47 protein-coding genes and 1 tRNA gene (1 of these 48 running past the window's edge) are annotated in these 57,671 nt (G+C 67.2%); 39 read left to right on the top strand and 9 right to left on the bottom strand.

The features are described 5' to 3' along the window. Positions 1 to 725, bottom strand: partial view of an SDR family NAD(P)-dependent oxidoreductase gene (locus tag L5G33_RS17470; protein WP_236999445.1) — the 5' portion only. It extends 109 nt beyond the left edge of the window; only the first 725 of its 834 coding nucleotides appear in the window; its start codon is at positions 723 to 725; its stop codon lies off the left edge, out of view. Between the two features lie 53 nt (positions 726 to 778). Then, on the bottom strand, positions 779 to 2,293 hold the full coding sequence (locus L5G33_RS17465) for a flavin-containing monooxygenase (protein ID WP_236999444.1): 1,515 nt from the start codon (positions 2,291 to 2,293) through the stop codon (positions 779 to 781). A 78-nt stretch (positions 2,294 to 2,371) separates the two neighbouring features. Here L5G33_RS17465 and L5G33_RS17460 point away from each other — a divergent pair, with 78 nt between their 5' ends. After that, positions 2,372 to 2,971, top strand: coding sequence for a TetR/AcrR family transcriptional regulator (locus L5G33_RS17460; protein WP_236999443.1), 600 nt, complete (start codon positions 2,372 to 2,374; stop codon positions 2,969 to 2,971). Between the two features lie 79 nt (positions 2,972 to 3,050). On the opposite strand, the gene L5G33_RS17455 is transcribed toward L5G33_RS17460, so the two are convergent. The 3 genes from L5G33_RS17455 to L5G33_RS17445 form a co-directional block, all read right to left on the bottom strand. Then, a complete protein-coding gene (locus L5G33_RS17455; protein ID WP_236999442.1) occupies positions 3,051 to 6,779 on the bottom strand; it encodes a multifunctional oxoglutarate decarboxylase/oxoglutarate dehydrogenase thiamine pyrophosphate-binding subunit/dihydrolipoyllysine-residue succinyltransferase subunit in 3,729 nt (1,242 codons plus the stop codon). Between the two features lie 152 nt (positions 6,780 to 6,931). Further along, positions 6,932 to 10,630 (bottom strand): ABC transporter ATP-binding protein, encoded by a 3,699-nt coding sequence (locus L5G33_RS17450; RefSeq protein ID WP_308191594.1) that lies wholly within the window; start codon positions 10,628 to 10,630, stop codon positions 6,932 to 6,934. A 53-nt stretch (positions 10,631 to 10,683) separates the two neighbouring features. Beyond that, positions 10,684 to 11,469 (bottom strand): hypothetical protein, encoded by a 786-nt coding sequence (locus L5G33_RS17445; protein WP_236999441.1) that lies wholly within the window; start codon positions 11,467 to 11,469, stop codon positions 10,684 to 10,686. A gap of 243 nt (positions 11,470 to 11,712) precedes the next feature. Between L5G33_RS17445 and L5G33_RS17440 the strand changes: the two genes are divergently transcribed. The 9 genes from L5G33_RS17440 (at position 11,713) to L5G33_RS17400 (ending at position 21,914) form a co-directional block, all read left to right on the top strand. Then, positions 11,713 to 13,170 (top strand): DHA2 family efflux MFS transporter permease subunit, encoded by a 1,458-nt coding sequence (locus L5G33_RS17440; protein ID WP_236999440.1) that lies wholly within the window; start codon positions 11,713 to 11,715, stop codon positions 13,168 to 13,170. A 160-nt stretch (positions 13,171 to 13,330) separates the two neighbouring features. Beyond that, positions 13,331 to 14,641 carry a metallophosphoesterase family protein gene (locus tag L5G33_RS17435; RefSeq protein ID WP_236999439.1) on the top strand — a complete coding sequence of 437 codons (1,311 nt, stop codon included), beginning with the start codon at positions 13,331 to 13,333 and terminating at the stop codon, positions 14,639 to 14,641. After that, a complete protein-coding gene (locus L5G33_RS17430; protein ID WP_236999438.1) occupies positions 14,638 to 17,235 on the top strand; it encodes an AAA family ATPase in 2,598 nt (865 codons plus the stop codon). The genes L5G33_RS17435 and L5G33_RS17430 overlap by 4 nt, the downstream gene beginning before the upstream one ends. Before the next feature lie 67 nt (positions 17,236 to 17,302). Beyond that, a tRNA-Arg gene (locus tag L5G33_RS17425) sits at positions 17,303 to 17,375 on the top strand. A 595-nt stretch (positions 17,376 to 17,970) separates the two neighbouring features. After that, positions 17,971 to 19,011 (top strand): NAD(P)/FAD-dependent oxidoreductase, encoded by a 1,041-nt coding sequence (locus L5G33_RS17420; protein WP_236999437.1) that lies wholly within the window; start codon positions 17,971 to 17,973, stop codon positions 19,009 to 19,011. Further along, the gene (locus tag L5G33_RS17415; RefSeq protein ID WP_236999436.1) at positions 19,008 to 19,886 is read left to right on the top strand and encodes an RNA polymerase sigma-70 factor; all 879 of its coding nucleotides are present in this window, start codon (positions 19,008 to 19,010) and stop codon (positions 19,884 to 19,886) included. The genes L5G33_RS17420 and L5G33_RS17415 overlap by 4 nt, the downstream gene beginning before the upstream one ends. A 29-nt stretch (positions 19,887 to 19,915) precedes the next feature. Next, complete coding sequence (locus L5G33_RS17410) at positions 19,916 to 20,746, top strand: shikimate 5-dehydrogenase (protein ID WP_236999435.1); 831 nt, start codon at positions 19,916 to 19,918, stop codon at positions 20,744 to 20,746. Between the two features lie 89 nt (positions 20,747 to 20,835). Further along, positions 20,836 to 21,219 (top strand): DUF1304 domain-containing protein, encoded by a 384-nt coding sequence (locus L5G33_RS17405; RefSeq protein ID WP_236999434.1) that lies wholly within the window; start codon positions 20,836 to 20,838, stop codon positions 21,217 to 21,219. Continuing rightward, the gene (locus L5G33_RS17400; protein ID WP_236999433.1) at positions 21,216 to 21,914 is read left to right on the top strand and encodes a haloacid dehalogenase type II; all 699 of its coding nucleotides are present in this window, start codon (positions 21,216 to 21,218) and stop codon (positions 21,912 to 21,914) included. Before L5G33_RS17405 ends, L5G33_RS17400 begins: the two co-directional genes overlap by 4 nt. 56 nt (positions 21,915 to 21,970) lie before the next feature. On the opposite strand, the gene L5G33_RS17395 is transcribed toward L5G33_RS17400, so the two are convergent. Beyond that, entirely contained in the window at positions 21,971 to 22,822 is an 852-nt protein-coding gene (locus tag L5G33_RS17395; RefSeq protein WP_236999432.1) for a PfkB family carbohydrate kinase, read from the bottom strand. A gap of 68 nt (positions 22,823 to 22,890) precedes the next feature. Here L5G33_RS17395 and argS point away from each other — a divergent pair, with 68 nt between their 5' ends. The 6 genes from argS to rho all read left to right on the top strand — a co-directional run bounded on the left by argS (position 22,891) and on the right by rho (position 31,627). After that, the gene (gene argS / locus L5G33_RS17390; RefSeq protein ID WP_236999431.1) at positions 22,891 to 24,543 is read left to right on the top strand and encodes an arginine--tRNA ligase; all 1,653 of its coding nucleotides are present in this window, start codon (positions 22,891 to 22,893) and stop codon (positions 24,541 to 24,543) included. Continuing rightward, entirely contained in the window at positions 24,540 to 25,961 is a 1,422-nt protein-coding gene (gene lysA, locus L5G33_RS17385; RefSeq protein WP_236999430.1) for a diaminopimelate decarboxylase, read from the top strand. The genes argS and lysA overlap by 4 nt, the downstream gene beginning before the upstream one ends. Further along, positions 25,961 to 27,271 carry a homoserine dehydrogenase gene (locus tag L5G33_RS17380; RefSeq protein WP_236999429.1) on the top strand — a complete coding sequence of 437 codons (1,311 nt, stop codon included), beginning with the start codon at positions 25,961 to 25,963 and terminating at the stop codon, positions 27,269 to 27,271. The genes lysA and L5G33_RS17380 overlap by 1 nt, the downstream gene beginning before the upstream one ends. Beyond that, positions 27,264 to 28,349, top strand: a complete 1,086-nt coding sequence (gene thrC, locus L5G33_RS17375) for a threonine synthase (RefSeq protein ID WP_236999428.1) — start codon at positions 27,264 to 27,266, stop codon at positions 28,347 to 28,349. Before L5G33_RS17380 ends, thrC begins: the two co-directional genes overlap by 8 nt. A gap of 5 nt (positions 28,350 to 28,354) precedes the next feature. Continuing rightward, positions 28,355 to 29,317 (top strand): homoserine kinase, encoded by a 963-nt coding sequence (thrB, locus tag L5G33_RS17370; protein WP_236999427.1) that lies wholly within the window; start codon positions 28,355 to 28,357, stop codon positions 29,315 to 29,317. A gap of 258 nt (positions 29,318 to 29,575) precedes the next feature. Continuing rightward, positions 29,576 to 31,627, top strand: coding sequence for a transcription termination factor Rho (rho, locus tag L5G33_RS17365; protein ID WP_236999616.1), 2,052 nt, complete (start codon positions 29,576 to 29,578; stop codon positions 31,625 to 31,627). Between the two features lie 148 nt (positions 31,628 to 31,775). Here the strand turns inward: rho and L5G33_RS17360 are convergent, their stop codons facing one another. Next, positions 31,776 to 32,957: a diflavin oxidoreductase gene (locus L5G33_RS17360; RefSeq protein WP_236999426.1), complete on the bottom strand. Its 1,182-nt coding sequence runs from the start codon at positions 32,955 to 32,957 to the stop codon at positions 31,776 to 31,778. Between the two features lie 167 nt (positions 32,958 to 33,124). On the opposite strand from L5G33_RS17360, the gene rpmE reads away from it, so the two are divergent. From rpmE to L5G33_RS17280, 16 genes are all read left to right on the top strand, one after another. Then, positions 33,125 to 33,337, top strand: coding sequence for a 50S ribosomal protein L31 (rpmE, locus tag L5G33_RS17355; RefSeq protein ID WP_236999425.1), 213 nt, complete (start codon positions 33,125 to 33,127; stop codon positions 33,335 to 33,337). Positions 33,338 to 33,498: 161 nt separating this feature from the next. After that, positions 33,499 to 34,572, top strand: a complete 1,074-nt coding sequence (gene prfA / locus L5G33_RS17350; RefSeq protein WP_236999424.1) for a peptide chain release factor 1 — start codon at positions 33,499 to 33,501, stop codon at positions 34,570 to 34,572. Beyond that, positions 34,569 to 35,483: a peptide chain release factor N(5)-glutamine methyltransferase gene (prmC, locus tag L5G33_RS17345; protein ID WP_236999423.1), complete on the top strand. Its 915-nt coding sequence runs from the start codon at positions 34,569 to 34,571 to the stop codon at positions 35,481 to 35,483. The genes prfA and prmC overlap by 4 nt, the downstream gene beginning before the upstream one ends. Further along, positions 35,480 to 36,136 carry an L-threonylcarbamoyladenylate synthase gene (locus L5G33_RS17340; protein ID WP_236999422.1) on the top strand — a complete coding sequence of 219 codons (657 nt, stop codon included), beginning with the start codon at positions 35,480 to 35,482 and terminating at the stop codon, positions 36,134 to 36,136. Before prmC ends, L5G33_RS17340 begins: the two co-directional genes overlap by 4 nt. After that, positions 36,133 to 37,356 (top strand): serine hydroxymethyltransferase, encoded by a 1,224-nt coding sequence (gene glyA / locus L5G33_RS17335; protein ID WP_236999421.1) that lies wholly within the window; start codon positions 36,133 to 36,135, stop codon positions 37,354 to 37,356. The genes L5G33_RS17340 and glyA overlap by 4 nt, the downstream gene beginning before the upstream one ends. Further along, entirely contained in the window at positions 37,353 to 38,513 is a 1,161-nt protein-coding gene (locus L5G33_RS17330) for an MraY family glycosyltransferase (RefSeq protein ID WP_236999420.1), read from the top strand. The genes glyA and L5G33_RS17330 overlap by 4 nt, the downstream gene beginning before the upstream one ends. A 51-nt stretch (positions 38,514 to 38,564) precedes the next feature. After that, complete coding sequence (locus tag L5G33_RS17325) at positions 38,565 to 39,047, top strand: Cg1360 family ATP-synthase-associated protein (RefSeq protein WP_236999419.1); 483 nt, start codon at positions 38,565 to 38,567, stop codon at positions 39,045 to 39,047. Between the two features lie 294 nt (positions 39,048 to 39,341). Beyond that, a complete protein-coding gene (atpB, locus tag L5G33_RS17320; protein WP_236999418.1) occupies positions 39,342 to 40,082 on the top strand; it encodes a F0F1 ATP synthase subunit A in 741 nt (246 codons plus the stop codon). Between the two features lie 121 nt (positions 40,083 to 40,203). Further along, positions 40,204 to 40,449: an ATP synthase F0 subunit C gene (locus tag L5G33_RS17315; protein ID WP_183370826.1), complete on the top strand. Its 246-nt coding sequence runs from the start codon at positions 40,204 to 40,206 to the stop codon at positions 40,447 to 40,449. A 16-nt stretch (positions 40,450 to 40,465) separates the two neighbouring features. Beyond that, a complete protein-coding gene (locus L5G33_RS17310) occupies positions 40,466 to 41,029 on the top strand; it encodes a F0F1 ATP synthase subunit B (RefSeq protein ID WP_236999417.1) in 564 nt (187 codons plus the stop codon). 100 nt (positions 41,030 to 41,129) lie between these two features. Beyond that, a complete protein-coding gene (locus tag L5G33_RS17305) occupies positions 41,130 to 41,951 on the top strand; it encodes a F0F1 ATP synthase subunit delta (RefSeq protein WP_236999416.1) in 822 nt (273 codons plus the stop codon). 57 nt (positions 41,952 to 42,008) lie between these two features. Next, the gene (atpA, locus tag L5G33_RS17300; protein ID WP_236999415.1) at positions 42,009 to 43,643 is read left to right on the top strand and encodes a F0F1 ATP synthase subunit alpha; all 1,635 of its coding nucleotides are present in this window, start codon (positions 42,009 to 42,011) and stop codon (positions 43,641 to 43,643) included. A gap of 2 nt (positions 43,644 to 43,645) precedes the next feature. After that, positions 43,646 to 44,602 (top strand): F0F1 ATP synthase subunit gamma, encoded by a 957-nt coding sequence (locus tag L5G33_RS17295; protein WP_236999414.1) that lies wholly within the window; start codon positions 43,646 to 43,648, stop codon positions 44,600 to 44,602. Positions 44,603 to 44,637: 35 nt separating this feature from the next. Continuing rightward, complete coding sequence (gene atpD / locus L5G33_RS17290) at positions 44,638 to 46,086, top strand: F0F1 ATP synthase subunit beta (RefSeq protein ID WP_236999413.1); 1,449 nt, start codon at positions 44,638 to 44,640, stop codon at positions 46,084 to 46,086. Between the two features lie 9 nt (positions 46,087 to 46,095). Further along, complete coding sequence (locus L5G33_RS17285; protein WP_236999412.1) at positions 46,096 to 46,473, top strand: F0F1 ATP synthase subunit epsilon; 378 nt, start codon at positions 46,096 to 46,098, stop codon at positions 46,471 to 46,473. Positions 46,474 to 46,575: 102 nt separating this feature from the next. Beyond that, positions 46,576 to 47,022 carry a DUF2550 domain-containing protein gene (locus L5G33_RS17280; protein ID WP_236999411.1) on the top strand — a complete coding sequence of 149 codons (447 nt, stop codon included), beginning with the start codon at positions 46,576 to 46,578 and terminating at the stop codon, positions 47,020 to 47,022. 8 nt (positions 47,023 to 47,030) lie between these two features. On the opposite strand, the gene L5G33_RS17275 is transcribed toward L5G33_RS17280, so the two are convergent. Next, positions 47,031 to 47,621, bottom strand: a complete 591-nt coding sequence (locus tag L5G33_RS17275; protein ID WP_236999410.1) for a cob(I)yrinic acid a,c-diamide adenosyltransferase — start codon at positions 47,619 to 47,621, stop codon at positions 47,031 to 47,033. A gap of 37 nt (positions 47,622 to 47,658) precedes the next feature. On the opposite strand from L5G33_RS17275, the gene murA reads away from it, so the two are divergent. The 7 genes from murA (at position 47,659) to L5G33_RS17240 (ending at position 56,232) form a co-directional block, all read left to right on the top strand. Continuing rightward, complete coding sequence (murA, locus tag L5G33_RS17270; RefSeq protein ID WP_236999409.1) at positions 47,659 to 48,915, top strand: UDP-N-acetylglucosamine 1-carboxyvinyltransferase; 1,257 nt, start codon at positions 47,659 to 47,661, stop codon at positions 48,913 to 48,915. Positions 48,916 to 49,099: 184 nt separating this feature from the next. Next, positions 49,100 to 50,371, top strand: coding sequence for an NDMA-dependent methanol dehydrogenase (mdo, locus tag L5G33_RS17265; RefSeq protein WP_236999408.1), 1,272 nt, complete (start codon positions 49,100 to 49,102; stop codon positions 50,369 to 50,371). Between the two features lie 132 nt (positions 50,372 to 50,503). Continuing rightward, a complete protein-coding gene (locus tag L5G33_RS17260; protein ID WP_236999407.1) occupies positions 50,504 to 51,502 on the top strand; it encodes a MadB family AAA-type ATPase in 999 nt (332 codons plus the stop codon). A gap of 6 nt (positions 51,503 to 51,508) precedes the next feature. Further along, on the top strand, positions 51,509 to 53,047 hold the full coding sequence (gene madC / locus L5G33_RS17255; RefSeq protein WP_236999406.1) for a MadC family VWA domain-containing protein: 1,539 nt from the start codon (positions 51,509 to 51,511) through the stop codon (positions 53,045 to 53,047). A 40-nt stretch (positions 53,048 to 53,087) separates the two neighbouring features. Further along, the gene (locus L5G33_RS17250) at positions 53,088 to 54,269 is read left to right on the top strand and encodes an iron-containing alcohol dehydrogenase (protein ID WP_236999405.1); all 1,182 of its coding nucleotides are present in this window, start codon (positions 53,088 to 53,090) and stop codon (positions 54,267 to 54,269) included. Positions 54,270 to 54,271: 2 nt separating this feature from the next. Continuing rightward, complete coding sequence (locus L5G33_RS17245; protein WP_236999404.1) at positions 54,272 to 55,582, top strand: MadS family sensor histidine kinase; 1,311 nt, start codon at positions 54,272 to 54,274, stop codon at positions 55,580 to 55,582. Further along, a complete protein-coding gene (locus tag L5G33_RS17240; RefSeq protein WP_236999403.1) occupies positions 55,579 to 56,232 on the top strand; it encodes a MadR family response regulator transcription factor in 654 nt (217 codons plus the stop codon). The genes L5G33_RS17245 and L5G33_RS17240 overlap by 4 nt, the downstream gene beginning before the upstream one ends. Positions 56,233 to 56,247: 15 nt before the next feature. On the opposite strand, the gene mftM is transcribed toward L5G33_RS17240, so the two are convergent. Beyond that, positions 56,248 to 57,087, bottom strand: a complete 840-nt coding sequence (gene mftM / locus L5G33_RS17235; protein WP_236999402.1) for a mycofactocin oligosaccharide methyltransferase MftM — start codon at positions 57,085 to 57,087, stop codon at positions 56,248 to 56,250. Positions 57,088 to 57,671 lie beyond the last annotated feature (584 nt).

The following is a 57,671-nucleotide window of genomic DNA, read 5'->3' as shown; positions in this document are numbered from 1 at the left end:
ACGAGGACGCGGGCCTGGTTGCGCTCGACAGCCTTGATGATGATCTCGGCGGCCTTCTCCGAGCTGGTGTTCGCCAAGTACTTGTCGAACAGAGCCGCGGTGGCCTTCTGGTCGTGGTCGCCTGAGGTGGTCGCGTTGCGCGCGATCGCGGTCTTGATGCCACCGGGGTGCACACAGGTCACCTTGACCGGGTGCTTCGCGATGATCATCTCCTGGTTGAGGGCCTCGGTGAATCCGCGGACGGCGAACTTCGCCGAATTGTAGGCGGCCTGACCGGGCTCGGCGAGGAGGCCGAACAGCGACGACGTGTTCACGATGTGACCGTCGCCCGACGCAATGATGTACGGCAGGAACGCCTTGGTTCCGTTGACGACACCCCAGTAGTCGACGTCCATCACACGCTCGATGTCTTTGAACTCAGTGTGCTCCACTTCGCCGTGGTGCGCGATACCCGCATTGTTGAAGATAGCGTTCACGGTGCCGTAGTGGGCGGCGACGGTGTCGGCGTACTCGAGGAATGCTTCCCGCTCGGCGACGTTCAGGATCTGTGAATGAACTTGCGCGCCAGTCTCTTTCACCAGTCGCTCGGTTTCGGCGAGGCCGTCCGGGTTCATGTCCGAGACGGCGAGCTTGGCGCCGCGTCGACCGAGCTGAACGGCCAGGTCGCGGCCCATGCCCGAGCCTGCACCGGTGATGACGATGACCTTGTTGCGGAAGTCTTTCACGATTGTCCTTCTGTTCAGATGTGGTGGATTTCGGCGGAGTCCGTGCGCGAGGCTCAGGCGCCTGCTGCCCGCGTCAAGTCGCTGGACTCGACGCGGGGCGTCACGTCGTACGCCGCGACGTCGAACGCACGTGTCTTGTTGCGGAAGGTGAACGTGAAGCCCGGCCACAACGAGGTGATCTTGCCGTTCGCGTCCTTGTACCAGGACGCGCAGCCGCCGGTCTCCCAGACGCTGTTGCGCAGCGAATGCTGCAGTTCGTCGTTGTATCGGTCCTGTGCTTCGAGTTTGACTTCGGTGCGCCCGATCCCGGCCTCGCGCGTCTTGCGGATGTAGTCGACGAGATAGTTCAGCTGCGACTCGATCATGTACACCATCGACGTGTGACCGAGGCCCGTCGACGGTCCGACCAACAGCATCAGATTCGGGAAGCCATGGACGAACGATCCTTTGTAGGCCTGCATGCCGTCGGCAGCCCAGACCTGTGCCAGGCTCTTGCCGCCGACGCCGCGGATCGACTCGAACGCGGGGGAGTCGGTGACGTGGAAGCCGGTCGCCACCACGATCACGTCGACGTCGCGCGTGGTGCCGTCCGCGGTGACGATGCCGGTCTCGGTGACCTCGGCGATGCCGTCCGTCACCAGATCGACGTTCGGTCGGTCGAGCGTCGGGTACCACTCGTTCGACTTCAGAATGCGTTTGCATCCGACGGCGAACGTCGGGGTCACGGACTTGCGGAGCTCCGGGTTCCGGATGCCGCGGAAGATGTTGGCGCGGCAGATCGCCTCGACGGGCTTGAGGGCATTTGGCGCGAACGTCATGCCGGCGGCGACGCTCTCGTTCGCGGTGTAGATGGTGCCGCGGATCAGGTTCTGCAGACCGGGCACGTTCTTGAACGCCCAGTTCTCGACGCTCAAGTAGGGGCGCTCGTTACGCGGGATGATCCACGGTGCGGTGCGCTGGTAGACGTCCATGTGACCGACGGTCTTGCCGAGCTCGGGCACCACCTGGATGGCGGACGCGCCAGTACCGATGACTGCGACGCGCTTACCCGCGAAGTCGTAGTCGGTGTCCCAGCGCGCGGTGTGCACGATGGTGCCGCCGAATCGGTCGATGCCCTTGATGTCGGGCAGGTTCGGCTCGCACAGGGGGCCGATGCCGCCGACGACGATGCCCGCGCGGACGGTGACGGTCTCGCCGTTCCGCTCGGCCCGCACGGTCCAGCGGGATTCGTCGTCGTTCCAGTCCATGTCGGTGACGTCGGTGCCGAACCAGGTCCGGTCGGCGATGCGGTGCTCGTCGGCCACGGCGTTGATGTAGCGGTGGATCTCCGGCTGGTGGGAGTACGACCGGCTCCAGTCGGGGTTCTGTGCGAACGAGTACGAGTACAGGTGCGACGGTACATCGCACGCAGCCCCCGGGTACACGTTGTCCCGCCAAGTGCCGCCGAAGTCGCTACCGCGATCGAGGAGGAGGTAGTCGTCGTGTCCTGACTGAGCGAGCTTGATGGCCGCACCCAGACCGGAGAACCCGGCGCCGATGATCACGATCTCTACATCATGCGTTGTCATGGTCTCCACGATAAGACGTTGTTGAATGTGAGTCAATAGCCAATTGAACGAAGGTCAATAGTGGCCTAGGGTGGAGCCATGACGTCATCGAGAACGCGCATGAGCCCGGATGCGAGGCGTCGCCAGCTCATCGATCTCGGCGTCGCGATGGCGGGGGAGCAGCCATTGGAGTCGATCACCATCGAATCCGTGGCCGAGGCGGCGGGCGTGTCGAAGGGCCTGATCTTCCACTACTTTGAGTCGAAGGCCGACTTCCATCTGCAGGTGGTCCGTGAACAGGCGCAGATCATGCTCGATCGGACCATGCCGCGCCAGGACATCACCGATGTCCTGGAGGTGCTGCGCTCCTCGGTCGCCGCCTACGTCGACTACGTCTCCGACAACGGGCGGGGCTTCATCGGTGTCATACGCGGCGCGACGAGCGCGGATCCGGAGATCCGCGACGTCGCAGACAGCACGCGCGCGGCCATGTCCGAACGCATCCTCAAGCGGGCGCCCGAATTGGGCATCGAGCGGTCGCCTGCGATCGAGCTCGCCGTGGCGGGCTGGATCGCGTTCGTCGAGGAGACTCTTGTCCGCTGGCTCGCCGACCCCGCCGTGACCCGGGAACAACTCATTGCGATCCTCGTCGCGGCACTCCCGCTGCTCGCCGGTCTCGTGGGCGAGGCTGCCGGGTAGCCCGACCGATACGAAAGAGGCCCGAAAGAGCCCGGCCCCTCCGCATCGCGGAGAGCCCGGGCTCTTCTCGGGTATCGGCCTACTCGAACGCGGCGTCGACGATCTCCGCCTGCTCGACGGCGTGCACCTTGCTCATGCCCGACGACGGCGCGGACATCGGGCGACGCGAGATGCGACGAAGATTTCGCAGAGCGGGGACCAGTTCAGGCAGCCACAGGCCGAGGAACGGCCACGGACCCTGGTTGGCGGGCTCTTCTTGGACCCACGCGAAGTCGGTCGCATTCGGGTACTGCTCCAGTGTGCGCGCCAGGCGGTGGTGCGGGACCGGGTACAGCTGCTCGACGCGGACGATCGCGACGTCGTCTCGGCCACCCTTCTCCCGCTGCGCGGCCAACTCGTAGTACAACTTGCCGCTCACCAGCAGGACCCGCTTGACAGCTGCGCGGTCGGCGCCGTCCTTCGCGAAGTGCGGGTCGTCGATGACCGACTGGAACTTGCCCTCGGTGAAGTCCTCGATCGGGGAGACCACTGCCTTGTTGCGCAGCATCGACTTCGGCGTGAACACCACCAACGGACGGCTGATGCCGTCGTGGACGTGGCGACGCAGCAGGTGGAAGTAGCTCGCGGGCGTCGACGGAAGTGCGACGGTCATCGAACCCTCGGCGCACAGCTGCAGGAAACGCTCGATACGGCCCGACGTGTGGTCGGGCCCCTGGCCCTCGTGGCCGTGCGGCAGCAGCAGGACGACGTCGCTGCGCTGACCCCACTTGGCCTCGCCCGAACTGATGAACTCGTCGATGATCGACTGCGCACCGTTGACGAAGTCGCCGAACTGCGCCTCCCACAGGACGAGCGCGTCCGGGTTCGCGACGGCGTAGCCGTACTCGAAGCCGAGGACCGCGAACTCCGACAGCGGTGAGTCGTACACGAGGAAACGGCCGGTCGCGTCGTCGCCCAGGTGGTTCAGCGGCGTGTACTCCGAGCCGTTGTCCCGGTCGATGAGCACCGAGTGGCGCTGCGTGAACGTGCCGCGGCGTGAGTCCTGGCCCGACAGGCGGACGGTGGTCCCCTCCTGGACGAGCGAACCGAACGCCATCAGTTCGGCGAACGACCAGTCGACGTCGCCCTTGGTCGTCATCTCGCGGCGACGCTTGATGACCGGCTTGACGCGCTGGTGGGCGGTGAAGCCGTCCGGCAGGTTGACGAACGCGTCCCCGATCTCCTGCAGGCGGTCCTGAGGAACGGCGGTGACGAGCTTGGTGCGGAGCGTCTGCTCGCCCTCGACGGAGGGCGAAGCCTCCGGCGTGAACCGATTAAGCTCCTTGACCTCGACGAACACGCGCTCCAGCTGGCCCTGGTAGTCGCGCAGCGCGTCCTCGGCCTCCTTGGTGGAGATGTCACCACGGCCGATCAGAGCTTCGGTGTAGCTCTTGCGGACGCTGCGAATGTTGTCGATCACGTCGTACATGGCCGGTTGGGTCATCGACGGGTCGTCGCCCTCGTTGTGGCCGCGGCGGCGGTAGCAGACGAGGTCGATGACGACGTCGCGGTTGAACGCCTCGCGGTAGTCGACGGCGAGCTTGGCGGCCCACACGCAGGCTTCCGGGTCGTCACCGTTGACGTGCAGCACGGGTGCGCCGATCATCTTGGCGACGTCGGTGCAGTACTGCGTCGATCGCGAGTACTCGGGGGCGGTGGTGAAACCGACCTGGTTGTTGACGACGATGTGGATGGTGCCGCCGGTGCGGTAGCCGTTCAGCATCGACATGTTGAGCGTCTCGGCCACCACGCCCTGGCCGGCGAACGCGGCGTCGCCGTGCAGCATGAGCGGCAGGATCTTGAACTGCTGCGACTCGTCGAGCAGATCCTGCTTGGCGCGGACGATGCCTTCCAGAACCGGGTCGACGGCTTCGAGGTGGCTCGGGTTCGCGGTCAGCGAGACGTTGATCTCGTTGTCGCCGAACATCTGGTAGTAGGTGCCCTCGGCGCCCAAGTGGTACTTGACGTCGCCGGAACCGTGGGTCTGGGCCTGGCCGAGGTTGCCCTCGAACTCGGTGAAGATCTTCGAGTACGGCTTGCCGACGATGTTGGCGAGGACGTTGAGGCGGCCGCGGTGCGGCATGCCGATGACGACTTCCTGCACGTTGTGGTCGGCGGACCGGTCGATGACCGAGTCCATCATCGGGATGACAGTCTCGGCGCCTTCCAGCGAGAAGCGCTTCTGACCGACGTACTTGGTGGCCAGGAACGTCTCGAAGGCCTCAGCGGCGTTGAGCTTGCTCAGAATGTACTTCTGCTCGGCGACCGGCGGCTTGACGTGCTTGATCTCGACGCGTTCCTGCATCCAGCGCTGCTGCTCGGGATCGAGGATGTGCGTGTACTCGACACCGATGTGACGGCAGTAGGCGTCACGCAGCACCGACAGGACGTCGCGCAACTTCATCTTGTCCTGGCCGTGGAAGCCGCCGACGGTGAACGTGCGGTCGAGATCCCACAGGGTCAGGTTGTAGTTGAGGACGTCCAGGTCGGGGTGGGACGCGCGAGCGTCGGAGTCCATCGCGAGCGGATCGGTGTCGGCCATGAGGTGACCGCGACTGCGGTAGGCGGCGATCAGCTCGAGGACGCGCGTGTTCTTGTCGACGATGCCCGCGGGCAGGTCGCGACGCCAGCGGATGGGCTCGTACGGGACGTGCATCGACGTGAAGATCTCGTCGTAGAACGCGTCGTCGAGCAGCAGGTTGTGGATGGTGCGCAGGAAGTCGCCCGACTCCGCGCCCTGGATGATCCGGTGATCGTACGTCGAGGTCAGGGTCATCAGCTTGCCGATGCCCATCTCGGCGAGCTGCTCGTCGCTTGCGCCCTGGAACTCGGCCGGGTACTCCATCGCGCCCGCACCGATGATCGCGCCCTGGCTCGGCATCAGACGCGGCACCGAGTGCACGGTGCCGATGGTGCCAGGGTTGGTCAGCGAGATCGTGACGCCTGCGAAGTCGGCGGCGCCGAGCTTGCCGTCGCGTGCACGGCGGACGATGTCCTCGTATGCGGCGACGAAGCCGGCGAAGTCGAGGGTGTCGCAGTTCTTGATCGCGGCGACGACGAGCGTGCGGGCACCGTTCTTGCCCGGCAGGTCGATCGCTAGACCGAGGTTCGTGTGCGCGGGCGTGATCACGTTCGGCTTGCCGTCGATGACTCCGAAGTGTCGGTTCATGTTCGGGAACGCCTTGACCGCCTGGACGATCGCGTAGCCGAGAATGTGGGTGAAGCTGATCTTGCCGCCGCGGGTGCGGGCCAGATGGTTGTTGACGACGATTCGGTTGTCAATCATCGCCTTCGCGGGGATCGCGCGCACGCTCGTCGCGGTCGGGATCTCCAACGACGACGTCATGTTGCGGACGATCGCGGCGGACGGACCGCGCAAGACCTTCGCTTCGTCTTCGGCCGGCTCGCTCTGAGATTTCGCGGCGGCAGTCGACCGGCTGGTGCCCGACGCGGCCTTGGTGGCTGCGGCCTCGGTCGTCGTCCGAGCCGAGGTCGGCGACGGAGTGCGCGAGGGTTCGGTGTCGAGCGTGACGGCTTGCTTGGGGGCGACGATCGGGGTGCCGGGCGCTGCGGTCGCCGGTGCCGCGGGGGTGGCTGCGGACGCGGCCGGGGGTGATGCCGGCGCGCTGCCGTTGGTCGGACTGTAGTTTTTCAGTACTTCATGCCAGCTCGGATCCACAGAGGAGGGATCGGTCTTGAACCGCTGGTACATTTCCTCGACCAGCCATTCGTTCTGTCCGTAGTCGGACTCAGAAATCGAACTGCTCACAGCGTTGTCTCGCCTCAATTCACCCAGTGCTTTGTCGTGTCACCTGGCTGATCGAGTGCGGCTTGTGGTCGCAAACGCCAGCCAATTAACCAGACTACGCGGCTGTGTCGTTCGTCGCCGCGTTCAGGTGAGGATGGAGGGGCAGGTCACTCTCATGTGCTTGAGATCATAGGTTCGGCCGGGTCGGCGTCTGCTGACAGGCCCGCATCCCAGAGGCGGCGATACGGTCCGTTCGCCTCGTACAGGCTGTCGTGATCCCCGTATTCGACGATCCGGCCGGCGTCGACGACGGCGATCGCGTCGGCACGCGAAGCGGTGCCGAGCCGGTGGGCGACGATGACGCTGGTCCGCCGTCTCGCAAGGGCGTCGCCTGCCGCGAGGACCTGGGCTTCAGTGGCCTGATCGAGCGTGGCCGTCGCCTCGTCGAGGAGGATCAGATCGGGTTCGACGAGTTCGGCGCGCGCCAACGCGATGAGCTGGCGTTGACCGGAAGACAGGCTGCGCCCGCGTTCGGACACGGTGTGCGCCATGCCGCCGGGCAGGGCCGCGATCATCGTCGCGGCGCCGACTCGCCGCGCAGCGTCGGCGATCTGCTCGCGGCTCGCATCCGGCTGACCGAACGCGATGTTGTCGGCGACGTCGCCTGCGAACAGGTGGGGCTCCTGCGGGACCACACCCAGACGCGAGCGATACCGGGCGAGTGGGATCTCGCGCAAGTCGCGGCCGTCCATGCGGACGTGCCCGGACGTCGGGTCGTAGAAGCGGGCGAGGAGTTTCACAATCGTCGACTTGCCTGCACCGGTCGCACCGACGAGTGCGAGCGAGCTGCCCGGCGGCACCTGGAGGTCGATGTCGGCGAGTGCATCGTCGGCGGCGCCGCGGTAGCGGAAACCGACGTGCTCGAGCGCCACCGCGCCGTCGAACCCGGTGCGCGTGTCGGCGTCCGCCTGTGCATTGTCGGCGGCGACGATCGATGTTTTCGTGGTGAGCAGATCGCGGATTCGACGCAACCCGACCGCGGCCTGCTGGTAGCTGTCGAACACCGTCGTCAATTGCTGCACCGGGCCGAACAGCATCGCCAGGTAGAGGACGAACGCGACGAGTGTGCCCGGCTGCAGTTGTCCGGATGCGATCTGGTGGGCGCCCACGCCGACGGCGACCGCGGTCGCGAGGTCGGCACAGAACTGGATGAACGGGAAGTACGAGGCGACGGCCCGCTGCGAGGCCATCCGGGCGCCGTACCAGGCCTGCGATCGCTCGCCGAATGCGGCGACCGCCACCGGGATGTGGTGGTAACCGCGCGTGGTCGACAATCCTGCGATGTTCTCCTGGAAGTCGGCGTTCACCGCGGAGACGAGTTCTCTGGTGCGTGTGTACGCGGCTGACGAGACGCGCCGGAACCAGACGGTGGCCACCGCCAGCACCGGGAAGATCGGGAGGATTGCGAGCGCCACCTCCCAGTCGGTGATCACCAGGGCGGCGAGGACCCCGACCAGGGTGAGGAGAGCGACGACCGCGGACGACAGGCCGGTCTGCAGAAATCCCGACAGGGCATCGACGTCCGTCGTCATACGCGTCATGATGCGGCCGGACAGTTCGCGCTCGTAGTAGTCGAGACCCAGCCGCTGCAGGTGCGCGTAACTGCGGATGCGTAGCGAGTAGAGGACGCGTTCGCCCGCGCGGGCGGCGACGATTGTGTTGATCCGTCCGGCGACCCACGCGAGCGCGACGAGAGCGATGCCGACACCGGTCGCCGTGATGATGACGTCGGTGCTGTCGGCGTCGAGCACGTGTCGTGCGATGGACGGGAAGGCGAGGCCGACGAGGGTGTCGACGGCGATCGTGCCGATCAACGCGATCAGCAGTACGCGGACCGGCCGAAGGATCTGTGCGAGTCCGAACGTCGGGCGTTCGGCTCGCGCGGCGGCCTCGTCGACGTGCGGGGACTCGTCGGCAGGCGGAAGGGCCGCGACGGCCGCTTCGATCTCGGGGGTGGCGGGCATCGCCCCGAGCGCCCCCGACATCGGGCCGCCCGCGGAACGCCGTCCGACCGCGGCGGAGACCGGCGGTTCGCCGACGCGGCGGCCGCCGGACGCCGGGACGGCTCCACCGGGCCACAGCTGGTCGACCGACAGGGCGAGCTGCCGGTCCAATTCGAGGTGCGGGGCGGCCTCGGGGCCCGCGGGGGACATCAACCGGTTGAACTCGGTGCTGCGCGCCGCCAGTTCGTCGGCGGTGCCGATGTCGGTGATGCGCCCGTCCTGCAGGACCGCGACCCGGTCCGCGATCGTGAGCGTCGACGATCGGTGCGCGAGCACGAGCATGGTGGCGCCGTCGTCGCGCAGACGGCGCAGAATCCGTGACTCGGTGAGCGCGTCGACGGCGGACGTCGCGTCGTCGAGGACCAGGACGCGGGTGTCGGCGTGGAGGGCGCGGGCCAGCGCGACGCGTTGACGCTGGCCGCCGGACAGGGTGAGGCCGCGTTCGCCGACTGTCGAGTCGAAGCCGTTGTCGAGGGCGGTGGCGAAGTCGGCTGCAGCGGCGCGCGCCGCGGATTCGACAGCCTGCCGGTCGGCGGGCGACTCCGGTTCGGGCCCGAGGGCGATGTTGGCGGCGATGGTGTCCGAATAGAGGAACGGTTCGTCGTCCACTACGGCGAGAGCGTCGGCGAGGGCATCGGGGTGTAGGTCGCCGATCTCGGCCCGGCCCGATGCGCCGGTCAGCGACACCGACCCGGTGGACGGCCGGTACACGCCCGCGAGCAGGTGGGCGAGCGTCGACTTGCCCGATCCGGGGCCGCCGATGACGGCGACGCATTCACCTGGCGCGATCGAGAGGTCGAGGCCGTCGAGGACGGGCGTGTCGTCGTAGGCGAATCCGACGTCGTCGAAGTCGATGCCGAGCGGCCCGTCGGGTGCGGTCACGGCCGACTCGAACGCCGTATCGCGCGGATGTGAAATCACGTCGTAGACACGGGTGACCGACGCCTTGGCGAGCTGCGCGTTCACGACGAGGTTGGTGAGCACGCGCGCCAGACCGGTCATTGTCGCGAGGTAGGTGGAGAACGCGAGGAAGGTACCTGCGGTGATGGTCCCTCGCAGGGTGAGCCAGCCGCCGAGTCCGATCACCAGGACCATCCCGAGTTGCGGGATCGACGTCATCGTCGGAGTGAAGAACGCGCTGAGTTTGGCCGTGCGCAGCTTCTCGCGGAAGAGGCGGGCGCTCAGCGCGGCCAGCCGGTCGGTGACGCGGTCCTCCTGCCCGAAGCCTTTCACGACGCGGACTCCGGTGACGGTCTCTTCGACGTGGCCTGCGACGTCGGCTGCGGCCTGTTGCGCGGACCAGGTGGCGGCGAAGAGCCGACGTCTGCTCGCGTAGACGAGCAGCGCGAGGAGGGGGACGACGGCGACCGCGACCGCAGTCAGCAGCGGTGACAACCACGCCATTACCCCGAAGGCCAGGACGGCTTGTACGGCACCACCGAGCGCCAGCGGGGACATCGCCAGCAAGCCCTGCACGATCTGGAGATCGGAGATCGAGCGGGACACGATCTGACCGGTGCGGATCTCGTCGCGTGAGCGGCCGTCGAGGTGCAGAAGAGTGTCGAGGAGGTTGCGGCGGAGGCGATCCTGTACCGAGACGGCGAGCGCGCCCGCGCTCATGCGCCGCCCGAACTGGCACGCGTAACGAAGGAAAGCCGCCACGACCAGAGCGCTCACGATGACGGTCAGCGTGACGTCCGGCGCGGTCGGTTCGCCGGTCGCAAGGTCGACGGCTGCGCGCACCAGAAGTGGTGCGATCAAGTCGACGGCGACTGCGCCCAGCGTTGTGACGATCGTTGCGATCGCCACCGACCGGCGGGCGAAGCACTGTGCGACGAGGCTGGCTATCCAGCCGCGCCGGTTCAGTTGACCCCTTCGATCGGGGCGATGACAGTCCCGTCGACGGCGCCGTCGATGACGGTGAGCCACCGCCTGGGCGGTTGTCCGAACGCGTTGCGCGCGTTGCGGATGACCGCCGTGCCGAGTGCTCGGTTGCCGACGCCGCCGATCACCGCGCCGATGCCGCCCGGCAGTACCTTGCCGAACATGACGGGAGCCTTGCCGATCGTGAACTTCTTGACGAACCGGTTGGTGAGAGCCTTGTTGATGGTCGCCAGGTTCGCGCCCGGGATGCCGGGCACGCCGAGCTGTGCGATCGCGTTCTTGTTGCTCTTGCCCAGTGTCTTGCCGATGATTCCGACGCCCTCGTCACCCAGTGCGACGGCGAGGACGAGTGCGCGACGACGATCGTGCTGGGTCGGCGCGATGCCGTGGACGTCGGCGATCGCGAGTGCCAGGAGCGCCGACGCCTCGATGAAGAAGACGGTCTCGGCGGACATCGCGCCGAGTGCGGTGACGGTACCGACGCCCGGAACGGCGGCCGCGGCGCCGACCGCGCCGCCGGATGCGGTGACCGTGGTCAGGTAGTGCCGTTCGAGCCGTCGGATGATCTGCTCGGGCGACTCGTCCGGATGCCGCCGTCGAATGTTCGCGACGTAGCGGGCCACCGCGGGCTGTTGCAGACGCTGCGCCTTGTCGACGAGCGTCGTGATGACCAGCCCGGAGGAGCGGCCGGACGTCTGCGATGCGACGTCCGCCGGGAGGCTGGTCTGAGTATCGAGCTGTGTGGACTTCTTCGATCCGAACACGCGTGTCTCCGTCCTCTCCCGATCGGTTCTCTCCCGATCGGTGCGTACAGCACCGGCGGCTCGTGGGAACCACCTCGGTGCAACGGTTTGCGTCCTCCATTATTCCCGGCCGCGAAAGCGCGCGTCGACCAGCGCGTTTGGTGGTGCGCGACACAGCGTTCCGGTCGGTGAACGGTGTTAAGGTTCACGTCGTTCAAAGTCGCCAGACAGCCGTTCAAAGTCGCCAGGCAGGGGTCACTGGATATGTCAGTTGTGAGTGGATCGACGTTCAAGCCGGTCTCCGACAAACCCTGGCAGGCGTTGTTCGCGTTGTGTGTCGGGTTCTTCATGATCCTCGTCGACATGACGATCGTCGCCGTCGCGCAGCCGCAGATCAAAGCGTCGCTCGACGCGAGCGTCACGGGCATCGTCTGGGTGACGAGCGCCTACCTCTTGACGTATGCGGTGCCGCTACTGATCACCGGCCGCCTCGGCGACAAGATCGGTCCGAAGAAGGTGTACCAGGCCGGCCTGGTGGTGTTCACCGTCGCGAGCCTGTGGTGTGGCCTGTCGGGCTCGATCGGCGAATTGATCGCCGCTCGCGGTCTGCAGGGCGTCGGAGCCGCGCTCATCACCCCTCAGACGATGGCGTTGATCACGCGCATCTTCCCGCCGGAACGGCGTGGCGCCGCGATGGGCGTCTGGGGCACCGTCGCCGGTGTCGCGACCGCCGTCGGTCCGCTCCTCGGAGGCATCCTGACCGACGGGCTCGGGTGGGAGTGGATCTTCTTCGTCAACCTGCCGGTCGGCGTCGTCGGCTTGGTTCTCGCGCAGGCGCTGGTCCCGAACGTGGAGACCCACGACCACAAATTCGACTGGATCGGTGTCGCACTGTCCGCGGTCGGTCTGACGGCTGTGGTGTTCGGCATCCAGGAGGGGGAGAGCTACGACTGGGCCGGGTGGATCTGGGCGCTGGTCGCGGGCGGTCTCGTGTTCCTCGCGCTGTTCGTCGTCTGGCAGTCCACGATGCGCGGCGAACCGCTGGTCCCGCTCAGCCTGTTCCGCAACCGGAACTTCACGTTGAGCAACATCGGTATCGCGACGGTCGGCTTCGCCGTGTCGGGTTCGATGATCCCGATCATGTTCTACCTTCAGCTGGTCGGCGGGATGTCGCCGACTCGGTCGGCATTGGTGATGGTGCCGATGGCCGTGATGACAGGTGCCCTCGCACCGGTCGTCGGTCGTGTCCTCGACCGTGTCCACCCCACCGTGATCGTCGCGTCGGGTCTGCTCGGTTACGCGGTCGCCATGTTCTGGCTCGGCGTCATCATGACTCCCGAGACGCCGGTGTGGCTCCTGCTGTTGCCGACGATTTTGATGGGTGTCTCCAGCGCAGGCATCTGGGCGCCGTTGGCCGCGACCGCGACCCGAGACCTGCCGTGGCATCAGGCCGGAGCCGGCGCGGGCGTCTACAACACCACGCGCGTGGTCGGTTCGGTGATCGGTGCGTCCGCGATCGGCGCGCTCATGACGTCGCGACTCGCGGCGAACCTGCCCGGCGCAGACTTCGACCACAGCGACAGTTCGCAGATCCCCAACATCGCGCGTGACGGTTTCGCCGACTCGATGGGCCAAGCGATCTACCTCGGCGCCGCCCTCCTCTTCATCGGTTTCCTCTGCGCCCTCTTCCTCAAGCGTCCGTCTCACCAGCGCGCCGAATAGCGCCGCTGCCCGCTGGTCGAGCCTTCTGTTCGTTTCTCGAGCGGAATCCGCCGGAGCTTCTCGTCGAGGTCTCTCACCTCCGCGTGCCGGGACCGAGTTTGTCGGACCCGGATCGTAGTATCGGTGCGAGTTCGATTCCAGGTGTGGGAAGGGGGTCACGATGACCGAGCCGTTGTTCGAGATGGAGCCACTGTCGCTGTTCGACGTGCCGGACGCTCCCGCCGCGCCCATTGCACCCCAGCCTGTTGCACCCCGGCCTGCCGAATCCCGGCCTGCCGAACCTCAGCCTCTTGCGCCCGAGGCGCCGCCTGCGCTGTCGACCGACCCCGAGGTCACTTTCCTACACACGGCTGACTGGCAGCTGGGCATGACGCGGCGGTTCCTGACCGGCGAGGCGCAGCACACGTATGCGGCGGCGCGCGACGCCGCTGTCGTGCGGATCGGTGAGGTTGCGGCGGAGACCGGCGCCGAGTTCGTCGTGGTGTGCGGCGACGTGTTCGACGACCCGCGAGTGTCCACCCGAATCATCCGACGGACCCTCGACGCGCTGGGCGACTATCCGGTGCCGGTGTACCTGTTGCCGGGCAATCACGACCCGCTCGACGCGACCAGCGTCTACCGGTCGGCGGCGTTCGTCGACGCGTGCCCGGACAACGTCCGCGTCCTCGACCAGCCCGGCGTCGTCCGCGTGCGCGACGGTGTCAGCATCGTCGCTGCTCCGTGGCATTCGAAGCATCCGACGTCGGATCTGATCGCCGACCAACTCGGCGATCTGCCGCACTCCGACGACATCCGAATCGTCGTCGGCCACGGTGGGATGGATTCATTGAGTCCGAATCCCGATCCGTCGATCGTGCGTAGTGCAGGTCTCGACGCGGCGACGGCCGATCAACTCGTCGACTACGTCGCGCTCGGCGACCGGCACTCGGTGACGTCGGTCGGCGAGTCGGGGCGTGTCTGGTATTCAGGTGCGCCCGAGGTGACGGCGTTCGACAACGTCGAGACCGAGCCCGGGCATGTGCTGGAGGTGACGCTGCGGCGTGGCGCGGCGTCGTCGGTGGACGTCCGCAGGCACAAGGTGGGGCAGTGGTCGTTCCACACGCTCACCCAGGACATGGACGGTGCTTCCGACGTGGAACGGCTGCGCGTGCGCTTGGACGCGCTGACCGACAAGCCGCGTACCGTGGTGCAGCTCGCGTTGGTCGGGACGTTGACCGTGTCGGAGAACGTCGCCCTCGACCGTCTGCTCGAGGAGGCGTCCGACCGCTTCGCCGCGGTCAAGACCTGGGACCGGAGACATGATCTGACGGTTGTCTCGGACGCTGCTGATCTCGACAGGCTCGACCTGCAAGGGTACGCGGCGCAGGCCGCGGAAGAACTCCAGGAGCGTGCGAGTACCGGAGACGACGATGCGGCGGCGGCTCGGTCGGCGCTGTCACTGCTCTACCGTCTCGCCGGGAGCACCCGGTGAGGCTCCACCGGCTGCGCGTTGCGGACTTCCGCGGGATCGCTGAGCGTGAGATCGTGTTCGCCGACAGTGGCGTCACGGTCATCGAAGGCGAGAACGAGGCAGGTAAGTCGTCGATGGTCGAAGCACTCGACCTCCTGTTGACGACGCGAGCGAACAGCTCGAAGTCGCAGGTGCGCGCGGTCCAGCCGTCCGGTCGCGACGTCGGCAGTGAGGTGCTCGCCGAGATTAGTTGCGGCCCTTATCGTTTCGAGTACTTCAAGCGATTCAACAGATCGCCGGAGACAGCGTTGACGATCGTCGAACCCGCGCCCGAGCAACTCACCGGCCGTCCCGCACACGAACGGGTCGAGCAGATTCTCGGCGCGTCCCTCGACAGCACGCTGTACCGGGCGCTTCGGCTGCTGCAGTCGTCCGACCCGGAGCTGGGTGACCTCACGGACAGTTCCGCGTTGTCGCGTGCGCTGGATCGTGCGGCGGGCGAGGTCGATGACGCGGGCGCCGACAGCGCACAGTCGCAGGACCTCGTGGCCGCGGTGACCAAGGAGTATCTGCGGTACTTCACCCAGGCGCAGGGGCGCCCCAGTGGTGAGTTGTTGCAGGCGCAGAAGGCGGCGGCGACCGCGGCGGCCGCGGTCACCGAACGTGAGCGCCTCCTCGCATCGGTGCAGGAGGCCGCCGACGGTCTTCCAGGCGTGGTGCGAGCGATCGACGACGCGATGAGCGAGGAGTCGCGCCAGCGGGTGGAGGTGTCGACGCTCGCCGCACAGGTCGCCGAAGCCGATGCGGTGAGCGACCGGCTCACCGCGGCGAAGGCCGTCGTCGCTCGCCACGAGCTGAGTGTGCAGGCTGCACGGTCGGCAGTGCGCGAGCGGGCAGACGTGCGCTCGCGGCTCGGCCAGTTCGAGTCGGAGATCGCGTCGACGAGCACGGCGGTGCAGGCCGCGCGCGGTGCGGCTGCCGCTGCCGGCGAGAAGGCCGCGTCGGTGGCCGAACGAATCGTCGCTGCCCAGCGCGATCTCGACGATGTGCGCGCGTGGATCGAATACGCCGAGACGGCGGAGCGCGTCGCGGTGGACCGGCGTCGTCTGGCGCAGCTGGACGCCACGATCGCCGACGTGGCGCGGATGCGCAGCGAGGTCGACGAGGCGCGTCGTGCCGCCGCAGAGTTGCACGCGACCGCAGACGACGCCGCGCGCGCAACCGAGATCGATCGCGACATCGCTGCCGCCACCGCGCGGCTCGAGTCGGGGGCGGCGACAGTCGTCGTGACCCCGCTCGCCGGCGACGTCGACGTCGACGGCGCCGCCGTCGACCGTGAACAGACGTTGCGGATCACCGCGTCGACGACGATCGAGTCGTCGTCGGTGCGTGTCCGAGTGGTTCCGGGCGCGAACGCCCAAGTGCTCGCCGACGATCTGGCCCGGCTCACCGCGCTCGGAGACGAGCTCGTCGCGCGGTGCGGCGTGGACGGGCTCGCGGACGTGGCGGCTGCCGCGGCCCGCCGGACCGAGCTGGTGCGGGCGGCAGCCGAAGCCGAGCGGCGGCTGCAGCGTGAACTGTCCGGGCGCGACGCCGACGGTCTCACGACGATCCGCGCCGAGGTCGCGGCGCGAATCCCCGACAGCGATCCCGCGCCCGTGGAGGGCGCCGAGGATGTCGCGGCGCTGCGCGCCAAGGAGCGGGAGCTCGCAGCGGCTGCGGCGCAGGCTCAGCGCGAGTGGGACGCCGAGGTCCATCGTGAGCGGGAGGAGCGCAGTCGCGCGCAAGCGTGGGAGACGTCCGGTGAGAATGCCCGGGTCGCGGCTGCCTCGCTTCGGCAGCAGATCGCGGCTGCCGAAGCCGATGCGTCCGACGACGCATTGGCGGCAGCCGTCATCGCAGCCGAAGCGGAATTGACTCAGGCGATGGAGGCCGAGGCGAAGACAGCGGGCGAGGCGGCCCGCGTCGACGCGGCCGGGGTCCGAGCGAAGTACGACGAGGCGGAGGCCGCGCTCGACCGCACGCGTGCACGTCTGGCACAGCAGCGGAAGCTGCAGGCGGAACTGTCCACGCGAATCGAGGTGTGCCGCAACGACGGCCGTCTCGATGAGCTGTCGGACGCTGTCGCCGAGAACGAGGCGGCCCAGACCACCGTCCAGCGTGTCAGCGAGCGCGCCGAGGGCGCGCGCGTGCTTCATGAGACGTTGCAGCGCAAGCGGTCTGAGTCGCGGTCCCGCTACATCGACCCGTTCGCGCGTCGCCTCGAAGAGCTCGCCGCACCGGTGTTCGGCGACGGCGTGCGTTTCTCAGTCGGCGACGATTTCCAGATCGCGTCGCGGACCCTCGACGGCGTCACCGTCGATGTCGCGGCGCTGTCCGGCGGTGCTCGCGAACAGCTCGGGCTCCTCGCGAGGCTGGCGTGCGCGTCGCTCGTCGACGAGGCCGACGGCGTCCCAGTGATCCTCGACGATGCGCTCGGCTACACCGATCCGAAGCGCCTCGCGTCGATGTCGACGGTGATCGGTACGGCCGGGCCTAGCTCACAGATCATCGTCCTGACCTGCACCCCCGATCGATATCGCGGCGTCGACGACGCCACGCTGGTAGCCGTCTGACACGTGCGCCGCGCCCCGGTGTTGGGTACACGAACCACGGTGCGCTAATGTTGCTTTCGCTTGATCCGCCCCCCTAGCTCAGGGGATAGAGCGTCTGCCTCCGGAGCAGAAGGTCGTAGGTTCGAATCCTACGGGGGGCACAACGAAATCACAGGTCAGAGCGGTTTTACTCCGGTACTCGGGACGATGTGCCCATTGCGTTCCGCTCGATCGTGCTAGTCGAGCGAACTTCCTTTCCGCTGGTTGAGCGAACGAAGTGGGTAGACCCTATGCGTAAACAGGTGTCGCCATATCGTCGCTCACCGTCCGTCGGCTTCTCGCAAACCAACACCGCTGAGCGCCTGCGACCTCGCCACGGAGATGCCGCCACTGAGCGGTGTCGGTTTGCGCGCGTTCCAGGTCTGCCGGGAGGCCGACTGTCCGGTGGTCGTCCCCATGACGCTGGCGGACGTGGACTTCAGTCGACGTGATCCATCAGCGGCCGAGGCCACGCGTCGCATCTGTGTTCGGATAAGTCATCGACGTGACCTCGAACTGGGCTGGAACGTCGAACTCGGCGGCGACGCCGCCGCGGTCGAATGCCCCGAACTGGTGCGGCGATCCCCCCGCGCGTGGACGTCGCTCCGCGAAGCCCGGCGACGAATCGCCACGGTGGGCGCTCGAATCCGTCTGTCACAAGCCGCCCCCGGCCGGTGTCCTATGAATGCAAGGATGGACAAAGGTCAGGAGGACACAGTGAAGATCGTGGTTGCAGGAGCCGGATACGCGGGAACCGTTGCGGCGAACCGTTTGGCGCGCAAGCTAACCGATGCGCAGATCACCGTCGTGAACCCGAGCTCGGAGTTCGTCGAACGTGTCCGCCTGCACGAGTTGATCGCGGGCAGCGGCACCGCGACGCGGTCGCTGCGGGAGGTCCTCGACGACCGGATCGAACTGCGCATCGCAGCGATTGAGAAGGTCGGCGATGGTGTCCTCACCATGGCGGACGCCCAATCGCTCGAGTACGACAAGCTCGTCTACGCGGTCGGTAGCTCTAATCACGCGCCCGAGGGCACGTACGCGGTCGGTGGTCTCGACGCGGCGCGCGCGGCCCACGCGAAATTGGTCGAACTCGACGCTGGGTCGACGGTGACCGTCGTCGGCGGAGGACTCACCGGACTGGAGGCCGCGTCCGAGGTCGCCACCGAACGGCCCGACCTGACTGTTCGTATCGTCAGCGACGAGTTCGGCGCATCGCTCAGCAGCCGCGCCCGCAGGCGCGTCCTCGACGTGCTGCGCGATCTCGGAGTCGACGTCGTCACCGGCGAGTGGACGCCCGAAGAGCCAGCCGCCCTGACCCTGTGGGCTGTCGCGGGCCAGGCCGATGGTCTCGCCGCGCGCAGCGGGCTCGCGACCGACGCGGCAGGCCGGGTCGCCGTCGACGCCTGCTTGCGCAGCACCAGCAACCCGAACGTGTACGCGGTCGGCGACAGCGCAGCCGTCCCCGGCGCGCGGTTGAGCTGCCAGGCGGCCCTCCCGCAGGGCGCGGCCGCCGCCGACAACCTCGTACGGGATCTGACGGGCAGGACAGGCAAGCCGTTCTCGATGTCGTTCGTCGGACAGAATGTGTCGCTGGGCCGCTCGAACGGCGTCATCCAAAGCGCACACCGTAACGACGTCCCGACCCGAATCTGGTTCGGCGGCCGACCCGCCGCGTACTTCAAGGAACGAGTCTGCCGAGGCGCACTCTGGTCTGCGCGCACCGGACGAGTGGCGTCGTTCCCCGGGCCGAAATGACCGGGCAGCACGACGCGCCTGACGACTTCGTGACCCACCGGGCGCTGTTGTTCTCGATCGCCTATGAGATCCTCGGATCGATCGCCGACGCTGAGGACGCGGTGTCCGAGAGCTGGATCCGGTGGCGAGACGTCGACCACGAGGCGATCGAGAATCCGCGCGCCTACCTCGCTCGGATCGTCACCCGCCAGGCGTTGAACGCGGCACGCTCGGCGGGGCGACGCCGTGAAGACTATGTGGGCCCCTGGTTGCCCGAGCCGTTGGAAGAGCCCGTCAATGACGGACTCGACCATGTACTCACGGGCGAAGCCGTCACCACTGCGATGCTCCTCGTGTTGGAATCGCTCACGCCGACGGAGCGGGCCGTCTTCGTGCTTCGCGAGGTGTTCGACTTCGACTACCGCGAGATCGCGACGGCCGTCGACAAGTCCGAGAGTGCGGTCCGCCAGGTGGCGCATCGGGCTCGAAACCACGTGCGGGCTAGACGATCCGCGGCGGTCGCTGATCCGCCGCAAGCACAGTCCGTTGCCGAACGCTTCTTGATGAGCGCGGTGACCGGCGACATCCAGGGGCTGATGGATGTCCTCGCCCCGGGCGTGGTCTACCTCGGCGACGGCGGCGGCGTCGTCTCGGCGGCACGTCGACCGGTGGAGGGCGCCGATCACGTCGCACGCATGATCGCCGGCCTCTTCGCCAAGGGGACACAGCTCGGCGAACTCGGGTTCCGGGCGACTGTCGTCAACTCGATGCCCGCCGTCATCGTGTCCATCGACGGCGTCGTCGACAACGTCACGTGCGTCGAAGTCGTCGGCGAGCAGGTCACCGCCGTGTACACGATCCGGAATCCGGAGAAGTTGGGGCGACTGAACGTGTGATTCGCGCCAGCACCTTTACCCTCGACACCATGACCGCACCGCACGCTCGAACCCTCGACCGCGACACCGTCCTCTGCATCTCTCTGGCGGCGCGACCCTCGAACATCGGGACCCGGTTTCACAACTACCTCTACAACCTTCTCGGGCTGAACTACGTCTATAAGGCGTTCGCGCCCGCCGACATCGCGGCCGCGGTGCAGGGCCTCCGCGGCCTGCCGATCCGTGGTGCGGCGGTGTCGATGCCGTACAAGGAGACGGTGATCGACCTCGTCGACGTCATGGAACAGTCGGCGGCGGCGATCGAATCGGTCAACACGATCGTCAACGACGACGGCGTCCTCCGTGCGTACAACACCGACTACCAGGCGGTCGCCGACTTGCTCGCGGCGTCGTCGTTCGACCGTGACGCGGCCGTCGCCGTCGCGGGCAGCGGAGGAATGGCGAAGGCCGTCGTCGCGGCACTGCGCGACACTGCGTTCACCGACGTCACCGTCGTGGCGCGCAATGCCGAGACCGGCCGCGCACTCGCCGACAAGTACGGGTTCGCCCATGTCGCCGAGCTCGGCGGCGTCCGGCCTGCCATTCTCGTGAACGCGACGCCGATCGGCATGGCGGTCGGCGCGGCGGAGTCCGAGCTGCCGTTCGCTCGGGAGGTCGTCGACGCCGCAGTAGGCGCGCTGGACGTGGTCGCGATGCCGCCGACCACTCCGCTCGTGCAAGCGATGCGGGCGCGTGGCGCCGAGGTGATCAGCGGCGACGCGGTGATCGCCGGACAGGCCGCAGCCCAGTTCGAGTTGTACACCGGCGTCACGCCGACCGCCGAACAGATTCGGGAGGCATCGGAGTACTCGCGAAAGTGACACCGGTGTGGCCGGGCATGTCCGTACAGGAGGTTGTCCGCGCTGAGCGGCGTCACTTTGGGTGAGCCGAGTGCGCTTACACTCTTCGCATGCTCATCGCAGGCCTGGTCTTCGCGGCAGTGGCGGCCGCCATCCATGTGTTCATCTTCTATCTGGAGTCGATCGTCTGGACCACGCCGAAGGCGCGGTCCGTATTCGATACCACCGAGGCGGAGGCGGAGGTGACCAAACCCCTCGCGTTCAACCAGGGCTTCTACAACCTGTTCCTTGCGATCTCGATCGCTGTCGGAATCGTGCTCGTGGCTGTCGGGCAGGACGGAGTCGGTGCGACGCTCGTTCTCGCCGGTGCGGGCAGCATGGCTGCGGCTGGGCTCGTCCTGATGCTGTCGGACCGGTCGAAGACCCAGGCAGCGCTCACCCAACTCGTACCGCCTGCGATCGGCGTGATCCTCGTCGTGCTCGGAGTGCTGTGAGCGCGGGACCGGTCAAGGTTCTCGCCTTCGACACGTTCGGGACGGTCACTGACTGGCATACCGGCGTCACGAGAGTGCTGGCGAACGTCTTCCCCGACCTGGACCCGTCCGCACTGGCGCGCGCGTGGCGACGCCGGTACCCGCCTGCGATGGCCGAGGTAGAGGCAGGCAGTCGCCCGTGGACGTTGCTCGACGACCTGCAACGCGAGACGCTGACCGACCTCCTGGCGCGGGAGTACGACGTCGTCGCGACCGACCGGCAGCTCGACGAGGCGGTGCACGCGTGGCACGTGATCCCGGCGTGGCCAGACGCCTCGGAAGGGTTGCGGCGACTGAAGCAGAAGTACACGATCTGCGCGTTGAGCAACGGGAACGTGGCGCTCCTCAACGAGATGGCGAAGACGTCCGACCTGCCGTGGGACGTGATCGGCGGCTCCGATCTGTGGAGACACTACAAACCGGCGCGCGAGACTTACCTCGGCCTGGTCGAACTCCTGCAGGTGCAGCCGCACGAAGTGATGATGGTCGCCACCCACGCCACCGATCTCGCCGCTGCTCGTGGCTTCGGGTTGCAGACCGCCTACGTGGAACGGCCCCGCGAGTGGGGGCCGGAGGCGAAGGCTGCCGAGCCGAGTGGGTCCGACGTGTTCAACGTGCGCGGGATCGGCGAATTGGCGACCGCTCTCGGCTGCTGAGCCCGTCCGGACGGTGACGAATCCCGGCAGGTCAGGGACGATCCCGGCAGGTCAGTTCAGCGGTGCGTCGTTCGCAGGAAAGCGTCGACGTCGGCGGCGGTCGGCGCCGACGCGGCACCGCTGATCGTCGTCGCCAGCGCACCCGCGGCGTTGGCGCGAGCCAGTCGCTCGGCGGGCGGGAGATGCCATGAGGCGGCGAGCATCCCGGCGAACGCGTCGCCCGCACCGGTGGTGTCGGCGACGGCGACGGCGATCCCGTCGGCTCGGACGAGTCCGTCGGGACCGCGCAGTTCCGCGCCGTCGGCTCCCACGGTGGTGACGACGGTCCCGACACCGTCCAGCGGCGAGCGGAGGGCGTGTGCCTCGGCCCGGTTCACCACCGCGACGTCGATCAGCGGCCACAGATCGGCCGGGAGATCGATCACCGGCGACGGATTCAACATCACCGTCGTACCGGCCTGCTGTGCGGCGCGGGCCGCGTCGAGCACCACCGGGACCGGGACTTCCAACTGCACCAGCAGGACGTCGGAGGCGGAGATCACACGGCGGTCCTCGTCCGACAGCGTGAGGAGCGAGTTCGCGCCCGGAACGACAACGATCGTGTTCTCGCCGTGGGTATCGACGGTGACGAGCGCGACACCCGTCTGCCCCGGGGCCCGAGACGCTCGGACGTGCACGTCGTTCGACAGTGCGGACATCACCCGATCCGCCGCATCGTCGTCGCCGACCGCCCCGATGAACGTCGCCGAGGCACCCGCCCGCGCTGCCGCGCGGGCCTGATTGGCACCCTTACCGCCTTGACCATAGGAGACCGCCGATCCGGGCACAGTGTCGCCGGGGCGAGGGAAGCGCTCACATGAGACGACCACATCGAGGTTGATGCTGCCGACAACGACGACGGAGGTCATAGAGCAACCGTAAGGGGTCTCGACTCCGCTCGACCAGCAGCGGTGGCGGCCGGATAGACTAAACCACCGTGACTCCCACCGAACTCGCCGCTCTGCTTCGCGCTGCGACCCAGAAGGTCTTCCAAGCCCATGACCTGGACGTCGACCTGATTCCCGACACGGTGGTCGTCGAGCGTCCGCGCAGTCCCGAACACGGTGACTACGCCACGAACATCGCACTCCAACTCGGCAAGAAGGCCGGGGTCAATCCGCGCGAACTGGCGACGTGGCTCGCCGACGAGTTCGCCGCGGACGCAGGCATCGAATCGGCCGAGATCGCAGGACCAGGGTTCGTCAACCTGCGTCTGGCCGCGGCCGCACAGAACCAGACCGTCGCCACGGTCCTCGCCGAGCGTGACGCGTACGGGCGCGGCGACGAACTGAGCGCGCTGAACGTCAACCTCGAATTCGTGTCGGCCAACCCGACTGGCCCCATTCACCTCGGTGGAACCCGGTGGGCCGCAGTCGGAGACGCGCTCGGTCGTGTCCTCTCTGCGCGTGGTGCGACGGTCACCCGCGAGTACTACTTCAACGATCACGGCGAACAGATCAACCGGTTCGCACGGTCCCTGCTGGCAGCGGCCCTCGAGCAGCAGGCGCCCGAAGACGGATACGCGGGCGAGTACATCAAGGAGATCGCGGCCACCGTCGTCGCCGACAATCCCGGTGTTCTCGACCTCGCCGAAGACGACAGGCTCGAAACGTTCCGCGCCGACGGCGTCGAGTCGATGTTCGGACACATCAAGCGGACGCTCGCCGACTTCGGAACCGTGTTCGACGTCTACACGCACGAGAACTCGATGTTCGACCGCGGCCTCGTCGACGAGGCGATCGCCCAGCTCAAGGACAGCGACAACCTGTACGAGGCCGACGGTGCGTGGTGGCTGCGGTCCACCAACTACGGCGACGACAAGGACCGGGTGGTCCTCAAGAGCGACGGCAACGCCGCCTACATCGCGGGTGACATCGCCTACCTCAAGGACAAACACGATCGCGGCGCCAATCACCTGATCTACATGTTGGGCGCCGACCACCACGGATACGTCGTCCGGCTCAAGGCCGCGGCCGCCGCACTCGGCTACGATCCCGACTCGGTCGAGGTCCTCATCGGCCAGATGGTGAACCTCGTCAAGGACGGCAAGCCGGTGCGCATGAGCAAGCGGGCCGGCACAGTCATCACACTCGACGACCTCGTCGAGGCCGTCGGCGTCGATGCGGCGCGGTACGCGCTGATCCGGTCGTCGATCGACGTCAACATCGACATCGACCTCGACCTGTTGCGCAAGCAGTCGTCCGACAACCCGGTGTACTACGTCCAGTACGCGCACGCCCGACTGTCGGCGCTCGCGCGCAGCGCCGTCGAATTGGGACTTGCACCGTCCACCGACCACCTCGAACTGCTCGACGACGAGTCCGAAGGCGACCTGATCCGGACCATCGGCGACTTCTCGGACGTGGTCGCGACCGCGGCCACCCTCCGCGAGCCCCACCGCGTGTCGAGATATCTGGAGTCCCTCGCGGGCGCCTACCACCGCTTCTACTCGCGGTGTCGCGTCCTCCCGCAGGGCGACGAGGAGGCGACCGACGTCCACCGGGCGCGTCTGGCGCTGTGCGCGGCGACCCGTCAAGTACTCGCCAACGGCCTCGACCTGGTGGGCGTGAGCGCCCCGGAGCGTATGTGATGGCACATCCCGCAGGCCCCCGCCACGCCGACATCCTCGCCGCGCCGCACCTGGCCGAACGCCCCAACTCACCCGCCGAGCTAGCCGAGATTCCGGCCAAGGTGTACCCGCGCGGCGCCGGGCGCACCGACGACGGGGCGGTCACGATCGGCGGCATCGCCGTCGACGAACTCGCCGACACCTACGGCACCCCGTTGTTCGTGTACGACGAGAACGACTTCCGGTCACGCTGCGCCGACATGCAGGCGGCGTTCGGACCGCACGGTCGCGTGCACTACGCGTCGAAGGCATTCCTCTCGCTCGAAGTCGCACGGTGGGTGCAGTCCGAAGGGCTGTCGCTGGACGTGTGCACCGGGGGTGAACTCGCGATCGCGCTGCGCGCGGACTTCCCGGCCGAGCGGATCGCGATGCACGGCAACAACAAGAGCGAGGCCGAACTCGATTACGCGCTCGAATCGCGGATCGGACACATCGTCGTCGACTCGATGTTCGAGATCGAACGGCTCGACCGCCTGGCCGGTGCCCGTGGAATGGTCGCCGACGTTTTGATCCGTGTGACGCCGGGTGTCGAAGCGCACACCCACGAGTTCATCTCGACCGCGCACGAGGACCAGAAGTTCGGGTTCGCGTTGGCCGGCGGCATCGCTATGAACGCGATCCGGGAGGTGTTCGCGTCCGACAATCTGCGTCTGGTCGGTCTGCACAGCCATATCGGCTCGCAGATCTTCGAGATCGACGGCTTCGAACTCGCCGCGCATCGCGTCCTTGGGCTGCTCGCAGACGTCGTCGCCGAGTTCGGCGTCGAGAAGACCAAGCAGATCGAGGTCCTCGACCTCGGTGGCGGCCTCGGCATCTCGTACATCCCGTCGGAGGATCCGCCGCCGGTCGCCGACCTCGCCGCGTCGCTCGTGGAGATCGTGCGTCGCGAATCCGAACGACTGGGGCTCCCGATGCCGTCGATCGCCGTCGAGCCGGGCCGCGCCATCGCCGGTCCCGCAGGGGTCACCGTCTATCGTGTGGGCACCATTAAGGACGTCCAGCTCGACGGTGCGGCCACGCGCCGCTACGTCTCGGTCGACGGTGGCATGAGCGACAACATCCGCACCGTCCTGTATGACGCCGAATACGACGTCCGGCTCGCCAACCGGGTGTCCAACGCGCAAGCCGTCGTGTGTCGTGTGGTAGGCAAACACTGCGAGTCTGGTGACATCGTCGTCCGTGACTGCTGGCTCCCCGTCGATCTGATGCCGGGCGACCTGCTCGTGGTCGGCGCGACCGGTGCATACTGCTATTCAATGTCGAGCCGGTACAACATGGCGCCGCGTGCTGCGGTCGCCGCCGTGCACGACGGCGCGTCGCGGCTCATGCTGCGTCGCGAGACCGTGGAAGATTTCTTGAGCTTGGAGGTCCAGCCCTGATGGCCGCTACGTCACGTCGCCCGATCGGTGTCGCCGTCCTCGGGATGGGCAACGTCGGAACCGAGGTCGTTCGCAACCTCAACGACAAGGCCGCTGACCTGCAGGCGCGGGTCGGCGCGCCCGTCGAGTTGCGCGGGGTCGCCGTCCGCGATCTGGCACGTCCGCGCGGAGCCGTCGACTCGGCGGTCCTCACCGACGACGCCGAGTCGCTCGTGACCCGCGACGACATTGATGTGGTCGTGGAACTGATCGGCGGCATCGAACCGCCGCGCACGCTGATCCGTACTGCATTGCAGTCCGGAAAGTCGGTGATCACCGCCAACAAGGCGTTGATGGCTGTGCATTCGGGTGAACTCTCCGAGGCCGCTGCCGCCAGCAACGTCGACCTCTACTTCGAAGCCGCCGTCGCGGGCGCGATCCCGGTGATCCGGCCGCTCACTCAGTCGTTGGCAGGCGATTCGGTGAACCGCGTGGCGGGCATCGTCAACGGTACGACCAACTACATCCTCTCGGAGATGGATGAGACCGGCGCCGCTTACGAGGACGTCCTCGCCGAAGCCGTGCGTCTGGGCTATGCCGAAGCCGACCCGACGGCAGACGTCGAAGGCCATGACGCGGCAGCGAAGGCCGCGATCCTGGCGTCGATTGCGTTCCACTCGCGAGTCACCGCGAACGACGTCTACTGCGAGGGGATCAGCGCGATCACCGCAGACGACCTCGCCGCTGCCAAGAAGTTCGACTGCACGGTGAAACTGCTGTCGATCTGCGAGCGTATCGAGGCCGACGGCGTCGAGAAGATCTCGGCACGCGTCTACCCGGCTCTCATCCCGTTCGAGCATCCGCTCGCCACGGTCAACGGCGCGTTCAACGCCGTCGTCGTGGAAGCCGAGGATGCCGGACGCCTGATGTTCTACGGGCAGGGTGCAGGTGGTGCGCCGACCGCGTCCGCTGTCCTCGGCGACCTCGTCATGGCCGCCCGAAACCGCGTCAACGGCGGCCGCGGACCGTTGGAGTCGACGTATGCGTCGCTGCCGATCGCGCCGATCGACGACGTCCAGACCCGCTACTACGTCTCGATGAACGTCGCCGACAAGGCGGGCGTCCTCGAACAGGTCGCCGCCGAGTTCGCCAAGCGCTCGGTATCGATCGCCGCCGTTCGGCAGGAGGGCGCGGGCGAGTCCGCGCGCCTGATCGTCGTGACCCATCGTGCCTCCGACCGCGACCAGTCGGAGACCGTCGCCGCTATCGAGAAGATGGACTCCGTCATCAAGGTGTCCAGTGTGCTCCGACTGGAGGGAACCAATGACTGACTCCGCCTACCGACCCGTTCACCACGGTTGGCCCGGCCTCATCGAGGCCTACCGCGACCGCCTGCCCGTGGAGGACGACTGGAAGGTCGTCACGCTTCACGAAGGCGCGACGCCGCTGGTGGCCGCGCCCGTGCTGTCCGAGCTCACCGGCTGCGACGTGTACCTGAAGGTCGAAGGCCTCAACCCGACGGGGTCGTTCAAGGATCGCGGCATGACGATGGCCGTGACGACCGCCGTGAACAACGGCAAGAAGGCCGTGCTGTGCGCGTCGACGGGCAACACGTCGGCGTCGGCCGCCGCCTATGCCACACGCGCAGGCATGACCTGTGCGGTCCTGATCCCCGAAGGAAAGATCGCGATGGGCAAGCTCGCTCAGGCGGTCATGCACGGAGCGCAGGTCATCCAGGTGCAGGGCAACTTCGACGACTGTCTCGAACTGGCTCGCAAGGTGACCGCGGAGTTCACCGAGATCGAACTCGTGAATTCGGTGAACCCAGCCCGCATCGAAGGTCAGAAGACCGCGTCGTTCGAGATCGTCGACGTCCTCGGTAAAGCCCCTGACGTCCACGCGCTTCCCGTCGGTAACGCAGGCAACATCACCGCGTACTGGAAGGGCTACAGCGAGTACTACGCCGACGGCATCATCGACGCACTTCCGCGCATGCTCGGCGTGCAGGCCGCAGGCGCGGCGCCTCTGGTCACCGGCGCGCCGGTCTCCGACCCGGAGACCATCGCGACGGCGATCCGCATCGGTTCGCCCGCGAGTTGGAATCAGGCCGTCACCGCCAAGGACGAGTCGAACGGACAGTTCCGAGCCGCGACGGACGAGAAGATCCTCGAGGCGTACCGACTGGTCGCGGGCAGGGAAGGCGTCTTCGTCGAGCCCGCGTCGGCGGCCAGCGTCGCCGGTCTGCTCGCTGCTCACGAGGAGGGCTGGGTCGAAGCCGGTTCGACCGTCGTGTGCACGGTGACGGGCAACGGGCTGAAGGACCCCGATACCGCGCTGCTCGATCTACCTGTGGTCGATGCGATCCCAGTCGACCCGGTCGCGGTCGCACGCGCACTGGGCGTCAGCTGACGGGCATGAGTAACGCTGTGAGTACTGCGTCATCGCTCGGAGCCCCGGACGCCGAGATCGTTCTCGCCGAGGGCACCACCGTGCGTGTGCGGGTGCCGGGGTCGAGCGCCAACCTCGGGCCCGGCTTCGACTGCCTCGGCCTGGCTCTCGGCCTGTACGACGAGATCCAGGTGACGGTCGCGGCGGCGGGCGTCGTCGTGGCCGTCGACGGTGAGTCGGCGGGTGAGGTGCCGACCGACGAGCGTCACCTCGTCGCGCGCGCGGTGGTCCGCGGTCTCGAGTTCGCAGGCGTCGCAGCACCCGGCATCGCGTTGGCGTGCGTCAACGCCATCCCGCATTCGCGCGGTCTCGGATCGTCGGCGGCCGCGGTGGTCGGCGGTCTCGCGGCGGCGTCAGCGTTGGTCGCCGCGGACGGCAGGCGTGCCGCGCTCACCGAGAGCGAACTGGTGCAGCTCTCCAGCGAGTTCGAAGGACACCCCGACAACGCGGCGGCATCGGTCCTCGGGGCCGGAGTCGTCACGTGGACGCGCGGGGGCAGCGAATACTTCGCGCGTCGACTCGATCTGCACGCGGACATCCGTGCGACGTCGTTCATCCCGCAGACGCAGTCGTCGACGGCGCATACGCGCGGTCTGCTGCCCGATGCCGTCCCGCGCACGGACGCCGTGTTCAACGTCAGCCGTTCGGCGCTCGGGGTCGTCGCGTTGACGAGCGACCCGACGTGTCTGGTGGACGCGACGCTCGATCGTCTACACCAGCCGTACCGCGCCGAAGCGATGCCTGCCACGAACGGCCTGATGCAGGCTCTGCGGGAGCGCGGACACGCAGCGACCGTCTCCGGTGCAGGGCCATCGGTGCTGGTCATCGGCACCGTCGACCTCGGTGACGACGAGGCTCGACTGGCCGCCGAGTTCGGATTCCAGATGGTGGCGCTGCCGATCGCGGGCGGCGTGGAAGTGATTCGATAGCAGGGTTCCGTGCCAGTCGGGTTACCCGGTGGTACGCTGTAGTCGCTCCGCCGTGAAGGTCACAATCTAGTGCCTTTATTCTTCCGGCCGCTAAGGACTTCTTCCAACATCGGTCGCCACCGGCGAAGTGATGAGATGACATGCTCCCCGCTCGCTGATGAGCGGACGCCCCGGCCTCTGGTGTCGGGGAACGAAAGGAATTCCGTGACCGAAACGGACCTGCAGACTCCCAAGCGCGCTCGGACCGGGTTGTCGGCGATGCTGCTCCCCGAACTCCGCTCGCTCGCTGGTGAGTTGGGCATCAAGGGCACGTCGGGCATGCGTAAGGGCGATCTGATCGACGTGATCAGGACTCACCAACAGGGTGGGGGACCCAGCAACGCTCCGGCTTCCAAGGCCAAGGCTGCTCCGACCGAGGCTCCGGTGGCCGCGACGACCCCCGACCTCGGTGTCCCGAAGCGGGAGGCCCCGAAGCGCGATGTCCCGAAGCGCGAGGCCCCGAAGCGCGAGGCGGGCAACGCTGCGCCGACGACAGACAGTGCGCCGACGACAGACAGTGCTCCGACGACAGACAGTGCTCCGAAGGTAGAGCAGGCCCCGAACGCTGATCGCGGCACGAGCACTGATCAGGGCACGAACACTGATCAAGGTACGAGGGACGACGAGGCCCAGGGCGGCGGGAAGTCGGAGAGCGACAACGCGGGCGACCAGCCGCGCGGCAACCGCGACCGTAACCGTAACCGCAACCGCGGCGACCGCGATCGCGGCGGCAACCAGGGCGGACAGAACAACCAGGGCGGCCAGCGTCAGGGCGAGTCGAAGCAGGGCGAGCAGGGCGACAAGCAGTCCGGCGACAAGCAGTCGGGCGAGAAGAATGCCGGCGACAAGTCGCAGGGCGAGAAGAATGCCGGCGACAAGTCGCAGGGCGACCGCAACCAGCGCGGCAATCAGAACCAGGGTGGCAACAACAACCAGGGTGGCAACAACCAGGGTGGCAACAACCAGGGTGGCCGCAACAGCCAGAACAACAACAACGACGACGACGGTGACGGCGACGGTCGTCGCCGTGGGCGTCGATTCCGAGAGCGCCGTCGTGGACGTGACCGCGGCGGCGACGGCGGGGGCGAGCCGCAGGTCAACGAGGGCGACACCGTCGTCCCGGTCGCAGGCATTCTCGACGTCCTCGACAACTACGCGTTCGTCCGCACTTCGGGCTACCTCGCGGGCTCGAACGACGTCTATGTCTCGATGAACCTGGTGCGCCGCAACGGCTTGCGTCGCGGCGACGCCATCACCGGCGCTGTCAAGGTGCCGCGCGAGGGCGAGAGCCAGGGCCAGGGCCAGGGCAACCAGCGTCAGAAGTTCAACCCGCTCGTTCGTTTGGACACCGTGAACGGTGCCGATGTCGAATCCGCGCGGAACCGTCCTGACTTCAACAAACTGACTCCGCTCTACCCGAACCAGCGGCTGCGTCTGGAGACGACGCCGGACCGGCTGTCGACGCGCGTGATCGACCTGATCATGCCGATCGGCAAGGGCCAGCGCGCCCTGATCGTCTCGCCGCCGAAGGCGGGCAAGACGACCATCCTGCAGGACATCGCGAACGCGATCTCGACCAACAACCCGGAATGCCACCTCATGGTGGTGCTCGTCGACGAGCGTCCGGAAGAGGTCACCGACATGCAGCGGTCGGTGAAGGGCGAGGTCATCGCGTCGACCTTCGACCGTCCGCCGTCAGATCACACCAGCGTCGCCGAACTCGCCATCGAGCGCGCGAAGCGCCTCGTGGAAGGCGGCCAGGACGTGGTCGTGCTCCTCGACTCGATCACCCGCCTGGGCCGCGCGTACAACAACGCGTCGCCGGCTTCCGGCCGCATCCTGTCCGGTGGTGTCGACTCGACGGCGCTGTACCCGCCGAAGCGCTTCCTCGGCGCGGCCCGCAACATCGAGAACGGTGGCTCGCTGACCATCATCGCTTCGGCCCTGGTGGAGACCGGCTCGACCGGTGACACCGTGATCTTCGAAGAGTTCAAGGGGACCGGCAATGCCGAGCTCAAACTCGATCGCAAGATCTCCGAGCGTCGTGTGTTCCCGGCCGTCGACGTCAACTTGTCGAGCACGCGCAAAGACGAGCTCCTGCTGTCGCCCGACGAGTTCGCGATCGTGCATAAGCTGCGTCGCCTGCTGTCTGGCCTCGATTCGCAGGCCGCGATCGACCTGCTCGTCTCGCAGCTCAAGAAGTCGCGCAGCAACGTCGAGTTCCTGATGCAGGTGAGTAAGAACGCTCCCGGCGTCGTGAACGGGGACTAGGAACGTAGGCCACGCCCAGGGCAGCACGATTACGCTCAGGCCCCACACCTGAGCAGATACTTCTGCCCTGGGCGCGCACAGTCCTGCCCTGGGCGCGAGCATTCCGGCCCTGGGCGAGAACAGTCCTGCCCTGGGCGCAACACTTCTGCTAGTAGACGTCGCGGAGGTAGCGGCCTTCGGCGCGGAGACCTTCGAGGAATGCGCGCGCGGACTCCTCGTCGTGGTCGCCGTATTCTGCGATGATGGCGGCAAGCGCGTCTTCCACGTCGCCAGCCATGCGGTCGGCGTCGCCGCACACGTAGACGACGGCGCCGTCGCGCAGCCACGTGTACAACTCTTGGCCGTGGCCGCCCATCAGATGGCTCACGTACTGCTTGGTCTCCTGTTCGCGCGAGAACGCGACGTCGAGCCGGTCGAGGCTGCCGTCGGCGTGCAGGCCGAGAAGTTCGTCGCGGTAGAGAAAGTCCTGATCACGGTGGCGGGCGCCGTGGAACAGCCAGTTGCGGCCCGACCCGTCGCTGCCCGCACGCTCGTGCACGAAGGCGCGGAACGGTGCGACACCGGTGCCCGGCCCGATCATGATGATGTCGGTGTCGGGTTCCGGGAGACGGAACGACTTGTTGGGCGTCACATAGATACCGACGGTATCGCCGGGCTCCACGCGGTCTGCGAGGAACGCCGACGCGGCGCCGTGTCGGTCGCGGCCGTCGCCCCACTCAGCGGTCGCGTAGTGGCGAACGGTGGCCGGAGTCAGATGCAGAGTTCCTCCGTGCACGGAGGGGGACGACGAGATCGAATAGGTGCGCGCGGTCAGCGGCTTCAACTCGGCGAGGAACGCCTCCGGCGTCGGGTGCCATCCGTCGTCGAGATTCAACAGATCGAGGACGTCACGACCACGCGCCCACGCCTCGAGTTCGGCGCGCTCGCCCGCGAGCAGGGCGGCGACCTCGGCGTGTCCGCGAGCGTTGGCGAGATGGTCGAGCAGATACGGTGACACCGACGTGATCTCGAAACCGTGCGTCAACGCCTGCGCGAGAGAGCGCTCGCCCTTACGGTCGGTGATGACGGTGTCAGCGGGCACCCCGAGCCGCTCGATGAGGGCCGCGACGAGCGCGGGCTCGTTGGCCGGGGTCACGTTCACCGCGTCGCCCGGCAGATACTCCAGCCCCGATCCCTCGATGTCGAGGACGAGGTGCCGGACCTCCTTGGTGCTGCCCGGCGCGGTCAGCAACGCGTTCTCGACGACCGTCGCCGGGAACGGGTTGCGGCGTGACCAGCGGGGGCGCTTGGCCGCACGAGACTTCTGATTGGTGGAGGTGGCTTCGGTCATGATCTCTAGGTTAGGCCCGCCAAACTCAGGCGGGGAAACCCGGCGTCGAGTACACGGATTCGCCGCGAGCGGAGCGGCTATGGAATAATCGATCGGTCAGTCCGGTTCCGGTTCACACCGAAGCATTTCGCCCGGTGACCCGGCGACCACATTCGAAAGGGACGAGAATGAAGCAGGGTATCCACCCCGATTACGAGGTGACCGTCGTCAACTGCGGTTGCGGCAACGAGTTCACCACGCGCAGCACCGCCAAGGGCGGCCACGTCTCCGTGGAAGTCTGCTCGCAGTGCCACCCGTTCTACACCGGCAAGCAGAAGATCCTCGACACCGGTGGTCGTGTGGCTCGCTTCGAGAAGCGTTACGGCAAGCGCGCCAAGTAGCTCGCCTACGACGCCCGGCTCGAGATCGTCCGCGATCTCAGGTCGGGCGTCGTTCGTTTTCCCGCAGCAGAATTCGCCGCAGCAGAATTCGCCGCAGCAGAGTTCCCGCAGCAGAGTTCCCGCAGCCAGGCGCCAGAATCAAGATGGGGAGTGACCTACAGGTGAGCACGCACGGACCGTCCGCGATCGACGACATCCTCGCCGAGCACGCAGGACTCGAGCAGCAGTTGTCCGATCCCGCGTTGCACGACGATCCGGCCGAGGCCCGCCGCGTCGGTAAGCGGTTCGCTGAGCTGGCACCCGTGATGGCCGCCCACACCAAGCTCGCCGCGGTCCGCGACGACCTGGCCGCGGCCCGGGAACTCGCCGAAGTCGAACCGGAGTTCGCCGAGGAGATCCCGGCGCTGGAAGCGAGCGAGGCCGAGCTCGACGCGCTCCTCACCGATCTGCTGGCCCCGCGGGATCCGCACGACTCCGACGACGTGGTGCTGGAGGTGAAGTCGGGTGCGGGTGGCGAGGAGTCGGCGCTCTTCGCCTCCGACCTGGTCCGGATGTACCTCAAGTACTGCGAGCGGCAAGGCTGGAAGACGACTGTCCTCGGTGTCACCGAATCCGATCTCGGGGGTTACAAGGAGGCCACGCTCGCCATCAAGGCGCGCGACTCGGTGCGTGACGGCGTGTGGTCCAAGCTCAAGTTCGAAGGCGGCGTCCACCGCGTGCAGCGTGTGCCGGTCACCGAGTCGCAAGGCCGCATCCACACCTCGGCGGCCGGGGTCCTGGTGTATCCGGAGCCGGACGAGGTGGAGCAGATTCACATCGACGAGTCCGATCTTCGTGTCGACGTCTACCGAAGCTCCGGCAAGGGCGGGCAGGGCGTGAACACGACCGACTCCGCCGTCCGACTGACTCACCTCCCGACCGGTATCGTCGTGACCTGCCAGAACGAGCGATCCCAACTGCAGAACAAGGCTAGGGCCATGCAGGTCCTCGCGGCTCGGCTGCAAGCCGCTGCCGAAGAGGAGGCCGCAGCCGAAGCCGCCGCAGGACGGGCCGCGCAGATTCGCACGGTCGACCGGTCCGAGCGGATCCGCACGTACAACTGGCCGGAGAACCGGATCACCGACCATCGCATCGGCTACAAGGCCAACAACCTAGATGCTGTCCTCAACGGTGAGATGGACGCCCTCGTCGGCGCACTCGTCGACGCCGACAAGCAGGCACGACTACAACAGTGACCACTGCCGACACGCTGCGGCGAGACGGCGCACGGACTCTGCACGACGCCGGAGTCTTCTCGGCGAGCCATGACGCGGCGGCACTCCTGGCCTACGTGCTCGACGTCGAGCCGGGGCGACTACTCCTCGTCGATGAGGTGAGCGACGACGACATCGTGCGCTTCGAAGCAGCGCTGGCGCGGCGGGCAGCGCGAGAACCGTTGCAGCACATCACTGGCCGCGCATGGTTCGACGGGCGAGAACTCGCCGTCGGACCCGGCGTCTTCGTGCCGCGGCCGGAGACCGAGTTGATCGTGGAGTGGGTCTCGACCCGGCTCGGCCAGCGTGGGGGAGAGCTCGGCCGGCGTGGAGGAGCGACTCTTCGGGTGGCCGATCTGTGCTCGGGGAGCGGGGCGCTCGCTCTGGCTCTCGTCGGACGTCTCCCGAACGCCGAGGTGATCGCCGTCGAGAAGTCGGCCGCGGCGTTGGCGTACTTACGGCGTAACGCCGCAGGCAGTGACGTCCTCGTGGCGCCCGGCGACGTCACCGATCCCACAGCGATGGCCGAGGTGCTCGGCACATGCGATGTGATCGTCTCGAACCCTCCGTACGTGCCCGTCGCGTCGCCGGTGTCGGCCGAGGTGCGTCACGACCCGGCCGAAGCGGTGTTCTCCGGTGCCACCGGGATGGACGTCATCGACGCGATGACCCCGATTGTCGCCGACGCGTTGACGCCCGGCGGCCTCTTCGCAGTCGAGCACGACGACGAGACCGCGTCCGCGGTCGTCGACGCGCTGACCATCGACGGGCGGTTCCGGGACATCGTCGCGCACGCCGATCTCGCCGGGCGCCCCAGATTCGTGACCGCAGTCCGATCCGGCGGCGACGCCGGAGCCGGAGCAGACCTCGACCGTGCAAGGATGGAACAGTGAGCGTCGTCTTCGATTGCAGTGATCCCGCCAGCCGTTCGGCAGGCCGCAACGCCGCCGTCGGTGCGGCTCGAGGCGGGCGGCTCGTGGTACTCCCCACGGACACCGTGTACGGCATCGGCTGCGACGCCTTCGACAGTGAGGCGGTCGCCTCCCTGTTGGAGGCGAAGGGCCGCGGCCGCGACATGCCGGTGCCCGTCGTCGTCGGCTCCTGGAGCACGATCGACGGTCTCGTCCGGTCGGTCTCGGTCCAGGCGCGCGAATTGACCCAGGCGTTCTGGCCGGGCGGGCTGAGTATCGTCGTCGAGCAGGCTCCGTCGTTGGCGTGGGACCTCGGTGATGTGGAAGGCACCGTGATGCTGCGCATGCCACTGCACCCGGTGGCCATCGAAGTGCTCCGTGAAGTCGGGCCGATGGCGCTGTCGAGCGCGAACATCTCCGGTCGCCCGCCTGCGACGACCGTCGCCGAGGCTCAGGAACAGCTCGGCGACAGTGTGTCGGTCTACCTCGACGGCGGTCCGGCGGCGAAGGCCGTACCGTCGACCATCGTCGACCTGTCGGGCGACGTACCACGTATCCTGCGTGAAGGCGCGATCTCCGCCGCCGAGATCGGTGAGGTCCTCGACATGGATCCGGCGGATCTGGTGGCGCGGTGACCGGCCCGCTCGCCGCGGTCGACCCGCAGATCAGCGCGCTGATCGAGCGGGAGGAACGACGCCGCGAGCAAAGTCTGCAACTGTTGGCCGCGGAGACAATCGCGTCGCCCGCGGTCCGCGCCGCCGTCGGTTCGACGCTGGCCGACAAATACGCCGAGGGGTATCCGGGTCACCGCTACCACGGCGGAGTCGAAGTGGTCGACAATGTGGAGCGACTCGCGGTGGAGCGCGCGCACGCTCTGTTCGGCGCCGACTACGTGAACGTGCAGCCGTTGTCGTGGCCGCTCGCCAACTTCGCTGTGTACGTCGCGTTCGCGCAACCCGGTGACCAGGTGCTCTCGTTGAGTCTGCGCCACGGCGGCCACCAATCGCACGGATCGCGCGCCAACTGGTCGGGCCGCTGGTTCAACATCCTCAACTACGAGGTGCGCGAGGACACCGAACAGGTCGATTACGACCAGGTCCGCGACCTCGCCCTCATCCATCGGCCGCGGATCCTGGTCGCGGGCGGCACCGCCTACACGCGGGCGTGGGACTTCGCCACCATGCGGACGATCGCCGACGAGGCCGGATGCATCCTGTGGGTCGACGGCGCCCACCTGGTCGGTCTGGCCGCGGGTGGCGTCCTCGAATCACCGGTCCCGTATGCCGACGTGGTGTCCGTCGCCACGAACAAGGTGATGCGCGGTCCCCGGGGCGGGCTCCTGTTGGCGCGCGCCGAACACGCCGAAGCCCTGTCGCGCGCGGTGTACCCGTTCCTGCAGGGCGCCCCGGCCATGAACTCGATCGCAGGCAAGGCTGTCGCGTTCGCCGAATCGTCGACCGACGACTACCGGCGGTACACACGCACGGTCGCCGACACCGCGGCAGCCTTGGCGGCCGGCTTCGCCGACCGCGGACTGCACCCGGTCGGCGGCGGCACTGACACTCATGTCGGGGTCGTCGACGTCAGCTCGCTCGGTGTGAGCGGACGCGAAGCCACTCGCCGACTCGCGGCGGCCGGAATCGTCGTCGACAAGGCGATCACTCCGTTCGACCCCGCACCGGTGTCCGAGGGCTCCGCGATCCGTTTCGGCACGGCCGCCGTGACGACCGGCGGAATCAGGCCGTCGGATGCGCCGCGGATCGTCGACCTCATGATGGACGCGATGTCGACCGCCGACGAACGACGGCACGCCGCTGTCGCCGCGTCGGTCGCGCACCTGGGAGAAGCCGAGTGATCCCACTCGCTCTCGACGTCAGCAATGGGGGAGCGGGTGTTCCACTGCGCGAACTCGCTCTCGTCGGACTGACCGCTGCCGGGGTCACCTACTTCATCACCTCGCTCGTCCGCGTATTCGCGGTCAAGGCCGGCGCGGTTGCCATTCCCCGCGAACGCGACGTCCACGTGATCCCGACGCCACGGCTCGGCGGTGTCGGAATGTTCATCGGGGTCGTCTGCGCGATCGGCCTGGCCGCGCAGCTGCCCGCATTGAACAGGGGGTTCGCGTACACGCACGACATGCTCGCCGTGTTGACCGCTGGACTCGTGATCGTCCTGGTCGGCATCATCGACGACCGGTGGGGGCTCGACGCCCTCACCAAGTTCGTCGGCCAACTGACGGCCGCAGGCGTTCTCGTCATCATGGGCGTCTCCTGGTATCTGCTGTACGTACCGATCGGCGACATCGGGACCGTCGTACTCGACCCGCTGCAGGCCGGGCTGCTGACCGTCGCGATCACCGTGACCACGATCAACGCGATGAACTTCGTCGACGGCCTCGACGGCCTCGCCGCGGGCCTCGGACTCATCGCGGCCGCAGCCATCTGCCTGTTCTCGCTCGGCCTGCTCGCGGATCAGGGCGGCGACGTCAGCTACTATCCGCCCGCGCTGATCACCGCAGCGCTCGCCGGGGCGTGCCTGGGGTTCCTGCCCCACAACTTCTCGCCCGCCCGCATCTTCATGGGCGACTCCGGCGCCATGCTCATCGGCCTGATGCTGGCCGCCGCGTCGACGAGCGCGTCGGGCCGCGTCGCCCGCAGCGCGTACGGGCCCGCGGACATCTTCACGTTGTTGTCGCCGTTGATCCTGGTGGCCGCCGTGATGTTCATTCCGATGCTCGACATGATCATGGCTGTCGTCCGCCGCACCCGCGCGGGTGTCGGTTTCTACACACCGGACAAGATGCACCTGCACCATCGGTTGCTGGAGATCGGTCACACGCAACGACGAGTCGCACTCGTCATCTACCTCTGGGTCGGGCTCCTCGCGTTCGCTGTCGCAGCGTCGACGCTCGTATCGCCTGCGGTGGTGCTGCCGATCTTCGCCGTGGGCGTCGTGCTCGCCCTCGTCGCCACGTTCGCCCCGCGACTGCGCCGGTGGTACATCTCCCGGTAGGCGGTTCGGTCGAGTTCGCTCTGAACGCACTCTCCTCGATAGCCTTATCGCGTGTCTACGAACGATGAGAACGCCGCCGTCCCCGACGAAGCGGACGCGTCCGAACGCAAAGCCGAGTGGGAGGATCCCGCCGCGCCGCTGTGGAACGGACTGAAGTACGGGGTCCGCGGTCTCGGCGTCCTCCTGGTCGTCGGACTGCTCGTCTGGTGGCCGTACAAAGGCCTTCCCGGACTGTGGGGTGTCCTGGTCGGGGCGGGGATGGGCGGCGGGTTCGTCCTGATCACCGTCGTCGCCATCCTGTTCACCTCGAAAGCGTCGCCGTCGGTCGTGATGGGCGCACTGATGGGTTCGTACCTCGTGAAGGTCGTCGCCCTCATCGCGGTGACCGCTTTGATCAAAGACATGGACTTCTACAACAAAGCCGCGTTGGTCACGATGCTGCTGGGTGCGATCGTCCTCGTGCTGGGCGGCGAGCTGCTCGGCGTCATGAAGACGCGTCAGGTCTACGTCGATCCCGAGAAGACAACCGACTAGTATCTGTGACGATGATCACCCAGGCTGCCCTGACCAGCTACTACGGACGATAGTAGCTCTGCGGCCGGACGGATCGCTGCAACCCTGATTCGCTGGTAGGACCAGAATCTTGCTACTCTGCTGCACGCAGGCTGATTCGGGTGACCTGCGCCCATGGGTGATGTCACCGGATGCCAAATGACAGTAGGACCCCGCAGATCGTGAGATCAGTGGGCCCGAGAACGGGAGAGAACGCTGAGCGCCACCCTCGCAGCCGAATTCCACGCGCCGACATTGTGGGACTTCTATCCCGTGATGCTGTTCGGTGGAGAACAGCCCAACCCGGAGTGGTGGGGCATGGATCGCATCATGCTGATCCGAGTCGTCGTAGCTGTCCTGGTCTCCGCGGGCTTCTTCTTCGCCATGCGCAGCCCGAAGATCGTTCCGACCGGCGTACAGAACGTCGCCGAGAGCATGCTCGACTGGGTCCGCATCAACATCGCCGAGGAGATCCTCGGCAAAGAGAACGGTCGCCGATTCCTGGTGATCATCGCGTCGATGTTCTTCGCGACGATCTTCTTGAACCTGACGTCGATCATCCCCTTCCTCAACATCTCCAGTAACGCGCGCATCGGCATGCCGCTGGTGATGGCCGCGGTCGCGTACATCACCTACTGCTGGGTGGGCATCGCCAAGTACGGCTTCTTCGGCTTCATCAAGTCGTCCATCGTTCTTCCGGGCGTGCCGCTGCCGGTGCACTTCCTGCTGGTCCCGATTGAGTTCGTCTCGACGTTCATCCTTCGGCCGTTCACGCTGACAGTGCGTCTCATGGCCAACATGCTGTCCGGCCACATCATGCTGGTGCTGTTCTTCTCTGCGACGCAGTTCTTCGTCGTCGAGAAGAGCGGGATCTGGACCCTCGCGGGTGTCGGCGGCATCATCGCCGGTATCGGCTTCACCTTCTTCGAACTCCTGGTCATCGGCCTGCAGGCGTACATCTTCGCGCTGCTGACCGCCGTCTACATCGACCAGTCGATCCACGCCGACTCGCACTGACGCGCAGTCGCTGGGACCAACTGAATACGACTTCGGGCCCGGAAACAGTAAGCCGGAACCGACAACGAACTGACTCACTCGCCCGACCGGGCGGGGAGCCACCAAGAAAGGGAATCGCAAGATGAGCATCATCGCCCAGACTCTCGCCGCAGACTCGGAGATCACTGGTAAGGGCTTCGGCGCGATCGGTTACGGTCTCGCCGCCATCGGCCCCGGTATCGGCGTCGGCATCGTGGCCGGTAAGGCCATCGAGGGCATCGCCCGTCAGCCCGAGCTGGCCGGCCAGATCCGTACCACCATGTTCCTGGGTATCGCCCTCTCCGAGGCTCTGGCGCTGATCGGTATCGTCGCCGGCTTCATCTTCTGATCGCGAGACGACACCAATGATCAACGAACTGATTCTGGCTGAGGCCTCGCCGGCGGAAGGCGGCGACCATCAACCGCCGATTCCGCTGCTGCCGCAGTGGTACGACATCACCTGGTCGCTGGTCGCCTTCGCCGTCGTTCTGTTCGTCTTCTGGAAGTACGTCATTCCGAAGTACAAGCAGGTCCTCGCTGAGCGTCGCGAGACCATCGAGGGTGGCATCGAGCGTGCCGAGGCCGCACAGGCCGAAGCCGCTGCATCGCTCAAGGCTTACCGCGAGCAGCTCGCCGGTGCTCGTGAAGAGGCTGCAGGCATCCGCGAGGAGGCTCGCACTCAGGGCACCCAGATCATCGCGGACATGAAGGCTCAGGCAACGGCCGAGAGCGACCGGATCATCGCCAACGGAAACACCCAGCTCGACGCCCAGCGTCAGCAGGTCGTCTCCGAGCTGCGCGGCGACCTCGGCAAGATGTCGGTCGACCTGGCCGAGAAGCTGGTCGGTGTGTCGCTGTCGGACGACGTCAAGCAGGCCGGGACCGTCGACCGGTTCCTCGCTGAACTCGACGCCGAGACCGCCAAGTAATCCCAGGGCAGCTGGAACGATGGTGTGGAGGGCGAGCGGGCAGGACCTGCCCCTCGCACCCACGCACTGACGACTCCGCCGGAAGAAGGAATGCACAAAGATGTACGCAGCGTCTAGCCGTGAAGCCCTCGAGGGGGCTCGCATCGAGCTGGAGACCGCCCTGCGCGGTTCGTCCGCGCCGGGCACCGATGCGGTGACCGTCGGCGATGAACTGCTCTCGGTGGCAGCCACCGTGAATGACAATCGCTCGCTGCGCATCGCGCTGGCCGACACGGCCACCGCTGCGGACTCGCGTGCGAAGGTCGCCGAGTCGGTGCTCTCGGGCAAGGTCTCGGATACCACTCGGAGCGCGGTCGCCTCGGCGGCGGCGCGCGAATGGTCGAGCGAAGCCGACCTCGTGAACGGTCTGCAGTCCCTCGGGTGCGAGGCATTGCTGTTCGCGGCGAAGGAGTCGGGCCGCATCGACACGGTCGAGGAGGAACTTTTCCGCCTCGCCCACATCGTCAAGGGAGACGGAGCGCTCGAACAGGCGCTCTCCGACCGCACGCGCAGCGCCGCCGATCACTTCGGTCTGCTGCGCAAGCTGATCGACGGCAAGGTCACGGACGTCACGAGCAAGCTCGCCCAGTTCGCGGTCAGCCGTACCGACCAGGCACCCGGTGACTCGCTCGACGAGCTCTCGCAGCTTGCCGCCGCCAGCAACGGACGTAAGGTCGCGTACGTGACCAGCGCAGGTGAGCTCTCCGCTGACCAGCGCACCGCGCTGTCGGCGAAGTTGGCTGACATCTACGGCGCGCCGGTCACCCTGCACATCGACATCGATCCGGCACTCCTCGGTGGGGTCGTCGTCCGCGTGGGCGACGAGCGTATCGACGGCAGCCTGTCCGGCAAGATCGCAACGCTGCGCCGCGGCTTGCGGTGACCAAGTAACACCCGATTCCCACAGACCACTTTTTAGATAGCCAGGAAGAGCAGGAACATGGCGGAGTTGACCATCTCCTCCGATGAAATTCGGAGCGCGATCGCAAGTTACACCCAGGAAGTGGACGGCCAGGCCACCCGCGAAGAGGTCGGCACCGTTGCCGACACCGGTGACGGCATCGCCCACGTGTCCGGTCTGCCCGGCGCGATGGCCAACGAGCTCCTCGAGTTCGAGGGCGGCATCCGCGGCGTGGCACTGAACCTCGACCTGGACGAGGTCGGCGCCGTCATCCTCGGCGACTCGGAGAACATCGAAGAAGGCCAGGAAGTCAAGCGCACCGGCAACGTGCTGTCGGTTCCGGTCGGCGACAAGTTCCTCGGTCGCGTCATCGATCCGCTCGGCGCACCGATCGACGGACTCGGCGCCATCGAATCCGAGGGCGACCGCGTCCTCGAGCTCCAGGCAGCCTCCGTCCTCGAACGTCAGCCCGTCGAGGAGTCCCTCGCCACCGGCATCAAGGCCATCGACGCGATGACGGCCATCGGTCGGGGACAGCGTCAGCTGATCATCGGCGACCGCAAGACCGGCAAGACCGCGGTCTGCATCGACGCCATCCTGAACCAGAAGGACAACTGGGCGACGGGCGACCCGGAGAAGCAGGTCCGCTGCATCTACGTCGCCGTCGGCCAGAAGGGTTCGACCATCGCAGGCGTCAAGACCGCGCTCGAAGAGGCCGGCGCGATGGAGTTCACGACGATCGTCGCGGCGCCCGCATCCGACTCGGCAGGCTTCAAGTGGCTGGCGCCGTACACCGGCTCGGCTCTCGGCCAGCACTGGATGTACCAGGGCAAGCACGTCCTGATCGTGTTCGACGACCTGTCGAAGCAGGCCGAGGCCTACCGTGCGATCTCGCTGCTGCTGCGTCGCCCGCCGGGGCGTGAGGCCTACCCGGGTGACGTCTTCTACTTGCACTCGCGCCTGCTGGAGCGTTGCGCCAAGCTGTCCGACGAGCTCGGTGCCGGTTCGATGACCGGTCTGCCGATCATCGAGACCAAGGCAAACGACGTCTCGGCGTTCATCCCGACCAACGTCATCTCGATCACCGACGGCCAGGTGTTCCTGGAGTCGGACCTCTTCAATAAGGGTGTCCGTCCCGCCATCAACGTCGGTATCTCCGTCTCCCGTGTCGGTGGCGCCGCCCAGACGAAGGGGCTGAAGGACGTCTCCGGTTCGCTGCGTCTGGAGCTGGCCCAGTTCCGTGAGCTCGAGGCCTTCTCGGCCTTCGCCTCCGACCTGGACGCCGCGTCGAAGGCGCAGCTGGAGCGTGGCGCTCGCTGGGTGGAGCTGCTCAAGCAGGACCAGTACAGCCCGGTCGCCGTCGAAGACCAGATCGTGTCGCTCTACCTCTGTGGCGAAGGCTTCATGGACTCGGTCCCGGTGGCCGATATCCGTCGCTTCGAGTCGGAGCTGCTTGGCGATCTGCACCACACGGCTTCGGGCGTGTACAGCAACATCGCAGGCGGCAAGAAGCTGTCGGCGGAAGACAAGGACGCTCTCGCGACCGCGACGAACAACTTCAAGGCAGGTTTCATCGCCGCAGACGGCTCGCGAGTCGTCGAGGTCGCGGCTGATCCGCTGGCCGCCGAAGACGTCGAGTCCGAGACGATCCGAGTGACGAAGAAGACGAAGTAGCCATGGCCACAATTCGGGAGCTGCGCTCGCGGATCCGATCGATCCAGTCGACCAAGAAGATCACCAAGGCGCAGGAACTGATCGCGACGTCGCGGATCACCAAGGCGCAGGCACGGGTGGCAGCCGCCCGTCCCTACTCCGAGGAGATCACGCGCGTCGTCACCACCCTGGCCAACGCCAGCTCGTCGCTCGACAGTCCGTTGCTGACCGAGCGCGAGAACCCGAAGCGCGCCGCCGTCCTCGTCGTCACGAGTGACAGCGGTCAGTGCGGTGGTTACAACTCGAACGTTCTCAAAGAGACCGAAGAGCTCCTCTCGCTGCTGCGCAGCGAGGGCAAGGAGCCGGTCGTGTACGTGATGGGCCGTAAGGGCGTCGGGTACTACACGTTCCGCGAGCGGCCGATCGTGGCGAGCTGGTCGGGCTTCTCGCAGCAGCCTGCGTTCGTCGACAGCGCTGAGGCCGTCCGCCACCTGGTGGATGCGTTCCTGGCCGGTTCGGGCGAGCACTGCCAGCTGCCCGGCGACGGTAACGGACAGGTCGAGGGCTTCGACGAGTTGCACATCGTGTACACGCGCTTCGTGTCGATGCTGACCCAGAAGCCGGTCGTCCGCCGCATGGCACCGATCGACGTCGAGTTCGAGATGGAACACCTCGACATGGGCGAGGACATGCTCACCGACGGCGCCGACACGGTCGGGCCCGAGGTCGAGTTCGAGCCGGAAGCCGACGAACTGCTCGACGCACTGCTTCCCAAGTACGTCGCGTCGCGTATCTTCGCCGCTCTGCTCGATGCGGCGGCATCGGAGAGCGCAGCTCGTCGAACCGCTATGAAGGCGGCGACTGACAACGCGAACGAACTCGAGAAGACGTTGTCTCGACAGGCTAACGCCGCACGTCAGGCTCAGATCACCCAGGAAATCAGCGAAATCGTCGGCGGCGTCGAGGCGCTGGCGAACTGATCGCGACAAGACAACCGAGGAAAGTGAAGTAACCAATGACTGCAGCAGTCACCGACTCGTCCACGGGCGCCGCCTCGGCGACCGCGGGTCGTGTCGCCCGGGTGATCGGCCCCGTCGTCGACGTTGAGTTCCCCCGCGGCGCAATTCCCAAGCTCTACAACGCTCTCCACGCGGAGGTCACCCTCGCGGCGGTCGCCAAGACGTTGACGCTCGAGGTCGCACAGCACCTCGGCGACAACGTGGTGCGTACCGTCTCGATGCAGCCGACCGACGGCCTGGTCCGCGGTGCGGAGGTCGTCGACACGGGCAGCCCGATCTCGGTGCCCGTCGGCGACGTGGTCAAGGGCCACGTCTTCAACGCGTTGGGCGACTGCCTGGACGCGCCGGGCACCGGCCGTGACGGCGAGCAGTGGGGCATCCACCGCAAGCCGCCTGCCTTCGACCAGCTCGAGGGCAAGACGGAAATCCTCGAGACCGGCATCAAGGTCATCGACCTGCTGACCCCGTACGTCAAGGGCGGCAAGATCGGTCTGTTCGGTGGTGCCGGTGTCGGCAAGACCGTTCTGATCCAGGAGATGATCACCCGTATCGCTCGCGAGTTCTCCGGCACCTCGGTGTTCGCAGGCGTCGGTGAGCGTACGCGTGAAGGCACCGACCTCCACCTCGAGATGGAGGAGATGGGCGTTCTGCAGGACACCGCCCTGGTGTTCGGCCAGATGGACGAGCCGCCGGGGACGCGTATGCGCGTCGCTCTCTCGGCCCTCACCATGGCCGAGTACTTCCGCGACGTGCAGCACCAGGACGTGCTGCTCTTCATCGACAACATCTTCCGCTTCACGCAGGCCGGCTCCGAGGTCTCGACGCTGCTCGGCCGCATGCCGTCCGCCGTCGGTTACCAGCCGACGCTGGCCGACGAGATGGGCGAGCTGCAGGAGCGCATCACGTCGACGAAGGGCCGTTCGATCACCTCGCTGCAGGCGATCTACGTGCCCGCCGACGACTACACCGACCCGGCGCCCGCGACGACGTTCGCGCACCTGGATGCAACGACCGAGCTCTCGCGTCCGATCTCGCAGCTGGGCATCTACCCGGCCGTGGACCCGCTGACCTCCACCTCGCGCATCCTCGAGGCCTCGATCGTCGGCGACGAGCACTTCCGCGTCGCCAACGAGGTCAAGCGCATCCTGCAGAAGTACAAGGAGCTGCAGGACATCATCGCGATCCTCGGTATGGACGAGCTCTCCGAAGAGGACAAGGTTACCGTGCAGCGTGCACGTCGTATCCAGAAGTTCCTCGGCCAGAACTTCCTGGTCGCCGAGAAGTTCACCGGTCAGGTCGGTTCCGTGGTGTCGCTCGCCGACACCATCGAGGCGTTCGACCGCGTGTGCAAGGGCGAGTTCGATCACCTGCCGGAGCAGGCGTTCAACAGCTGTGGCGGACTCGACGACGTCGAGGCCGCTGCCAAGAAGATCGCCGGAAAGTAGTCGTCGCACATGGCTGACAAGACCTTCCGACTCGACGTGGTCGCACCGGACGCCGCGCTCTACTCCGGGGACGCGACGCTCATGGTCGCGCAGACCACCGTCGGCCAGATCGGCATCATGGCCAACCACGAGCCGATGCTGGGAGAGCTCGCCGCTGGCGGCTGCGTGGTCCTGACCGAGGCCGGTGGCGCCCGTAAGGCGATGGCGGTGCAGGGCGGGTTCCTGTCCGTCACCGCTGACACGGTCACTGTCCTCGCCGAGTCCGCACAGTTCTCCGACGAGATCGACGTCGCCGCCGAGCGAGCCGTTCTCGAATCGGCGACCGAGGGCAGCGAGGAGTTCCTTCGCGCGAAGTCCCGGGTGCGCGCCGTGGAAGCCGTGAGCTGACTCGGGCCCCAGAAGTACAAAAGTGAACGATCGAACAGCCGTCCTGCGCCGCAGGGCGGCTGTTCGCGTACGTTCGTAGATAACGGAGAGGAGGTCGACCCGATGCCGATGTGGGCGTGGATTGTTTGTGGATTGTTGCTCGTCGGGTTGATCGCTGCCGGATTGCTGGTCTATCGACTGCGGCTCGTGCGCCTCGCCGGGACGCCGGTCCTGTTGCGTCCGTTGCCCGCCGACGCCGACGAGGGATGGCGTCACGGTTCGATTCACTACACAGACGACGCGATTCTGTATTTTCGGCTGTCGTCGTTGCGGCTCGGCCCGTCGGTGACTCTGTCTCGACGGCGTATCGAAGTGTCCGGGCGTCGGAGTCGGGTCGGCACGGAGTCGGAGATCATGGATCCCGACATGGTCGTCGCAGAGATCACCGTCGGACGACGCGGCCAGGAACCCGCCTACGAGTTGGCGATGGCTCCCGCCGCGATGACCGCATTCCAATCATGGTTGGAGGCCCGCGCCCCGCGCCGTGCTCGGCGCAGGCCCGCGGCATAGATCTCAGGTCAGCGCTGGCGTTCGCCGCCCGGAACCCACTTCACGTCGGTATCGCCCGCACGAACGTTGGCGACGCGTCCGAGGATGAACAAGAGATCCGAGAGTCGATTCAGGTACTTCGCGGGGAGGATGCTCGTGTCGTCGGGGTGCGCGTCGATCGCCGACCAGGCGGCGCGTTCGGCGCGGCGGACGACGACGCGTGCCTGATGCAGGTACGCCGACAGCGGTGTGCCGCCCGGCAGGATGAACGAGTCGAGCGGCGTGAGTTCTTCGCCGAACTGGTCGCACCACGCTTCGAGCGCGTCGACGTACGACGATTCGATGCGCAGCGGGGGGTAGGCCGGATCGTCGACGACGGGCGTCGACAGGTCGGCACCGGCGTCGAATAGATCGTTCTGGACTGTGGTCAAGACGGCCCCGATGTCCTCGGGGACCTCGCCTGCGACGGTCAGGGCGAGACCGATCGCAGCGTTCGCTTCGTCGCAGTCGGCGTACGCGATGACGCGCAGGTCGTTCTTGGCGACGCGGGAGAAGTCGGAGAGTCCGGTGGTCCCGTCGTCGCCGGTCCGTGTGTAGATGCGTGTGAGGTGCACTGCCATACCAGGCAACCTACCTGTTGGCCGATACACTGTGCCGGTGAGTGATCGTTACGTGGTTTCAGGTGGGGCACGTCTGGTCGGTGACGTGTTCGTCGGCGGAGCCAAGAACAGCGTTCTGAAGTTGATGGCGGCGGCGCTGTTGGCGCAGGGCCGCACGGTGTTGACGAATGCGCCGGAGATCGCCGACGTCCCGCTGATGGCGGATGTGCTGCGCGGGCTGGGCGCGACGGTCGACATCTCGGGTGACACCGTGACGATCGATACTCCCGCCGAACCCGACTACCACGCAGACTTCGACGCGGTGAAGCAGTTCCGGGCATCGGTGTGCGTTCTGGGCCCGTTGATGGCTCGCCGCCATCGCGCCGTCGTCGCGCTGCCCGGCGGCGACGCCATCGGCTCTCGTCCGCTCGACATGCATCAGGCGGGTCTGCGTGCGCTCGGTGCGCAGAGCACGATCGAACACGGTTGCGTCGTCGCGGAAGCCGAGCGGTTGTCCGGCGCCGAAGTGGTACTCGACTTCCCGTCCGTGGGCGCCACCGAGAACATCCTGATGGCCGCGGTCCTCGCCGAGGGCGTCACGACGATCGACAACGCTGCGCGCGAGCCGGAGATCGTCGACCTGTGCGTCATGTTGACCGAGATGGGCGCTCGGATCGACGGCGCTGGATCTCCGACACTCACGGTGACCGGCGTCGACGCGCTGACGCCGACGACGCACCACGTCGTCGGCGACCGCATCGTCGCCGGCACGTGGGGAGTGGCTGCGGTCATGACACGCGGCGACATCACGGTGCGCGGGATCGACCCCGAGCATCTGCGCCTGGTGCTCAAGAAACTCGAGGGCGCGGGAGCGCGCGTCGACCGGTTCGACGACGGTTTTCGGGTGATTCAGGAGTCGCGTCCCGTCGCCGTCGACACTGCGACGCTCCCGTTCCCCGGGTATCCGACAGATCTGCAGCCGATGGCGATCGGTCTGGCGACGGTGTCCGAGGGGATGTCCATGGTCACTGAGAACGTGTTCGAGGCCCGTTTCCGGTTCGTCGAAGAACTCGTGCGGCTGGGCGCCGACGCGCGGACCGACGGGCATCACGCGGTGATCCGCGGCGTTGAACGGTTGTCGAGCGCACCGGTATGGTCCTCGGACATCCGCGCGGGCGTCGGCCTCGTGCTCGCCGGCCTCGTCGCCGACGGCGACACCGAAGTCCACGACATCGAGCACATCGATCGCGGCTACCCGAACTTCGAGGATCAGCTCCGCACGCTCGGCGGAACCATCCGACGAGAGATCGGCTGATCGCCCACACGGCTCGACTCGCCCACACTGCTCGACGACGCGGTACCTGTCCGACCGGACAGGTGCCTGCCTGAACCACCGGGCCGACTCCCCGCGCTGCAGGTCAGGAGCTCTTGTCCGGGCAGTGACGCAGGGCACACGCTGTGAAGGACCGAAACGGCAACCTCACAGGAGTCAAACCCTCATGGCTATCGAGCTGAATCAGATCTGGGACTTCCCGATCAAGGAGTTCCACCCGTTCCCCAAGGCGAAGCTGGGCGTCGGCGCACACGACATGCTCGGCGTCGAAGCCAAGGAACTCGGCATGACCCGCGTCCTGTTGATGACGACGGGCCTGCGCGGCTCCGGAATCATCGAGGAACTGACCGGGAAGATCGAGTACCAGGGTGTGGACGTCGTCCTGTTCGACGAGGTCCAGTCCAACCCGAAGGACTTCAACGCGATGGACGCCGCGGCGCGGTACCAGTCCGAGAAGTGCGACGGAATCATCTCCGTCGGCGGCGGCTCGAGCCACGACGCGGCCAAGGGCGCTCGCATGGTGATCGCCCACGACGGCCGCAACATCAACGAATTCGAGGGCTTCTCCAAGGCCACCAACAAGGAGAACCCGAAGCACATCGCCGTGTCGACGACGGCGGGCACCGGTTCCGAGACGTCCTGGGCGTACGTCATCACCGACACCTCCGACATGGACAACCCGCACAAGTGGGTGGCGTTCGACGACTCGTGTCTCGTCGACCTCGCGATGGACGACCCGTTGCTGTACTACTCGTGCCCCGAGCACTTCACCGCGTTCTGCGGGTTCGACGTCCTGGCCCACGCCAGTGAGCCGTTCGTCTCGCGGCTGGACTTCGAGCCGTCGCTCGGCAACGCGAAGTACTCGATCGAGTTGATCCGCGACCACCTGCGGACCGCCGTCTACGATCCGCGGAACCTCGAGGCGCGGTCGGGCATGATGCACGCGCAGTACATCGCCGCGCAGGCCTTCAATTCGGGTGGGCTCGGCATGATCCACTCGATGTCGCACGCGTTCAGCGCGTTCTACGACAGCCACCACGGGCTCAACAACGCCATCGCGCTGCCGCGCGTGTGGGAGTACAACCTGCCCGCACGGTACGAGCGGTTCGCAGAGATCGCCAGGCTGATGGGCGTCGACACCCGGAACATGACGACCGTGCAGGCCGCCGACGCGGCCGTCGAGGAAGCGATCCGCCTGTCGAAGGATCTCGGCATCCCCGACAACTTCGGTTCGTTGACCACGTCGTCGTACGACAAGAACCGGATGAACACCGGCAAGTACGAAGGCCGGGGCGACGGCGTCGACACGTCCGATGCGCAGGTCCGCGCGATCGCCGAGCACATGATGGGCGACTGGTGCACGCCGGCCAACCCGCGCGAGTCGACCGTCGAATCGTTGATCCCGATGGTCCGTCACGCCTTCACCGGCTCGTACTGACCGCCGGGGCCGACCACCCGTCGGGCGATCGCCGGACCTGTCGGGTCCGGCGATCGCCCGGCATCCCGTTCTATCCGGCACCCGGCCTACCCGTCCGCTGCCATCTTCTACCCGACTCCGAGCGAGGCATCCATGAGCGACCTGACATTCGACACGTCCGCCGATCTGGCGTCAGCCCTGGCGTCGGAGGGCTATCTCATCGACGACGACCTCGCTGTCGTCGTCCACCTGGCGACGGTCCTCGACCGCCCGCTGCTGCTCGAAGGGCCCGCTGGCGTTGGCAAGACGGAGTTGGCGAAGGCGTTGGCCGCGGCGTCGGGCCGCGAACTGATCCGCCTGCAGTGCTACGAAGGCCTCGACGACTCCCGCGCACTGTACGAATGGGACTATGCGCGGCAGTTGCTGCACGTGCAGATGCTGCGCGACCGGATCGGAACCGAACTCGCCGAGTACGACACGCTCGCGGCGGCGTCGACCGCGCTCGCCGAGACCGAGGTCGGCGTCTACACCGAAGGCTTCCTCGTCCCGCGGCCGCTGCTGGCTGCCATCGTCTCGCCCGATCCGACGGTGCTGCTGGTCGACGAGATCGACCGGACCGACGAGGCGATGGAAGCCGTCATGCTCGAAGTCCTCGCCGAACGCCAGGTGACGGTGCCCGAGCTCGGCACGTTCACCGCGCGTTCGGCGCCGTGGGTGATCCTGACGTCCAACGACACGAGGGAGTTGTCGTCCGCGTTGAAACGTCGGTGCCTGCACTTCCAAGTGGAGTACCCGACCGTCGAACGCGAGTGCCGCATCGTCGCCGTCCGCGCACCCGACGTGGAGGAGTCGGTGATCGCCGACGTCGTCGACCTCGCTCGCCGGCTGCGCGAACTGCCGCTGCGCAAGAGCCCGTCGATCGCCGAGGTCATCGACGCCTCGCGTGCCGCCTCGTACCTGTCGCCGACCGATCCGGCGCTGATGTCGCTGTTGGTGAAGTTCGGGACCGATCTCGACCATGTGCGCCGGGCGTTCGCCGCGCCGGCCGCGTCCGACGCAGACCGGCTCACGCGACCGGAGAGCCGGCAGGGATCGGGCACCGGCCGAGCATTCGGTGCGGGCCGGGCACACACCGCCGCCGCGCGGAGCTGAGCGGTCGTGCTGAGCGGCAACGATGCGGGCACCCAGCTCCTCGACACCGTGTCGGTGCAGTTCGGTCGGGCGCTGCGCGCCCTCGGCATAGGATGCTCGCCCGCCGAGGTGATCGAGATCCGGCGCGTGTTCGCGCTAGTCGGCGCCGCGGACGTCCCGCGGTTGCGGACGGCGTTGCGGAGCGTCAGCGTCAAGTACGAGTACGAGCGCGCGGCGTTCGAGACCGTCTTCGCCGCGTTCTTCCTAGGCGACGACACCGCCGACGACACCGCCGACGACACGGCCGACGACCTGCCGCGTGTGCGGGGGCTGGCAGGCGACCTCCCCGACGAACTCGACTGGGACGACGATTTCGCCGGCGCGGCGCGGATGATCGGCGCCGACGAGCACACCGTCGAGATCGGGGACCTGATGGTCGATGATCCCGACGCGCGCGAACGGAACGGGGAGAGCGCCCACCGCGAGGAGAACGACTTCTCGGTCTCGACGGGTGCGGAGGAACTCCAGGTCGACACCGACTCGTCGAGTGTGTCCGGCGGCGTCACGTACACCGTCGAAGTCGATCACGCCGACGCGGCGCAAGTCGGCGAGTTGACGGGCACGGCCGCGCGAGTGGAGGGTTCGGCGCTGAGCCTGGCCGACGCTGCGTCGCTGCTCGCGGTACTCGACGCGACTGACGGCCGCGGCGCCTACGGCGCCGACGGCATGGAGCATCTCGACGACGCGCGCCGCGAGCAGCTGCAACGTGCACTCGAGGACTTCGTGGACGCGTTGACCCAGCGCCTCGCCGAGAACGTCCTGTCCGACGGCGAGGTGACCGGAAACTCGCACGTCCACCGAGATCAGGCGGACATCGATCGCGCCTGCCACCGGCTGGTGCAGCGGATGCGGGGCGCACCGCGCCCGGTGTCACGGCTCACCGACGGTGGACGTCTCAACGCCCGCGCCACCATGCGCGCCGCCGCGCACACCGACGGCGTCCCAGTGGAACTGTGGAAGACCGTTCGCGTGCCGGGGCCGGTGCGGCTGCTCGTCCTCGTGGACGTCTCGCTGTCGGTGCGGCCGGTCGCAGGCTTCATCCTCCGACTCGCACAGACACTGCACCACCAAGGGAACCGGTGCGAAGTGATCGCATTCGTCGATCGAGCCGTGCGCGTCACACCGGAGCTGCGCGTGTGCGAACCCGACACCGCGTTGGCGGAAGTCCTCGCCGCCGACGGGCTGGATCTGTCGGCGACCAGTGACTACGGCCGGGTCTGGCAGACGACACTCGACGAGTACGGCGATCTCATCACGCGACGGACGAGCGTCCTCGTCGTCGGTGACGCGCGCAGCAACGCTTTCGATCCGCGTGTAGACCTCTTCGAGACGATCGCCCGGCGCGCACACCGCGTTGCGTGGCTGACGCCAGAGCCGTCACGGTACTGGTCGCAGACCGGGTGTTCGCTCGACGACTACGCCGAGCAGTGCTCGGGGGTGGTCAGTGCCCGCGACGGAGCCGAGATGCTCGAGAAGTGCGACGAACTCGGTGCAGCGCTGCGGTGAGCCGGTAGCGTCAGTCCCAGAACGAGGAGGTGGACCGCCGGTGACCGATCGGGGCCCAGGTCGCGCACGTGCGGCGACGAGTGTCGCGAAGTTTCACACCCCCGAGATCGTTCTCGGTCGCGGGGCGTTCCCAGAAGCGTCGGTCACCGTGGCGGGGCTGGGCGTCCGTCGTCCGCTCATCGTCTCCGACCGCACGATCGAGCAGACCCCCTGGTACGACCGCCTGTTCGCCGACCTGCAACGCCGCGGTCTGCAGCCCGCGTCGTACCTCGACGTCTCGCCGAATCCGCGGTCGCACGAGGTGGCCGACGGATTCGCGGCCTACACGGCGCATGGGGCCGACGGCCTGGTCGCGCTCGGCGGCGGCTCAGTCATCGACGCGGCCAAGGGCGTGGCCGTGCTCGCCTCCAACGGCGGCGTCATCCTCGAATACGAGGGCATCGATCGCGTGCACCGCCCACTCCCACCGCTCGTCGCGGTCCCGACGACGGCGGGCAGCGGCGCGGATGTCTCGCAGTTCTGCATCGTCAACGACCCCGACCGCCGCACCAAGGTGACGATCATCGGCCGGACACTCGTCCCGAACGTCACCGTCATCGACCCGACCCTCCTGACGACCCTCTCGCCGCAGGTCACCGCCCAGACCGGGATGGACACGCTCACCCACTGCATCGAGGCGTACGTCTCGCTCGCGCACGGCAGACTGACCGACTCGCTCGCGATCGATTCGCTCACCGGAGTGTGGACGAACCTCGAACGCCTCGTCGAAGATCCAGCGGACGCGGTCGCAGGCGAGGAGATGTCGCTCGCGTCGTTGCGCGCCGGTATGGCGTTCACCAATGCGATCCTCGGTGCGACGCATGCGATGAGCCACCCGGTCGGCGGGCACTGCGACGCACCGCACGGCACAATCAACTCGGTGCTGCTGCCGCACGTCATCCGGTACAACGCAGTGGTGTGCGCCGACGACTTCGTCCGACTCGCGGACGCGGTCGGGTTGTCGACGACCGGCGACCCTCGGACTGTCGCAGACCGACTTGCCGACGCCGTCGCGCACCTCGGCGCACGCGTCGGGATGCCGGAGACGCTCGCGCCGCTCGGGGTGCGCGCGGGCGATCTGGACCTGCTGACGACGCACGCGCTCGCCGATTCGTGCATGATCACCAATCCGCGACGTCCGGAGGAGTCCGGGATCGTCGAACTGTACCGACAGGCGCTGTAGCCGTGGGCTCCGATCCGGACCTGGCGTCCCTCCTCGGGCTGCGCACCGTCAAGGCCGGCCACTACGCGCAGTACCGGGGCTCGGAAGCGCGGTTGAGTCGCGTGATGCACGCGTTGGAAGGCATTTCGAAAGCGTTGGTGCAGACAGCGGCCGGACCGGAGGGCCTAGTCGTAGCGGTCGTGGAGACCGTGCGCGACCATCTCGGCGCCCAGTGGGTGCTGTTCGCGCTCGCCGACGGCCAACTCGTCGGCACGAGTCCTCGGCACCTCATCGCGGGACCCGACGGACGGATCCTCGCGTTCGAGGGGGTGCGCGTCGCGGAACCGCCGACCGGACTGCCGGACGCGGTGCTCAACCGACTCAACGACGTGCTCCGCGGCGAGGTCACGGTGCTGCACGCGCCGATCGCCGATGACCATCACGTGCACGTGCCGGTGGAACTCGACGGCGATGTGGTCGGCGGGCTGTCGGCGTGGACCGCCGACGGCCAGCGTGTGGATCCCGCGGACCTCACGGTGCTGCGGATCCTTGCGAGTCAGGCGACGGTGGCCTTGGTGAACTCGTCGCTGTTCCTTCAAGTGCAGCGCCGCGCCGACGAACTCGCCGAACGCAACGACGAACTGGTCCGGACACAGCGGGAACTGTGGGCGGCGCAACGGACCGCGCTGCTGGGCGCCGAACGCGCGCGGATCGCGCGCGAACTGCACGACTCCGTCGGACAGTCGGTGCTGTCGGCCGGGCTGCAGATGGAGTTGTGCCGCGGCGACGTCGGCGGAGCCGCAGCCGAACGGCTCGACAAGGCCGTCACGTTGAGCCGCGACGCCATGGAGCAGTTGCGTGGCGCGATCTACGCGCTCGCCCGGTCGGGTGGACCGTCGGCCAGCGTCGTCGACACCCTTCGGGAACTGTGCTCACTGCACATGCCGCCGGGCGTCGATGCGACCGTCACGGTGCGCGGACGCACCAGGGAACTGACCGGGGACGTGCAGCACGCGGTGCTGCGTATCGCGGGCGAGTCTCTGTTCAACGCGGCACTGCACGCGCAGGCCAGCCGGGTGACGGTGACGCTCGAGTACGACGATCGGGGTGTCCGGCTCCTCGTCGACGACGACGGGACCGGCGACCCCACGGCACTGCGGGCCGTGCTGAACGCCGCCCAACGCGGCGACATCACGTCCGGGCGCAGCCGCGGGCTGGCGAACATGGCGTCCCGCGCGGCTGAGCGAGGCGGCGGTTTCGCGATACGACGGTCCCGGCTCGGCGGTATTCGAATCGCGGCAGACGTGCCGAGCGTGGACCAGGAGGCACCGTGACCAGAGACGACGACCGGCCAGTCAAGACCGTTCTGGTCGACGATCATGCGCTGCTGCGTGAAGGCCTCCGTTCGCTGCTCGATCGCGACACCGCGGTTGTCGTGGTGGGGGAGGCGAACTCGTTCGACTCCGCACTCGCCGAGATCGCGAACAGTCGGCCCGATGTCGTCGTGGTCGATCTGAAATTGACGGCGGGCGCCGACTACGAGGGGCTTCGCCTGATCGAGGAGGTCACCAAGCGCCACCCCGAAGTCGCGTCGCTGGTCCTGACGACGTTCCTCGACGACGACCTCGTCGTGCGGGCGGTGCGCGCCGGCGCGCGCGGCTACGTCGTGAAGGACGTCGACACGACCGAGCTCGTCCGGGCGGTCCGCGCCGTCGCCACCGGTGGAAGTGCGTTCGATCCGCGCAGCGCGACGATCGTTCTTCGGACCGTGTCCGGTGGCCGCGACGTCGCCGCCGAACTGACCGACCGCGAACGGGAGGTGCTTCGCCAGCTCGCGGAGGGCAAGTCGAACGCCGAGATCGGTGGCACGCTCTACATCTCGGAGTCGACGGTCAAGTTCCACATCCGCAACCTGATCCGCAAGCTCGGTGTCAGCAAGCGCACCGATGCGGTCTACGTGGCGAGCAAGCGCGGACTCATCTGACACGCCACTGTCGGGTCACGCCGGTTTGTCGATGACCAGCCATCCGCCGTGGTCGGTGAAGACCGTGACCGTCAGACCCGACCGGATCCACGGCGCCGCCCATCGGAGCAGATCGTCCTCGGACAGACGTTGCAGGTGACCGAAGTGTTCGGACGGCTCATCCTCGAACGGCACGGCGATCACCACTCGTCGCCGAGCGACGCGGAGCGCCTCGCGCACCGCGACCGTCACGTCGCCGGATGACAGGTGCTCGAGGAGGTGAATCAGCGTCACGGTGTCGACCCGGTCATCGGAGACGGGCAGTGCCCGGGCATCGCCGAGCACGGTCCGCACGCCGACGCCGAGCCGGACCGATACGTCGTCGAGGAGCGCTAGTGCCCCCGGGCAGATGTCGCACGCCTGCACGTCCAGCCCGTCCTGCGCGCACTGGACGGCGAACAGCCCGAAGCAGCACCCGACCTCCAGGACCTTGTGGCCGACGACGAGTGAACGAGCCCGTCGATGGACGGGGGAGAAGCCGGACCGACCGGTGCGCAGGTCGTCGACCGAGTTCGCGTAGAAGGCGAGCCAACCGTCGGCCGGATCCTCGCAGCAGGAGGCGATGAGACCAACCATGGCCGACTCGAACTCGTCCTGCCCGGCGAGCACGCCGACGCGGACCAGCTCGGACAGTGCGTTCACCGCTGCGCCGTCGCTGATCGACTCCGCGGTGAACGTGTGGACCAGATCTACGCCGTCCTCGGACGGGCGCCACCCGAGGTGGGCGCACACAGTGAAGCCTGCGGGTACCGAGGGGACGGCCGCCACGTCGATCCGTCGCCCGAGGGTTCGCGGAGACTCCACGGTGATGCTCATGCTTCGACGCTATGGACGCGAACCCGCACGCGTAACTACCCGATCGGTCCGACGTCCTGCCCGTTCGGATAGGTCTCTGGGACGATCCCTACCGCAATCATGGCTGTGACCTGCCGATTTGCCCTTCGGTCGACACGTGCGTAACTTATATCGAGTCAGAGCGGCCCGGCCGCGACGACACCACAGACTCCCAAGTTCGCGGTTGTGAAACTGCGGCCAGGTCGAGTAACGTGGGAAGCCGCTTCGGCAGGAACCTCCTTCCTTCTCCGTTTCACGGGGTGCGAATCTGGTCTTGCGGAACGGTCCTCGGCCTGGTAGGTTGGGGGAGTTGGCCTCTTGCAGGTCAGTACAACTGTATATGTTCGCTGGAGTTCGGCCTGATTGTTTGGGTTGGTGCTGGTGGGTGTGTGTTCTTTGAGAACTCGATAGTGTGTGATGGATTTTTTCTTGTGCCACATTTTTTGTATTTTTTTGTGGCAGGGATGAATTTTTGACGGACATTTTTGTTTGTTAGTTTTTTGTTTTTGTCAGTTTTTTGGATTGGTCAGGTTTTGCTTTCTGGCTTGTGTTGAAATTGCTGGCCC

The organism is Gordonia liuliyuniae (assembly GCF_021738805.1).
Classification (GTDB): domain Bacteria; phylum Actinomycetota; class Actinomycetes; order Mycobacteriales; family Mycobacteriaceae; genus Gordonia; species Gordonia liuliyuniae.
This window is presented reverse-complemented; position numbering and strand designations above follow the sequence as displayed.

What these genes read in the sequence shown, in the direction of transcription:
- L5G33_RS17275 (WP_236999410.1), bottom strand. Translation starts at nt 47,621, where the DNA reads ATGGCAGTGCACCTCACACGCATCTACACACGGACCGGCGACGACGGG.
- L5G33_RS17295 (WP_236999414.1), top strand. Translation starts at nt 43,646, where the DNA reads ATGGCCACAATTCGGGAGCTGCGCTCGCGGATCCGATCGATCCAGTCG.
- L5G33_RS17395 (WP_236999432.1), bottom strand. Translation starts at nt 22,822, where the DNA reads ATGACCTCCGTCGTCGTTGTCGGCAGCATCAACCTCGATGTGGTCGTC.
- atpA (WP_236999415.1), top strand. Translation starts at nt 42,009, where the DNA reads ATGGCGGAGTTGACCATCTCCTCCGATGAAATTCGGAGCGCGATCGCA.
- thrB (WP_236999427.1), top strand. Translation starts at nt 28,355, where the DNA reads ATGAGTAACGCTGTGAGTACTGCGTCATCGCTCGGAGCCCCGGACGCC.
- L5G33_RS17380 (WP_236999429.1), top strand. Translation starts at nt 25,961, where the DNA reads ATGGCCGCTACGTCACGTCGCCCGATCGGTGTCGCCGTCCTCGGGATG.
- thrC (WP_236999428.1), top strand. Translation starts at nt 27,264, where the DNA reads ATGACTGACTCCGCCTACCGACCCGTTCACCACGGTTGGCCCGGCCTC.
- rpmE (WP_236999425.1), top strand. Translation starts at nt 33,125, where the DNA reads ATGAAGCAGGGTATCCACCCCGATTACGAGGTGACCGTCGTCAACTGC.
- L5G33_RS17260 (WP_236999407.1), top strand. Translation starts at nt 50,504, where the DNA reads ATGAGCGACCTGACATTCGACACGTCCGCCGATCTGGCGTCAGCCCTG.
- rho (WP_236999616.1), top strand. Translation starts at nt 29,576, where the DNA reads ATGCTGCTCCCCGAACTCCGCTCGCTCGCTGGTGAGTTGGGCATCAAG.
- L5G33_RS17435 (WP_236999439.1), top strand. Translation starts at nt 13,331, where the DNA reads ATGACCGAGCCGTTGTTCGAGATGGAGCCACTGTCGCTGTTCGACGTG.
- L5G33_RS17460 (WP_236999443.1), top strand. Translation starts at nt 2,372, where the DNA reads ATGACGTCATCGAGAACGCGCATGAGCCCGGATGCGAGGCGTCGCCAG.
- L5G33_RS17410 (WP_236999435.1), top strand. Translation starts at nt 19,916, where the DNA reads ATGACCGCACCGCACGCTCGAACCCTCGACCGCGACACCGTCCTCTGC.
- L5G33_RS17360 (WP_236999426.1), bottom strand. Translation starts at nt 32,957, where the DNA reads ATGACCGAAGCCACCTCCACCAATCAGAAGTCTCGTGCGGCCAAGCGC.
- mdo (WP_236999408.1), top strand. Translation starts at nt 49,100, where the DNA reads ATGGCTATCGAGCTGAATCAGATCTGGGACTTCCCGATCAAGGAGTTC.
- atpD (WP_236999413.1), top strand. Translation starts at nt 44,638, where the DNA reads ATGACTGCAGCAGTCACCGACTCGTCCACGGGCGCCGCCTCGGCGACC.
- L5G33_RS17465 (WP_236999444.1), bottom strand. Translation starts at nt 2,293, where the DNA reads ATGACAACGCATGATGTAGAGATCGTGATCATCGGCGCCGGGTTCTCC.
- L5G33_RS17405 (WP_236999434.1), top strand. Translation starts at nt 20,836, where the DNA reads ATGCTCATCGCAGGCCTGGTCTTCGCGGCAGTGGCGGCCGCCATCCAT.
- L5G33_RS17310 (WP_236999417.1), top strand. Translation starts at nt 40,466, where the DNA reads ATGATCAACGAACTGATTCTGGCTGAGGCCTCGCCGGCGGAAGGCGGC.
- atpB (WP_236999418.1), top strand. Translation starts at nt 39,342, where the DNA reads ATGCTGTTCGGTGGAGAACAGCCCAACCCGGAGTGGTGGGGCATGGAT.
- L5G33_RS17315 (WP_183370826.1), top strand. Translation starts at nt 40,204, where the DNA reads ATGAGCATCATCGCCCAGACTCTCGCCGCAGACTCGGAGATCACTGGT.
- L5G33_RS17305 (WP_236999416.1), top strand. Translation starts at nt 41,130, where the DNA reads ATGTACGCAGCGTCTAGCCGTGAAGCCCTCGAGGGGGCTCGCATCGAG.
- mftM (WP_236999402.1), bottom strand. Translation starts at nt 57,087, where the DNA reads ATGAGCATCACCGTGGAGTCTCCGCGAACCCTCGGGCGACGGATCGAC.
- L5G33_RS17440 (WP_236999440.1), top strand. Translation starts at nt 11,713, where the DNA reads ATGTCAGTTGTGAGTGGATCGACGTTCAAGCCGGTCTCCGACAAACCC.
- L5G33_RS17285 (WP_236999412.1), top strand. Translation starts at nt 46,096, where the DNA reads ATGGCTGACAAGACCTTCCGACTCGACGTGGTCGCACCGGACGCCGCG.
- L5G33_RS17415 (WP_236999436.1), top strand. Translation starts at nt 19,008, where the DNA reads ATGACCGGGCAGCACGACGCGCCTGACGACTTCGTGACCCACCGGGCG.
- L5G33_RS17280 (WP_236999411.1), top strand. Translation starts at nt 46,576, where the DNA reads ATGCCGATGTGGGCGTGGATTGTTTGTGGATTGTTGCTCGTCGGGTTG.